The following is a 57,671-nucleotide window of genomic DNA, read 5'->3' on the forward strand; positions in this document are numbered from 1 at the left end:
CCTCTTCAGTCGCTTGAAGCAGAACCGGCGGGTGGCGACGCGCTACGAGAAGCGCGCCGCCAACTACCTGGCGATGGTCCACATCGCCTCCATCCGCCTCTGGCTCTAATTTGCGGACACGACCTAGTACCACTTAGTCAGTTGTTGAAGCTGCCGGTCGATCATGATCTACGGTCGTGATGGACCGGCGGACGCTGAAGCGACTCGATGAGGAACTGCGCGAGTACCTCGACTCGATGGTGGAAGGCATGGGCCGTCCCGAGCGGCGCGCCGCGATGGCGGCGTACGTGACGGGGCTGTTGCTGGACGGCGAGCGCAAGAGCATTCAGCCCATGGCGGCGCGGTTGGTGGATGACGCTTCGGAGACGGAGGCGATGCGCCAGCGGCTTCAGGAATGCGTCGTCATCAGCGGCTGGTCCGATGCGGAGGTGTTCCGACGCCTCGGCCAGAAGCTTGAGCGGGAGCTGCCGGGGCCAGAGGCGTTCGTCCTCGATGATACGGGCTTTCCGAAGAAGGGGGTGCACTCGGTGGGCGTTGCACGCCAGTACTCGGGCACTCTGGGGCGAATCGACAACTGCCAGGTGGCGGTGAGTCTGCACCTGGCGGGCGAGAATGGCTCAGGCTGCATCGGCATGCGGCTGTACCTGCCAGAGGCCTGGGCGAAGGACAAAGCACGGCGCAAGAAGGCGGGCATTCCAGAAGACGTGGCCCTCACGCAGAAGTGGCGGCTGGCGCTGGCCCAGTTGGACTCAGCGCTTGCTGCTGGCGTGCGCAAGCACGTCGTGCTTGCCGACCCGGGCTACGGAGACTGCCGGGAGTTTCGCGATGGCCTCGTCGAGCGAGGGCTGGGCTATGTGGTGGGCATCAAGGGCGAGACGTCCGTCTGGCCTCCGGGCAGCGCCCCGGCCATTCGCAAGAGGCCGCCTGGCAGTCGCGGTCGGCCCTCCACTCGGCACTACGACGATGCGCATCCGCCGGTGCTGGTGGACGTGCTCGCCAAGGAGTTGAAGTACCGCTCCATCAGCTGGCGTGAGGGTAGCCGGGGCTGGCAGTCCTCTCGCTTCGCAGCAGTCCGGATACGGACTGCGCACCGGCATATGAATGGAGCGCCGCCCGGAGATGAGCAGTGGTTGCTGTGCCAATGGCCCCAGGGAGCGCAGGCGCCCACGAAGTTCTGGCTCTCTTCCCTTTCCGCTGACACGTCCATCCGCACCCTGGTGCGCCTGGCCAAACTGCGCTGGCGCGTCGAGCGCGACTACCAGGAGATGAAGCAGGAACTCGGCCTGGACCACTTCGAAGGCCGTACCTGGCGGGGCTTCCACCACCACGCCACCCTCTGCGCCATGGCCCACGCATTCCTCGCGCTCCGACGAGCGCTTTCCCCCCCGGGGCCGGGTGAAATGGACACTGCCTGAAGTCCGCCGCCGTCTTCAGCAAGTGCTGTTGCGCTGGATAGGCGTCTGCCCACTCTGCCGCAGGCTCGTGGACGACTCGAACCTGCCGCGCGGCCCTTCCCGAATGTGATCAGGTGGTACTAGGATGGCCGCCTTGTTCGTCGACCCCCGCAGGCTCGAAACCTTCCGCGTCGTCGCCTCGACGGGGCAGATCTCCGCCGCCTCGCGCCTGCTCCACCTGTCGCAGCCCGCCGTCACCGCGCAGATCCGGCAGTTGGAGGCGGACTGCGGCCAGCCGCTCCTCGTGCGGACCGCGAGGGGCGTGCGGCTGAACGCGGCGGGGCGCGTGCTCTTCGACTACGCCCAGCGGATCCACGGCCTGCTGGACGAGGCGGCGCTCGCCATCTCGGCCGAGGAGACGCTCACCGGCGAGCTCGCGCTGGCGGCGAGCACCACCGTCGCCAACGCCATCGTCCCGGGCCTGCTGGCGTCCTTCCTGCGCACGCACCGCGAGCTCCAGGTCCGCCTGGAAGTGGGCAATACGCGCGAGGTGCTGGCGTGGCTGTCGGAGGGCCGGGTGCCGCTGGGCCTGGTGGAGGGCCACGCGCGGGCGCCCGGCATCCGGCTGGAGCGCTACCTCGATGACGAGCTGGTGCCGGTGGTCGCGGCGGAAGGGCCGGCCGAGTGGCTGCGCATCCGCACGATGGAGGCGCTGCGGGAGGTGCCGCTGCTCTGGCGGGAGCAGGGATCCGGCACCCGCGCCGTCCTGGACCGGGCCCTGCGCAAGGCGGGCGTGCGCAAGGGGCCGCGGCGCGGCGACCTCCAGCTGGGCAGCACGGAGGCCATCAAGCGGGCCGTGTCCCTGGGACTGGGCGTGGCGCTCTTGTCCCGCTGGAGCATCCACGGAGAGCTGTCCCTCGGCCGCTTCCAGGTGCTGCCCGTGCCCGGGCTGCGCATCCCCCGCGCGTTCTCCTGGGCCCTGCCCGTGGATGATCCGTCCGGGGCCGCGGGCCGCTTCCTGCGCCACGCCCGCGCCACGCCGCCCGTCCTGCTGCCGTGAGCGCTCCCGGAGCGGAGACAGGCCGTGGTCGCCCGGCTCAGCCCACCCAGTGCAGCCTCAGCGCGCCCAGGCACAGGCCCGCCATGAGCAGCCACAGCGCCACCGCCTGCGCGAGCGGCCGCAAGCCCACCGCGCGCAACGTCTCGCGCGTCAGCCCGGAGCCCAGCAGGAACAACGTCACGACGAGCAGCTGCCTCGCGACGGCCGCCACGCCCTGCCCCATCGGCTTCAGCGAAGGGAACAGCGTCACCACCGCCGCCGCGCCCAGGAACCCGGCGATGAACCACGGCCTGCGCACCTTGCCCGTCACCGCGTGGCCCTCGCGCCGCTGCCACGCCGCCAGGCCCACCGTCAGCGGGAGGATCCACAGGGCCCGCGCCAGCTTCACGGGGGTGGCCACCGCCAGGGCCTCGGGGCCGTAGCGCAGCGCCGCGCCCACCACGGAGCTGGTGTCATGGATGGCCATCGCGCACCACAGCCCGAACTGGTGCGGCGTCAGCCCCACCGCGTTGCCCACGACCGGAAAGACGAACAGGGCCACCGCGTTGAGCAGGAACACCGTGCCCAGGGCCACGGACGTCTCGTGCTCCTGGGGCCGCAGCACCGGCACCACCGCCGCGATGGCGCTCCCGCCGCAGATGGCCGTGCCCACGCTGATGAGCAGCCCCGTCACGCGCGGGACGCCCAGCAGCCGGGCGAGCCCCGCGCCCAGCAGCAGGCACAGCGCGATGCCCACCACCGTGTAGCCCAGCCCCTCACGCCCCGCCGTGAGCACCGTGCGCAGGTCCATGCCCGCGCCCAGCCCCACCACGGCCAGGGACAGCAGCCGGGGCGTCAGGGCCCGGGTCCTCCCCGCGAACGGATTGCCCACGGTCAGCGCCACGCACAGCCCCGCGAGCAGGGCCACGCCGGTGGAGACGACCGGCAACAGACACAGCGCCGCGCAAAGCGGCATCAGCACATGCCCGGGCGTCCAGGCCCGAGGGCGCGCGGCGGGAGTCAGCGGAGGCGGTTCCATGCGCCAGGAGATGCCCCCTGCGGGCTCGGGGCACCAGATGGCAGAAGCGATAAGCCATCAGCTTTCTGGATGGCTCGCGGGGATGCGCAGGGTCAGCTCGTTGGGCGTGAGGAGCTCGCAGCCGTCGCGGGTGACGAGCACGGTGTGCTCGAACTGGGCGGACAGGCTGCCGTCCGCGGTCACGACGGTCCACCCGTCCGGCAGCAGCCGGATCTCCGGGCGCCCCAGGTTGATCATCGGCTCGACGGTGATGACCATCCCCGAGCGCAGCGTGATGCCCGTGCCCGCCCGGCCCACGTGCGGCACGTGCGGCTCCCCGTGCATCTGCCGTCCGATGCCGTGGCCCCCGAACTCCTCCACCACGCTGCACCCCTCCGCCTTCGCCAGCGCCATCACCGCCGCGCCGATGTCCCCCAGCCGCGCGCCGTGCCGCACCACGGCCACGCCCGCGTCCCGGCACCGCCGCGCCACGTCCACGACGTGCTCCGCGTCGGCGGAGACCTCGCCCAGCATGAACGTCGCGGACGTGTCGCCGTGGAAGCCATCCAGGTGCGTGGTCACGTCCACGTTGATGATGTCCCCGGGCTTCAGCACCTCGTCCGCGCGCGGGACGCCATGGCACACCACGTGGTTGCGGCTGGTGCACACCGTGGCGGGATAGCCCTTGTAGCCCAGCTGGCTCGGGGTGCCCCCGCGCCGCGCCGTGTCCTCGCGCACCCACGCGTCGATGTCCGCCGTCGTCACGCCCGGCCGCAGCCGGGACGCCACGTGCGCCAGCGTGCCCGCCGCCGCGCGGCCCGCGCGCCGCAGCCGCTCCACTTCACTGCCCTTGAAGAGAGGAATCCCCATGCCGGGCAAGGTGGCACCCGGCCGTCTGGAACGTCCAATGCTGTTCCAGCATCGCGCGGCCCCCTGCACGGCGCGCGGGTCCCGCGCTAGCTTCCGTGCCCGTGAGCATCACGCACCTCCAGTCCTTCGTCGCGGTGGCGGAAGAGGGCCACGTGGGCCGGGCCGCGCGCCGGCTGCACCTCACCCAGCCGCCGCTCAGCCGTCACATCCTCGCCCTGGAGGAGGAGCTGGGCGCGCCCCTCTTCGAGCGCGTCCCCAGGGGCATGCGCCTCCTGCCCACCGGAGAGGCCCTGCTCCACCACGCGCGCCGCATCCTCGCGGAGGTGGAGATCGCCGCGCGCACCGTGCGCGAGGCGGCCGGGGGCGCCGGAGCCTCCAAGCCGCCCCCCGCCTGACGGTTACGACCAGGCGGCCACGCCGCCAATCCGGCGCAGCATCAGGATGGGCCCGTCGTCCATGCGCCGGCCGCGCAGGTCGATCTCACAGTCGATGACCCAGTCCCCGTGGCCCTCCGGGTCCATGATGCGCTGCTGGGCCTCCCACTGGCGCGGGCCCGTCTCCTTGAGTTGCGTGTTCGCCGGCTTGCGCGCCTGGGGCGTGAGCACCACCAGCGTGTGCTCCTCGAAGTACGGCGCCATGGCCTGCTCCAGCTTCGGCGCGGTCCACTCGCCCAGCGCGTTGTCCAGCATGCCCAGCGCGTCCAGGTAGCGCCGCTGGCCCAGCGCGCGCAGCAGCCGGTGCAGCTCCTCGCGCACGCGCGCGGCGAAGGCCTTGGGGTCCTCCGTCAGCTCCTTGGGCTTCAGGTCCACCACCGGCTTCACTTCGATGGTGGCCTCCGGATTCTTCATCCGCTCCCACTCGTCCAGGAGGCTGGAGTCCACCTGCCGCAGCGTCGCGCGCAGGTGGTCGAGGATGTCGTCCAGGTCCTCGTTGCGGAACTTCTCCGGCACCGTCTGCACCAGCGACTTGTAGACGTCCCCCAGGTAGCGCAGCAGCACGCCCTCGCTGCGCTGGAGGCCGTACTCGCGCACGTAGTCGTGGAAGGACATGAAGCGCTCGAACATGTCCCGGACGATGGACTTGGGCCGGATGTTCTCCTCGCCCACCCACGGGTGCTTGCGCGCGAAGGCGTTGAAGGTGTTGTAGATGAAGTCGCGGTTGGGCTTGGGCCACTCCAGCTTCTCCAGCTCCTCCATGCGGTCGTCGTACTCCACGCCCCGCGCCTTCATCTCCTGGATCTTCTCCCCCTTCAGCTGGTGCAGCTGCGCGTACAGCACCACGTCCGGGTTCTCCAGGATGGACTCCACCAGCGTCACGACGTCCAGCGCGTACGTGTCCAGCGTGGGATCCAACAGCTCCAGCGTCTCGTGCAGGTACAGCGACAGCGTGTGGTTGAGGCTGAAGTCGCGCTGCAGGTCCTCGGACACCTCCACCGTGGCCGAGTGCTTCTCCCACTGCACCACCTTCACGATGCCCGCGTCGCGCAGCGTGCGGAAGTACATCGCCGCGTCCTTGAGCAGCTTCTTCTTCGTGTAGTCGGAGCTGTGCGAGCGCATCACCAGCTGCACCAGCCGCCGGTAGCCGCCGCTGCCCTCCGTCTTGTCGCTCTGGAGCAGGTTGAGCAGGAGGCCGTGGGTCACGTCGAAGCGCGACTCCAGCGGCTCCGGCAGCCCGCTCTGGAGCCGCTCGAAGGTGTTGCGGTCGTACTGCACGAAGCCCTTCTGCGGCGGCTTCGCCTTGGGCGACTTCTTCTTGCCCGCGGCCTCCTTCGCCGCCTGGCGGATGTTCTCGATCACGTACTCCGGGGCCTGCGCCACCACGCTGCCCTCGGTGTCGAAGCCCTTGCGGCCCGCGCGGCCGGCGATCTGCTTGAAGTCGCGCACGCTCAGCGTCGCCAGCTTCTCGCCGTTGAACTTGAACAGCTGCGTGAAGAGCACCGTGCGGATGGGGATGTTCACGCCCACGCCCAGCGTGTCCGTGCCGCTGATGACCTTGAGCAGGCCCTGCTGCGCCAGCTTCTCCACCAGCAGGCGGTACTTGGGCAGCAGGCCGGCGTGGTGCATGCCGATGCCGTGGCGCAGGAAGCGCTGGAAGTCCTTGCCGTAGGGCGTGTCGAAGGGGGCGTCCATCAGCGCCTGGCGGATCTCCTCCTTCTCCTCCTTGGTGTTGAAGTCCACGGACATCAGGTTCTGCGCCTGCTCGGCCGCGGCCCGCTGCGTGAAGTTCACCAGGTACACGGGGTACTTCCCGCGCGCGATGAGCTCCTGGATGGTCTCGTGCAGCGGCGTCTCGCGGTAGTCGAAGTCCAGCGGCACCGGGCGCTCGGCGCTGCGCACGGTGGCCACCTCGCGGCCGGTGAGCCTCTCCAGGCTCTCCTCGATGACGTGCGTGTCGCCCAGCGTGGCGGACATCAAGAGGAACTGCGTCCTGGGCAGCGCCAGCAGCGGGATCTGCCAGGCCACCCCGCGCTCCTTGTCGGAGTAATAGTGGAACTCGTCCATCACCACCGCGTCCACGCGCGCGGACGCGTCGCGCAGCGCCAGGTTGGAGAGGATCTCCGCCGTGCAGCAGAGGATGGGCGCCTCGCGGTTGATGGACGCGTCGCCGGTCAGCATGCCCACGTTCTCCGGGCCGAAGGCCTTGGAGAGCGCGAAGAACTTCTCGTTCACCAGCGCCTTGATGGGGCACGTGTAGAACGACACCTTGCCCTCGGCCATGGCCTTGAAGTGGAGCGCCATGGCCACCAGCGACTTGCCGGAGCCCGTGGGCGTCTTGAGGAACAGGTGCTTGTCGCTGAGCAGCTCCAGGATGGCCTCCTCCTGGGCGGAGTACAGGCTCAGCCCGTTCGTGGCCACGTAGCCCACGAAGCGGTTGAGGATCTCGTCGGCATCGAGGGGGGGCTCTCCGGCCTTCGGCAGCAGGGCGGCGAGCGGGGCGCGGGTGTCGGCGGGGGCACTCATCGGCCCCGACTCTAGGGGGAGCCGCCCGGTCCCCGTGAAAAATCGCGCGTCCGCCGGCCCCCGCTGGCATCCGGCGCGGTCCCCCGCCTGCCCGGCCTGTGCACCCGGGCACACTGGCAACGGCTGAAGCGCTCATGGCCAGGGACGTGGCACCTCACCATCCTGCCCCCGCGACATTCACGGGGGGTTGGACATGCGAGCAGCGAAGTTCTGGATGGGGACGGTGGTGGCGGGTGCGCTGGCGCTGGGCTACGGGTGCGGGAGCGACGCGAAGGACTCCACGCCGCAGGAGGTGCCCCAGCAGCAGGTCCCGGACGCGGGCATGGACGCGGGCGTGATGCTGACGCTCACCGACGCGCAGATCGCCCGCGTCCTACAGGTGGCCAACGACGGCGAGGTGATGCTGGGCCAGTTCTCCGCGCCGCGCGCCACCAACGCGGACGTGCTCGCCTTCAACCAGCAGATGGTGACGGAGCACACCGCCGCGCGACAGCGGCTGGACGCGCTGCTCGCGGCGCAGGGCATCGTCCCCGAGGACTCCACGCTGAGCCTCCAGTTGCAGCTGGAGGTCCAGCAGATGATCGAGGTCCTCTCCGGGCCGAACGCGCCCACCGGCGCCGAGCTCGACCTGGCGCTGATCAGCGCGCAGCTCGACGCCCACGCGCGCGTCGCCTTCATCGGTGACGCCCAGCTCGCGCCGCAGGTCACCAACACGGCGCTCAAGCAGGAGCTGACCACCGAGCGGCAGAGCGTGCAGATGCACCTCGACGCCGCGCAGCCCATCCAGTCGGGCCTGGTGCTCCCACCCGCCACGCCGTAGCCCGCGCGGGGGCCCGGGGCGGTACCGTCCCTGGAAAAAAATCCAGCTCGGGCTCTCAGAACGTGAGAGCCCGAGCCGGCGCAGGTGACCTGTGGGGGAGGACTCGACCCAGGTGCTTTCCAATCGTGTCGGCCCGGTTTAGTAGGAATTTGGACCGCCGATGCAAAAGCCAACCGAACCGACCTCCGCGCAGAGTGAGCCGTTGACGACGGGACGGGTGCTGCGCGGCACGTATGAGATTGGGACCGTGCTGGGCCGGGGTGGCATGGGCGCGGTGTTCCTGGCCCGCCACCTGCGCCTGCCGGGCAAGCAGGTGGCCATCAAGGTGCTCCACGGCGCGGAGGCGCTGTCGGAGGAGGTGACGGTGCGCTTCCGGCGCGAGGCGGAGATCGCCTCCCGGCTGGGGCACCCGAACATCGTGGAGGTGCTGGACTTCGACACCCTGGAGGACGGCACGCCCTTCATGGTGATGGAGTACCTGCGCGGCGAGGGCCTGTCGCGCCGGCTGCGCAAGCAGAAGCAGCAGCCGCTGGAGGAGGTCCTCTCCATCGCGCGGCAGATGGGCGCGGCGCTCCAGGCGGCGCACCGCGCGGGCGTGGTGCACCGCGATCTGAAGCCGGGCAACGTGTTCCTCGTGCCCACGGAAGCGGGCGGCGTCGTGGGCGAGCGCGTGAAGCTGCTCGACTTCGGCATCTCCAAGCTCGTGGACTCGCGCACCGTGCAGACGCTGGACTCGGTGCTGATGGGGACGCCGCAGTACATGGCCCCCGAGCAGGCCATGGGCCACAACAGCAACGTGGACGCGCGCACGGACCTCTTCGCGTTCGGCGCCATCGTCTACGAGATGCTCGCGGGCCGGCCGCCCTACTCCGGCGACAACGTCGCGGAGCTGATCTACCAGATCGTCCACCTGGAGCCGCCGCCGCTGCTGACGCTGGCGCCCCAGACGCCGCCGCACGTGGTGACGGCCATCGCCCGCGCGATGGCGAAGAAGCCGGAGGACCGCCACCCGGACGTGGGCGCGTTCATCCTGGAGCTGACGGGCACCCCGCTCCAGACGCTCGCGGAGATGAAGCCGGAGCAGCGCGCGCGCCCCACGACGCCCACGGCCCCCTCGGCGCCGCCCCCGGACCGCGAGGAGCACATCGCCACGGTGGGCATGCGCCCGCATGCCGTGCGCGACCCGGCCTCCGACCCCTCCGGCCCCGCGACGGCGTCCCTGTCCGCGCGGCCGCTGGCCCGTCCCCGCCCGAAGTGGCCGGTGGCCGTGGTCCTGGGCGTGGCGGTCGTCATCGCCTTCGCCGTCGCCTTCTTCTGGAGGAGCCCGCCCCCACCCGCCGTCGCGGTGAAGCCGGCCGCTCCGCCCCCCGAGAAGCCGGTCGAGCCCCCGGCGGTCGTCGCGCCCCCGCCCACCGCGGTCGTGGCGCAGCCGGAGGAGACCACGAAGCCCACGGAGCCGGAGGCGCAGCCGACGGAGCCCTCGGACTCCGAGCCCTCCCAGCCGCCCGGGGTGGGCACCCCGGCGGTCTCGCCCAGGCCGCGGGCGCGTGGAGGCACCCCGGAGTCCATGCCGGACAGCGTCCGCGAGGACCTGGCGGCGGCGCAGAAGGCGCTGGACGCGTCGAACCCCTCGGAAGCACTGCGTCACATCCGGCGCAGCCAGCGCACGAAGATCACCGGCCTGTCGTTCTCGTTGCTCACCCGCGTGTACTGCCAGCAGCACGATCTGGCGAACGCGCGGGCGCAATGGAACCGCGTCCCGGCAACGGAACGTCCAAGGGTCCGACAATACTGTTCGCAGTACGATATCGACCTCTAGGGTCGTCCGGGCGCGCGGAATCTCCAGAGCGGGGGCGCGTCCGCAAATCAAGGAGTCGTCGTGAGAGTCCTACTGGCAGTGGGGGTCGTGGCGCTGTCCCTGGGGTGTTCCCGGGGCGTGCGGCCCGACAGCGCCGTGGCGGGCACGAAGCCCGTCACCGGCAAGGTGTATTCCAACGAGGCGGGCGAGCAGGTCACCCTCATCGGGCTGGAGCCCGGTGACGCCCACAAGGCGCTGGTGGCCTTCGAAGGCACGAAGAGCGAGCTGGACGGCCAGGTGCTCGTCGCCTGGGTGGACCAGGATCGGGGCACGCAGTACTGGACGCAGTGGCGCGGCCGCAAGCAGCGCTTCGTCACCGTGAACGACCGGGGCGGCTACGAGGACCTCGTCTTCAGCGGCGTGAACCACGAGGGCTACACGCACCTGAGGCCGGACGCGGGGAAGACCGGCGCGCTGAAGGTGGAGAAGCTCTTCGAGCGCTATCAGGACCTGGAGGGCGACAAGAAGTACCAGGCGCTGCTCGCGTTCGACCGCAAGTTCTGGACGAACCAGGCGGAGGTGCAGCTGGCGGACGCCCTGGCGGCGACGAACAAGGCGTGCGGCTCCAAGCTGACGTCCACCGTGGCCTGGGACTCCATCACGGACGACCAGCTCAACAAGATGTCCTTCGGCAGCTACTGCGTGGGCCCGATGGAGTCGCTGCAGAAGCTGTGCGAGCGCTCCGACGAGGCGAAGCGCGCCGTCCAGCAGAAGCTCCAGACGGTGGAGTGCCGCCTGGACCCCAAGGCCGCGCTGAAGCTCGAGACCCAGAAGGTCATCTGGGCCGTGGCCGAGGGCGAGACGGTCCAGCCGGACGCGACCACCACCTTCTTCACCGACAACCTCTAGAACGAAAGCCCACCGACAATGACGCTTCGACACATGGTCATCGCCCTGGGGCTCGTCCTGGCCCCGCAAGCCGCGCTCGCGCTGGATCCGCCCTGGAAGAAGGAGGAGAAGCTGCGCGACCGCATGGTGCTGGAGTCCGCGAAGGTCTGCGCGGACGGCAAGGGCCACTACACGGTCCTCATCCCCAACACGCCCGAGCACGACGGCGAGCTGTACTACGGGGACGGCAAGACGTTCACGCAGGTGCCGCCCGTGGGCTACCCCTCCAGCACCGAGGGGGGCTTCTTCGAGCCGCGCTTCTTCAACCCCAAGGCCAACGACAACTTCCGCGGCGTGGACTACCGGGTCGTCTCGGGCGTGAAGCTGAGCGAGGACTTCAAGACGTGCGAGCTGCGCTGCGGTGAGAAGAACCTGCCGCAGCAGCCGGTGCCGGCGGAGCAGGCCCGGGAGCTCCTGCGCAAGGCCAGCTACCAGCCCAGCCCGGTGAAGTTCCAGCCGTACGCGCTGCTGCGCGACGACAAGGGCGTGTACTACCTGGTGGAGCGCGGCATCGGCGCGGACAACAAGAGCTTCCGCGTCTTCACGGGCCAGCGGGGCCAGGTGAAGCAGCAGAAGATGCTCAACGTCGTCACCGACTCGCAGGGGGAGATCTTCTCCACGCAGGGCGGCGACCTGCGCCTCGTGGTGGACCGCGAGGAGCCGTCGTTCTGGGTGGTGAAGAGCAAGCGCCAGAAGCTGCGCGCGGTGCCGGTGAACGACAACCTGCCGTTCATCTACAACGAGCTGGGCGTCTACATGGGCGCGCGGCTGGGCACGCCCTGCGACGACGTGTAGCAGGGCCGTGCCGGGGAGCCCCGGGCACGGTCAGCCGTGGAGCACCTTCACGGCCTTGACCATGTCCGGGGCCAGCTCCTCGTGCTCCAGGAGGGTGAACCCCAGCTTCTTGCTGACGGCCTGCATGCCTCGGTTGCGCGTGAGGATGTCCGCGACGATGCGGCGCAGGCCCCAGTCCCCTCCGATGTCCACCAGCCGCCGCAGCAGCTCCGTGCCCAGGCCCAGCCGCTGCGCGGGGTCGCTGACGGTGATGGCGAACTCCGCGTCCTTCGTGCCGCGCAGGCGCGTGAGCCGGCCCACCGCCAGAATCTCTCCCCCGCCCTTCCCGTCCGCCGACGGCCGCTCGGCGACGAGCGCCATCTCCCGCGCGTAGTCGTTGAAGCAGATGCGCGCCAGGCGCTCGTGGGCCACGCGCTGGCTGAGCTTCATCAGGCCCGCGTAGCGCATGAACACCGTCTGCTCGGAGAGGGCCTGGTGGAAGCGGCCCATGGCGGGCTCGTCCTCCGGGCGGATGGGGCGCACCAGGAGCTGCTCGCCGTTCTTCAGCGTGAACGCCTTCGCGTACTGGTACGGGTACGGCTCGATGGCGAGCCGGGGCAGCGACGCGGCCGAGACGTCCGGCGGGTGCAGCACCACGCGCGCGTCCAGGGCGAGCAGGCGCTCCCCGGAGACGAGCAGCGGGTTGATGTCCAGCTCGCGGATGAAGCGCTGCTCCACCACCAGCTGGCTGAAGCGCACCATCAGCCGCTCCAGGGCGCCCATGTCCACGGGGGCCCGGCCGCGCACGCCCTTGAGCGCGTGGTGGATGCGCGTGCGCTCCATCATCCGGCGCGCCAGCGTGGTGTTGAGGGGCGGCAGGCCCAGGGCCCGGTCCTGCATCACCTCCACCAGCGTGCCGCCCGCGCCGAAGAGCAGCACCGGCCCGAACTGCGCGTCCAGGCTGCTGCCCAGGATGAGCTCGTAGCCGTCCAGCTTCGCCATGGGCTGCACGGTGACGCCGTCGAACGCGTCCTGGAGCCCCCGCTCCGCGAGCGCGTCGCGGATGGCGCGGTACGCCTCGCGCACGCGCGCCTCGTCGCGCAGGTCCAGCCGCACGCCGCCCACGTCCGTCTTGTGCGTCACGGTGAGCGAGTGCAGCTTGAGCACCACGGGGAAGCCCAGCGCGCGGGCCTTCTCCACCGCCTCGTCCTCGGTGGTGGCGAGCCACGTCTCCACGGTGGGGATGCCGTAGGCGGCCAGGAGGCGCTTGGACTCGTACTCGGACAGCAGCGTGCGGCCGGCGGCGCGGGCCTCCTCCACCAGGGTCCGCGCCACGTCGCGGCCTCCGCCGGTGGGCTCCTCCGCCAGGGTGGGCGTCTCGTAGAGCCCGGCGATGTTGTCCGAGTAGCGCCACATGTAGTTGAAGACGCGGGCCGCGGTGTCCGGGTAGCCGAACGTCGGGATGCCCGCGTCGTTGAGGATGCGCTCGCCGGCGGCGACCTCGCTGCCCCCCATCCAGCTCGCGAGCACGGGCTTGCCGGGCAGCTTCGCGTAGCCCTTGAGGCGATCCGCGGTCTGGGTGGGCTCGGTCATGTCCTGCGGGGTGAGGATGACGAGCAGGCCGTCGCTGTTGGGGTCCGCCCCGGTGGTCTCCAGGGCCTTCGCGTAGCGCTCTGCGTCCGCGTCTCCCAGGATGTCCACCGGGTTGCCGTGGCTCCAGGGCGGCGGCAGGAAGCCGTCCAGCTGCGCGCGGGTGGCGTCGGACAGCACGGCCAGCTCGCCGCCGCCGGACACGAGCGCGTCCGTGGCGAGCACCGCGGGGCCGCCCGCGTTGGTGAGCAGCGTGAGCCGGCGGCCGGAGGGCCGGGGCTGGCGGGCCAGCACCTCCGCCATGTGGAAGAGGTCCTCGATGGAGTCCACGCGCAGCACGCCCGCGCGGCGGAAGGCGGCGGAGAGCACCTCGTCGCTGCCGGCGAGCGTGCCGGTGTGGGACGCGGCGGCCTGCGCGGCCTGCGCGGTGCGGCCGGCCTTGATGACGATGATGGGCTTCGTGAGGGCCACCTCGCGCGCGGCGGACAGGAAGGCGCGCGCGTCGCCGATGGACTCCATGTAGAGCAGGATGGAGCGCGTCATCGGATCATCCGCGAGGAAGTCGATGAGGTCTCCCCAGCCCACGTCCAGCATGGAGCCCACGGAGACGAAGGCGCTGAAGCCCACGGCCTCGCGCAGGCTCCAGTCGAGGATGGAGGTGAGCAGCGCGCCGGACTGGCTGATGAAGGCCACGTTGCCAGGGCGGGCCATGCCCTTGGCGAAGGTGGCGTTGAAGCCGCTGGTGGGGCGCATCACGCCCAGGCAGTTGGGCCCGATGATGCGCAGGTTCGCGGCCTGCGCGATGCGCAGCACCTCCTGCTCCAGCTTCGCGCCCTCCTGGCCCGTCTCCTTGAAGCCCGCGGAGATGATGATGGCGCCCTTGACGCCGACCTCCGCGCACTCGCGGATGATGGCGGGCACCGTCTTCGCGGGGGTGACGATGACGGCCAGGTCCACGGCCTCCGGCAGCGCGCGCAGGGAGGGCCACGCCTTGATGCCCAGGACGTTGGGCCGCTGCGGGTTGACCGGGTAGACCGTGCCACCAAACGGGCTGCTGATGAGGTTCCAGAGGACGGTGCGGCCCACGCTGCCGGGCCGCTCGCTCGCCCCCACCACCGCGACGCTGCGGGGCGCGAAGAGGACCTCCAGCGGCTGACGGGTGCGCTGGTGGAACAGGTCGATGGAAGGATCCGTCCGGGCCGGAGGCGTGGCGGGGCGTTGCTCGTCCATGGTGCGCTCTTCTTCGGTGGGGTGGCCGTACCGGAGCAATCTCCGGCAGGCCCCCATCGTGCACCAGTTGTCAGGAAGAGAACGGGGCAGCGGACGTTTCCCCCTTCTGTTCCTTATGCGAGCGAACGGCCGGACGCCCCAACGACGCGCGCACCCTCTCCACCACCGGCTCGAGCACGGCGCTGGTGAGCCCGACGTCTCCGGGGGCGCGCTGAAGAGGGCGCGGGCCTTCGCCAGGCGGTGCACGTCGCGCAGCAGGGCCTCCATGAAGAAGCCCGCGCGCGGGCGGCGACAGGGGGGCCGTCGCAGGGCAGGCCCCCTCGATGAGCGTGAGCACGAACACCGGCCCGGTCCGCGCGCCGACGTTGACGTTGGAGATGAGCACCCCGCGCTGCACGCCGGGCACCTTCACCCGCTCCGTGCCCCGCCGGCTCATCGCCGCGTTCAGTGACGCTTACGCGCTCCCGGGCCTCTCCCCGCCCGGCCCGCCACGCTCCTTCGACCTCATCCCAGCCGTGACACGAGCACCTCGACGGAGCCCCAGCCCACTCGTGGCCGCGAGGGCTCGTGGCGCGCGCCGTCAACACGGTGTCTGAAAACACCCGGAGTTCACGAAGGGTGCGGCGCGCGCCAGCTTCCCGACACTCGTGGGCGCGACACTGAACGTCAGTACACAGGGGGGGGAGCATCGCATGGGAGGCTTCGTGTAGGGTGCTCCGCATGAATCCTGAGAAGCTTGTCTTCGCCCAGACCGTCGAAGCGCTCTTCGTCCGGGCGCTGGAGAACCGCCTGACGCCCGCGTGCCGTGAGCACCTGAAGCGGGCGGGGCTGGACCTCGACCGCCGGCTGGAGCGCGCCTACTCGCTGGAGCAGTGGCGGGAGTTCCTGCGCATCGCGGCCGGCCACGTCTACGGCGGCGTGCCCGCGGAGGCCGCGTACTACTCCCTGGGCGAGCGCTTCATGGATGCCTACTTCGGCACCTTCTTTGGCCGCGCGCTCCTGGGCGTGGGCCGGCTGGCCGGTCCCCGGCGGCTGCTGCTGCGGGCGGACCTGGGCTTTCGCGCCGGCAACAACTTCAGTGAAGTCAAAATCGTCGAGCGCGGCGCGACGTCGCTGGAGCTCTGGATGAACGACGTGCTGGCGGACCAGCCGACGTTCGCGGCGGGGCTCCTGGCGCGCGCGGTGGAGCTGTGCGGGGGCTGGCGGGTGGTGGCGCTGCCGGAGGAGTTCGACGGCACCGCGGCGACGTTCCACCTGCGCTGGAGCGAGGCCCCCGTGGAGGGGGCGCTCAGCGCCACTGAGGATGGGTCCGGAGGCGACGCTCGACCTCAGGCGTGAGGGTGCCTCCATGCGGGGCCCGGGAGGACGAGCGCTCCCAGCGCTCCAGCCACCGGGGCCCCAGGGGGGCCGTGAGGGAGTCGTAGCGGGTCGAGGCCACGGTGGTCTCCCCCTTGGTGCCGGTGGATACGCCGGCGCCCACGTAGAACCCCGCGAGCAGCAGCGTGACGCGGGTGGGCGTGGCCGCGCTGTAGGTCATCAGCAGGGCCCCCTCCCCGTCCTCGCGGCAGTGGCGGCGCACCCGGGCGAGCACGGCTTCCGTCCACATGTCCGGGTTGGACGCGGGTGAGAACGGGTCGAAGAAGACGAGGTCCGCGGGGGGCAGCTCGGCTTCGAGGAAGGGCACCGCGTCCCCCAGCTTGAGGGCCCACTGGATGCCGGGCTCGGACCAGGCGCCGTGCCGCATGAGGTTCTCGGCGGCGGCGCGGAACGGCTGGAGGAAGGGGAAGCCCTCCGCGTCCGCGAGCGCGAGCCGCAGCGGGGCCAGGTCCACCTCGAAGCTGACGATGTGCAGCTCACGCGCGCGGGCCGGGCCCAGCTCGCGGGCGCGGGTGAGCGCGGCGACGGCGTTGGTGGCGGCGCCCAGGCCCACGTCGTGGATGACGAGCGGCGGGCCCGGCTGGCGCAGGCGGTCCGCGAGGCCGGGCTGATCCACGTAGAGGCGGAGGGCCTCCTGCCACGGGCCCACCGCGGGGTGCATGACCTCGCCGTGGCCCAGGTGGCGCACGGCGCGGTGGCCGTTGCGCAGGGTGACGAGCTCGAAGTCACCGTCGCGCGGATGGGAGGGCTCGGACATGGGGCTCCTGGCCTGGAGGGGGCGTGTGGGAAAGGATGGGTGCCTAGCATGACGACTCCAGGGCAGGAACATCGGGGCGCGCTCCACGGAGGGGACGTCCGGCATGGGGAGGCCCCCTGCGCGGGAGGCCGGGTGCGGCTGTCGCTGCGGGTGGAAGCCTCGACGCGCATGGTCCTGGCGGCGGCGTGGGAGGCCCCGGTGGACGCGGGGCATCCGCTGGCGGCGTGCCTGGAGTCGCTGTGCCAGAACGCGGTGGGCATGGGCGTGGACGTGTTCCTGCGCTTCGACGACTTCCACCTGCGGGCGGGCTGTCCGGACGGGTTGGAGGCGACGGAGGAGGCGGGGCTGGCGGTGCGGGTGTTCCGCCTGGCGTTCAGCCAGTTCCACCCCCGGGCTCTGGGGCCCGCGTACCTGTCGAGCGGGCTGGTGCTGGCGAAGCTGCCGCGCGGCGCGAGCCCGGAGTGGGACGAGCCGGGGTTCTACTTCGCGCACTACTACCGCGAGGAGCTGTGGCCCGCGGCGGTGGAGGAGGCGCGCCGGGGCGGCGTGCTGGGGCCGCGCGCGGCGTGTGCGTTCATCGACGCGCTGCTGGCGAAGGCGGACGACACGGTGGAGCTGGACTGGCCCGTGGAGCAGGGCACGGCGACCTGGGCCTGGCTGACGCGCGTGTGCCTGCCGGCGGTGACGGGGAGCGCCGAGCGGACGCGGCGGTTGCTGGAGGGCGGGTACGGGGGCGCGAGCGGCACGGGCAGCTTCCCCTTCGGGCACCTGGACGGAGGGCCGTGGCATCCGCCGGGGGAGCTGGCGGAGCCCGAGGGCGTGGGGCACGCGGAGTTCATCCTCGGGGACCTGGAGCACCTGCTGCCGGAGCTGCCGAAGAACGGCGTGCTGCTGGCCGCGCCCCGGTGGATGGCGGTGGGGCAGACGCGGGACTCCCCTGCCCTGCGCCGCGCGGAGATTTCGAGCGAGGAGGCCGGAGGCTTCGGCCTGTTCAACGCGGCGGCGCACGACGTGGGTGAGGATGATGATTGAGCGTGGGTCCTTCGGGTGGACGCGTGGGCTCTTTGTATCGCTGAGCCTGTCGTGCGCATCAGGGCCGGCGCGGTACGCGCAGACCACGGACACAGCAACCAGTGGATGCCTTCGCAATCCCAGCTGTTATACGCAGCCGGGGGATGAAGCGTTCCTCCCCTGGGTCAACAAGGCCGCCAGGGCCGCGGCCACCGCGGGAGCCGCGCTGAAGGTGCTGGAGGCGGCGGAGGTGTCCCGAATCGAGCAAATGTTGGAGGAGTGCTCGAAGGAGGCGAATCGCGTCGTCAACGAACGCGAGTACGGCGAGGGGAAATACCCAGACGACAAGGAGTGCTTGCGCGTCGTCGGCTACGACAAGAAAGGCGGTCCGCTTCGACGGCAGGCCGAACTCGGGACGATGAAGCATGACGTCGCATTCGCATGCGTCCGGCGCGAAATCCTCCGGCTCTTCCCCGAGAATGTCTCCATTGAGCCGCGCTATGACGGGGGCGCCAGGCCCGGCAACCCTTCCCTGGCAAACCAGTGGGCGGGCTCGAAGAAGCCCGACATCGTCCTTCACGCTTCAGGCCAGCCGCTCCAGATTCAATGCATCTTCGATTTCAAGTTCCCATGCACCAGGTCAGGCAAGAGCGACCCCCTTGCCAGTTCCGAAACCCAGAAGCAGATGGCTCGCTACAAAGAACTGGGCGGAAAGTGCAAACCAGCCATCGTCACGCCTCAAATGGGAGTCGTGCGTGAGTAACTACCCTTCGTACGAGCACTTCGCCACCTCGCTCCCCCGAGTCCAACTGGTCATGCGCGTTGTCTTCTATTTGCCGCACGACCATTCCGTCCTGGCGCCACTCCTCCAACGGGCCCTCGATGCCTACCTTGAGTTCATCCAGCGTAGCGGCGGCGCGCTAACCACCGGGGAGGATCCCGACATCAGTGAGGCTACCTTCCCGCTCACTCCTGAGTACTGGGAGGAAGCGCAACGCCATCTCACGAAGCCTCGCTTCGAGGATTTGGAAGACCTGCAAGAAGACTCCTATTGGTTCCGCCAATTGACCAAGAGGGGCTTCGACACATGGGTGCTTCTCAGGGGGGGACTCTCGGAACCTGACGGCTACCAATTCAGCTTCGAGTCTCGGCTTCCCTGGAAAAAACCTCTTGGGTATAGCATTCTGGATGTGCAGGTCCCCATGCGTTTCCTGGACGAACAGGGTCCTGGGAAAGCCCATGAACTGGCGCGATCGCTGGCGGAGTTCCTCCCCTTCAGTACTGGGCATGCGGGACTGTCGCTTTCCTTCACCCGTGGCAGGGCCATGCTCCTTCCCCTCCTGAAGAATCTGCTGCTCCGGCATCCCGGCTGGGAGGTTCCACGGGAGAGCACGTCGAGCATGGGAGATGGGATCGACGGCATTCACTGGCTGAATTTCCTGGGGTCCTCCATCCTGGCCACGGTGGGAGGCCCCAAGGAGATCCGCGCCCACTTGCATCATCCGGGGACCACGATTGAGGCGTTCACCGGAGACCGTGCCTTGATCAGCCTGGGCCCCGCGCCCCTCGCCGGGGACACGAAGCTGGGCGAAACGCTGCCCGCGTATCGCGAGCTGGCCCGGTTCCTGGAACCATGGCTCCTGCCCTTCGCGCCCTCCGACACCTGGGACGGCTACACCGAGGAGGAGACCCGCCGTTGGTGGCGCCGCTTCCTGGAGGCCCCTCCTGAGAAGATCCACGACCCACGCGACGGGTGACCGCGCCGGACGGATTCACGGATTGCCCCAGCACCCGGCGCGCTGATAATCCGCGTACCCGGAGTGTTCACGTCGAGCGGCGGGCCGACGGTCGTGGTCGTGCCTGCCCTCGCGGATCGGGGTTTCTTCGATGCGGTCACAACGCGCTGTCTGGAGCAGGCTCCTGGTGTTCGCCGCGAGCCTGGGCCTTCTGTCCTGCGGGGGGAACGAGCGCCCGGCATCGGCGAACGTCCGCACCACGCACGCCCGTCTCGCGACGGCGCCGGCCTGGTACACCACCGCCCCCATGGCGGCGTCGCGAGGGCAACACGCGGCCGTCCTGCTCCCCAATGGGAAGCTGCTGGTCGTCAACGGCGTCACCAACACCGGCTTCGTGGGCACGGCGGAGCTGTACGACCCCGCCACCAACACCTGGAGCCCCGCGGGGACCCCGGGCATCCAGGGCAACGTCACCGAGGCCATCCTCCTGCCCACCGGCAAGGTCCTGGTCCTGAACGACGGCTCGCTGACCGGCCGCGTCTACGATCCCGCGACCGGCACCTGGTCCGACTCCGGCGACATGTCCGCGAGCCGCCTCATCCCCACGGTCACGCTGCTGGACTCGGGGCAGGTCCTCGTCGCGGGCGGCACCAGCGCCGGGGGCGTCCGCCTCACGACCGCGGAGCTCTATGACCCCGCGACGAACACCTTCACCCTCACGGGCGCCATGACCCTGGGCCGCGGCGCGCACGTGGCGACGCGGCTGCGTGACGGGCGGGTGCTCGCGGTGAGCGGCTTCAGCGGGAGCGACGAGGTCGCCGACGCGGAGCTCTATGACCCGGCGACCGGCACCTGGTCCGCCGCCGCGCCCCCGCTCGTGCCCCGGCACTACGCCTCCAGCACCCTGCTCCCCGACGGCCGCGTGCTCGTCGCCGGCGGCTTCGCCTCGGGCGGCGTGACGACCCAGTCGGAGCTCTACGACCCGGTCGCCAACACCTGGACCGCGACCGGCAGCCTCGCGTTCCCCCGCGCCGGCCACCAGACCACGCTGCTGCCCGACGGCCGCGTCCTCGTCACCGGCGGCGCCGTCAGCGGCTCACCCGCGCAGGCCGAGGCCGAAATCTACGATCCCGCCACCGGCACCTGGACCGCCGCGGGCGCGATGAGCGTGGGCCGCGAGAACCACACCGCGACGCTGCTGCCCACCGGCAAGGTGTTCATCACGGGTGGCTTCAGCCTGTCCCCCTCCACGACGTTCTTCGCATCGACGGAGGTCTATGACCCCGCCGTGAGCCAGTGGTCCCCAGCCGGCAACATGGGCACGCCCCGCACCGACTCTGCGGTGGCGCTCCTGCCCTCGGGCAAGGTGCTCGTGGCGGGCGGCCGCGGCGCCTTCACGTCGTCACCCGCGGCGGAGCTGTATGACCGCGCGGCCAACACGTGGGCCCCCCTGCCCGACCTCGACGTGCCGCGCGAGCGCGCCACCGCCACGCTCCTGCCCTCCGGACAGGTCCTGATCGCCGGCGGCCGCAACGTGAGCACCTCGACGCCAAGCGTGCAGCGCTTCGACCCCACCACCAACGCGTGGCTCGCCACGGCGTCGCTCCTGGAGCCGCGGCACCTTCACACCGCCACGCTCCTGCCGGATGGGCGGGTGCTCGTCGTCGGCGGCCAGACCAACACCACGGTGCTCGGCACCGCGGAGGTCTATGCCCCGGACACGGATACGTGGGCGGCCGCCGGCTCGCTCGTCGCAGCGCGCGCGGGGCATCGCGCCGTGCTGCTTCAGGACGGGCGGGTGCTCGTCGCTGGAGGCCACAACGGCAGCGGCACGGCGCTGGCTTCGGCGGAGCTGTACGACCCCGCCACCAACACCTGGACGTCGGCGGCCAACCTCGCGGACGCCCGCGACGAGCTGTCGCTGACGCTGCTGCCGTCGGGACAGGTGCTCGCGGCGGGCGGCATCGCGGCCGCCACGGAGCTCACGTCCACGGAGCTCTACACCCCGGGCACCAACACCTGGACCACCGTGGGCGCGCTCGCGCAGCCGCGCTGGCTGCACTCCGCCGCGCTGCTGCCCTCCGGCAAGGTGCTGGCGACGGGCGGCATCACCACCAATAGTGACTACGCCACGACGGCGGAGGCCTACGACCCCATGCTGGGTCGCTGGACCACGGTCGCGGATCCCACCACCCAGGGCGGGCTCTTCAGCGTCGCGCTCCCGTCAGGGGAGCTGCTCCTGGCAGGAGGCACGGCCGCCCCCACCGCGGAGCTGTTCAACGAGAGCGGCGCGCCGCCCGCGTGGCGGCCCACCGTGACGAGCCCGGCGACCCTCGTCGCCGCCTGCCCCACCGTCCTGGAGGGCCTCCTGTTCCGGGGCATCTCCGGCGGCGGCAGCGGCACCTACTCCGACTCTTCCACCGACTTCCCCCTGGTGCGGCTGCGCGCCGCGGAGGGCGGTCGTCTGTGGACGCTCCCCAGCAGCGACACCTCGGCCACGCGCGCGACGGTGACCGTCCCCGCCGGAACGCCGCTGGGCACCTACGGGCTCTCCGTCTTCGCCAACGCCATCTCCGGGGGCCGCATGGTGACCGTCGTCGCCAACCAGCCTCCAGCAGCGCAGGACCAGGCCGCCACCACGGGCAAGGACACGGCCGTGGCGCTGACGCTGGCCGGAACGGATCCGGACGCCGGCCAGGTGTTGAGCTGGACCGTCGTCACCCAGCCGCAGCACGGCACGCTGACCGGCACGCCGCCCGCGCTCACGTACACGCCCGCGCCGGGCTACGTGGGGACGGACAGCTTCACCTACCGCGTGCGCGACTGCGCCGACGACAGCAACGTCGCGACCGTCAGCCTCACCGTGGTGGATGGCGCGGCCCCCACCCTCACCTGCCCCGCGGACGTCACCGTGGAGGCGACCGGCGCGGACGGCGCCGTCGTGACCTACGACCCGGCGGTGCTGGAGCCGGCGGGGCTCCCGGTGAGCTACTCGCAGGCGTCGGGCTCCCGCTTCCCGCTCGGCGCCACGACCGTGACGGCGACCTCCACCGGCCTCACCTGCACGTTCCTGGTGACGGTGCAGGACACCACGCCGCCCGCGCTCACCTGCCCCGCGAACACCACGGCGGCGCGGAACGAGCCGGTGACGTTCGAGCCCACCGCCACGGACGCGGTGACGGCCAACCCGACCGTGACGTCCTCGCCCGCGTCGGGCAGCACGTTCCCGCCGGGAGCGACGGACGTCACCGTCACCGCCACGGATGACGCGGGCAACACCGCGCAGTGCACGTTCCAGGTCCGCGTCCAGGCCCAGGTCGTGGAGATCGCCGGAGGCGGCTGTGACAGCGCTGGCGGCACGTCCTCCGCGCTCGCCCTCCTCGCCGCGCTCGCGGCCTGGGGCGGCTCGCGCCGTCGTCAGCACCCGGCCCGGGGGAACTGAGACATGCGCTCCCTCTTTTCTCGAATGGACTCCGCCTTGCGCATGAAGACCCAGAGCTGGGCGCTGGCCGCGCTGCTGGCCACCGCCGTCACCCCCGCCGCGTTCGGGCAGACCACCCCCCGCCCCATCGTCCCCATGGACCTGGAGCGCCTGCGCTTCCAGCCCGCGGCGACGGACTCGATGTTCGTGGACACCGGCCGCGTGCTTCCCGAGGGCGGCTACCGCCTGCTCCTCATGGTCAACTACGAGCGCGGCATCCTGCTGCTCCAGGGCGATGACGGGCTGGAGCGCTCCGTCCTCCACTACCGCACCGCGGGCTGGCTGGCCGGCGCGTGGTCGCCGGTGGACCGGTTGGAGTTCTCCGCGAAGCTGCCCGTCATCATCGCGCAGGGCGGCCATGGCGCGGAGCAGCTGGTGGGCGTGAGCGAGCCGGACTCGTTCGGCCTGGGCACGCCGGAGCTGGGCGTGCGCTACGAGCTGCTGCGGCGCGAGGAAGGCGCGCCGGTGTTCCTGGGCCTGGGCCTGGACATCGGGCTGCCCGGCGGCACGGCGGACGCGTTCGGCCGGCAGGCGGGCTGGGCCGGGTTCCAGGTGGCGCCCCGCGTGTCGGTGAGCCGCGAGGTGGGGCCCGTGGTGCTGGGCGCCAACGCGGGCGTGCGGATCCGCTCGAAGGAGGTCGAGCCGGGCCGCGACTTCGGCACCGAGCTGGAGCAGGGCGTCGTGGTGGCCACGCGCGGCAAGGGGCTGCGCGGTGAAGTGGCGCTGCAGGCCGCCGAGTCGCTGGTGGAGTCGGACCTGGCGCTGGAGCTGCTGGGCGGCGTGCGGCTGCCGGTGGGCGCCGGCTTCGAGGCGTTCGCGCTCGCGGGACATGGCTTCACGGACATCCCGGGCACGCCGTCGTTCCGGCTGGGCGCGGGCATCGCGTACGCGAACGAGCCCGAGCCCGCGGACAAGTGCCGCACCGGCCGCAGCCACACGCCCGAGCAGTGCCCGAACGAGGACGACGACGGCGACGGCGTGGCCAACAAGGACGACCGCTGCCCGCTGGAGGCGGGCACGGCGGAGAACGGCGGCTGCCCGGACAAGGACTCGGATGGCGATGGCGTGCCGGACCGCGAGGACCAGTGCCCGACGCAGGCGGGAGCGGCGCGCGACCACGGCTGCCCGGCGCCGGACGCGGACAACGACGGCGTTCGCGACGACGAGGACGCCTGCCCGAACGAGGCTGGCCCCGCCTCCGAGCGCGGCTGCCCCGTGAAGGACTCGGATGGCGACGGCGTGCCGGACAAGGACGACGCCTGCCCGAACGAGGCTGGCCCCGCCTCCGAGCGCGGCTGCCCCGCGAAGGAACAGCCCCAGCCTCCGGAGGAGAAGCCCGCCGAGACGAAGTCGCCGCTGGAGCACATCGTCCAGTTCCCGGTGAACCAGTCGGAGCTCCAGGAGCGCGAGCGGCAGCAGCTGGATGACATCGCCGCGTACCTGAAGGCGAACCCGGAGCTGCACATCCGGATCGAGGGCCACACGGACAACAGCGGTCCGGAGGACGCCAACCGCACGCTGAGCCAGCAGCGCGCGGACCGCGTGCGCGCGTACCTCATCCAGAAGGGCATCGCGGGCTCGCGGCTGGAGGCGAAGGGCTACGGCCCCGACCGTCCGCGCGTGTCCAACGAGACGCCGGAGGGCCGCAGCGACAACCGCCGCGTGGAGTTCATCCCCGTGACGGGGAGCTGAGCCCCGCGAGCATCGAGGTGACGCCGCTTCGTGGATCCCCCCACGAAGCGGCGCATGGCCGCGCAGATGAGGCGGGCGTGGGGGGCCTCCTCCACGCCCGTTCCGCGTCACGCCTCTTCGGGGTGCAGCTGCACCAGCGCCGGGAGCTCGGCCGCGCGCTCGCGCAGGCGGGCCTTGGGCCGGATGGCCACCGGGACGCGGGACGCCGCGAGCAGGTCCAGGTCGAACACGTTGTCGCCGAAGGCCGCGCAGAGCGGCCGGTCCGTGCGCTGCCTCAGGCTGTTCACCTTGCCGGGGCCGTAGGGCACGGGCTCGAGGACGGACGTCAGCAGCCGCCCGCCCTCCTCCTTCGGCGTGCACGCCAGCACGAAGTCCGGCGTGAGCCCCACCTCGCGCACGGCGGCCTCCACCACCGCGCGAGGCGACGCGCTGACCACGTAGCAGTCCACGCCCTGCCCCCGGGCCCACTCCACCACGCGGCGGGCCTCCGGGTGGACGCGGCCGGCCACGCCCCTGCGGGACACGACGTCCTGGGCGAAGTGGCGCAGCTCCTCCGCGTGCCAGCCGGCGAAGATCCACGCCATCATCTCGTAGGTGTCCTTCTCCGGCAGCCGCCCGGCCTCGAACGCCTTGAAGAGCGCGTGCGCCAGGGTCACCGCGTCCGGCTGGGCCTCCACGCCATGGCGGGCGCCCAGCGACTCCAGGGCCACGCGCGCCTCGGGGCGCACGCCGCCGTGCTCCAGCAGGGCCAGGAACAGGTCATCGCCCACGTCCCCGCTCCAGAGCGTCCCGTCCCCGTCGAAGGCCAGCACGCCGTCCGGCGTCCGCTCCACCTCGCGCCGGATGCGCTCCAGCGTCTCCTCGACCCGCTCGATCCTCATGGGCGGCATCCTCGCTGGCCGGGCCGTCCAGTGTCATCCGTGTCCAGGCGGACACGGCACGGGCTGTTCACTCACACGCCGTCGGGGCGTGACTACCTTCCCGGGCATGGCACGAACGGAGAAAGAGAAGATGCTCGCGGGCGAGCTGTACGTCGCCGCCGACCCGCAACGGGTGGCCGAGCGGGCCCGGAGCCAGGCCGGCCCATCACCCTCGGCGCCAAGGTGTGGATTGGCGGCGGGTCCATCATCTGCCCGGGCGTCACCATCGGCGAGGGGACCACCATCGGCGCGGGCAGCGTGGTGACGCGGGACATTCCCCCGGCGGTCTTCGCCGCGGGCAACCCCTGCCGCGTCATCCGCAACCTCCGGTAGCGGGGCTCCACGTCGTCGCGACGGGCGACGGCAGCTCCGCGGAGGGGACCTCAGGCGACGGCCTGGTGGGTCTCGGTGATGCCCTGGTACTTGTAGGCGCTGCCGTCGTAGGGGGTGATGGCCTCGTCGGCCTTCTTGGTGCAGGCCGCGGCGGTGGGGTCGAAGGCCTGGTACTGGCCCTTGTCATCCTTGAACTCCACCCACGCATGGTCGCCCCGGTCCGTCTTGCCGAAGACGACGCGCGCGTCCACGCCGGCCTGCTCGAAGCGCTGCTCGGCCTCGATGGCCATGTCCACGCAGACGCCGGACTTGGACGCGTCGAAGTTGCTGGCGTTGTTCATGGCGGCGTCCCACGTCTTGCCGCCCGAGTAGTCGTAGTTCCAGGACGTGGCGTCCTTCGCGATGTCCTGGGCCACCTGCTCCGCGCTCTTGCCGGAGGACGGGCCCTTCGCGCCCTGCGCCTGCGTGGGCTGCGACTGGGCGGGAGCGGGAGCCGGGGCCGGCGAGGGCTGCGCCTTCTGGGCCTGGGCCTTGGACGGCTCGAAGCTGTCGCGGTTCCAGCGCTGCTGGAAGCTCTGCGTGTTGGTGGGCTTCGGGCCCTGGGCCTTCGCGCCCTCGCCCTTCAGCAGGGACTCCTTCGTCAGGCCCAGCTCCTTCAGCAGCGCGGCGAACTCCTTGGGCTGCTTCGCGGAGTCCACCGTCTTCACCGGCGAGCCGTCCGGGCTGACGACCTTCACCACGACGTTCCGCGGGGCCTGCGCGACATCGGAAGGGGACTTCGCGCACGGGCTGGAGGACGGACGCGACAGGGAGGAGATCGCCATGGGACAGGGCCTCGAAGGAACCGCGGGGATGCCTGACCCATGAGCACGTCGTGTGCCAACGCTCGGGGGCATGGGGTGAACGCCAAACCCCTGTGTTTCCAGGGCTCATGGGCCCGCCCTCGTCAGCGAAGGCCCGCGCCGCTGATGACTGCCGTTGGTGGGGTGATGTCCGGCGTCATCACCCCCGGTCATTCCACGCGATGCCGCGGGCGGGCTCCAGCGCCGCTGACGACGGTGTCGCTCCGTCCCACGGGCCTACGCTGAGTCGGCGGCGCCGTCGGGCTCCGGCTCGTCCGGGCCCTCCACGGTGCGCTCCAGCGTGCGAGCGAGCGCGGCCCGGGCCTCCGAGACCTCCTCGCTCCCGGCCCGCGAGGGGACCGGCACCGTCGACTCCAGTTCGTCCGGGTGCAGGCGGAACCACTTGGCGACGAGCATCAGCTCCTGGGCCTCCTGCGCGCGAAGGCCCATCGCCTCCGGCTCCGGCACGGCGAAGATGTCCCGCACCCGAGCCTCCAGCGCCGCGTGCTGCTTCGGCGTTCGGGGCGCGGGCGCCTCCGCGCGGATGCGTCCCCGCCGGAGCACATACACGCGGTCCTCGCCGCCGTGTCCGCGCACCGTGTAGACCAGCGACAGGCGTCGCAGCGTGCGGCCCAGCTCGACGATCCACGCCTGCACGTTCTCCAGCCGCTCCGCGCGGTCGCGCAGCTCCGCCGCGTATTCGAACTGGAGGCGCCGCGCCGCCATGGCCATGCGCTCGCGGAGGATGACCAGCGGCCGGTCCGACTCGCCGTTGAGGAACGCCCGAGCCAGCGCGACCTGCGCCAGGTACTCCGCCGCCGTGCACCCGCCCGCGCACGGGGAGAGGCACCGCGCCGTCTGCCCGCGCATGCACCGAGGGTCGTCCTTCAGGGGGAAGAGCTGGATCTGATCCGCCAGCCGCATGGGCGTCTCGGACGGGCAGTCGCGCAGCTCCAGCAGATCATTCACCGCGCGCACCACGTCCGCCAGGGTGTGCCGGCCGTGGAAGGGCCCGAAGTACTCCGCGCTCCCGCCGCCGCCGGGCTGCCCCACCACGCGCAGCCGGGGCACGGCCTCGCGCGTGAGCTGGAGGAAGCAGTGCGCGCGGTCGCGCTTGTGCTCCACGTTGTAGCGGGGCCGGTGGCTCTTGATGAGCCGGAACTCGCGGAGGAGCGCCGCGAACTCGCTGGCCGTGTACTCCCACTCCACCTGGTGCGCCTGGGCGACGATCTCCCAGGCCTTCTCGCCCTCCTCCGCGCGGAAGTACGACAGGAGCCGCGTGCGCACGCGCACGGACTTGCCCACGTAGAGCAGCTCTCCGGCGGGCCCGAAGAACCGATACACGCCGGGCCGGTTCTCCGCGCTCGCGCGGACGTGACTCAGGAGGGTGGCGACGCGCGGGTCCATGAGGCGGGAGGCACCGCAGGCTAACCCGTCCCGTCCCGCCGCACCGCCCTTCACGAGGTCCGGGGCGCAACCCGGCCGCAGGGCGGGCGGAGGGACACGCGCCCGGACTTCAGCCCACGTCCTTCAGGGTGGCGGCGGTGGCCGCGGCCTCGTCCTTCAGGTCCTTGGGCGTGGCGATGGCCGCCTTGAGCTCGCGGTACGTCTGCGCATAGCCGTTGCGCAGGATGCCTTCGCGCACGCGCTCCATGAGCCTCTGGTAGTGCCGCACGTTGTGCACGGACAGGAAGCGCGAGCCCAGGTGGTGCTTGCCGCGCATCAGGTGCTGGAGGTAGCCGCGCGAGTACTTCTTGCACACGTAGCAGTCGCACTCGGGGTCGAGCGGCCCGTCCTCCAGGCGGTACGCGGTGCGGGAGATGCGCACCAGGCCCTGGAACGTGTACGCGTAGCCCTGCTGCGCCATCTTCGTGGGGATGATGCAGTCGAACATGTCCACGCCGCGCAGCACCGCCTCCAGCAGGTCCGTGGGCGTGCCCACGCCCATCAGGTAGCGAGGCTTGTCCTGCGGCAGGGACGCGGTGGCGCGCTCGGTCATCGTGTCGCGCTCGACCTTGGTCTCGCCCACCGCCAGCCCACCGATGGCGAACCCGTCGAAGGGCAGCTTCGTGAGGAACGCGGCGCTCTCGTCGCGCAGGGCCGGGTGCACGCCGCCCTGGACGATGCCGAACAGCGCCTGGCCCGTGGGGCGCGCCTCCTTCGCGGCGAGGCTGCGCACGGCCCAGCGGTGGGTGCGCTCCATGGCCTCGCGGGTGCCGGCCTCGTCCGTGCGCGAGTCGATGCACACGTCCAGCACCATCATGATCTCCGAGTTGATCGCCTGCTGCATGGCGATGCTGGACTCGGGGCTCAGGAGCCGGCGGCTGTTGTCGTAGAAGCTGCGGAAGTGCGCGCCCTTCTCCGTGATGAGCCGGTCCTCCGGCAGGGAGAAGATCTGGAACCCGCCCGAGTCCGTGAGCACGGCGCCGTCCCAGCCCATGAAGGGGTGGATGCCGCCGAAGCGCTCGAACACCTCCGGGCCGGGCCGGAGCATGAGGTGGTAGGTGTTGGCGAGGAGGACCTTGGCCCCCGTCTCCTTCACCTCCTCCATGGCGAGGTGGCGGAAGCCGGCGTGGGTGGCCACCGGCATGAACATCGGCGTGGGGAAGGACCCCTTGCGGGTGTGCAGGATGCCCGTGCGGGCGCCGGTGGGGTCGGTGTTGAGGAGCTCGAAGCGGACGGCCATTGTCGGGCCTTATACCCAGCCCGCCCGTCCGGGGGCACCCGCTTCCTGGGGGTCGCCCGCCCGGTCACCAGGAGGCCCGGGGCCCCGCCCGGCTCCCTCGGGAGGCCCCGGTTTCCCTACCCGGCCCCCGGGGGCGGGGGGATGGCGAGGAGTGGAAGCCGGCATTTCCGGGGCGCGCCGGCGGTTACATTGGGTCCTCCGGTACGCCGCCGGGCTTCGATCTACCGCGCGTCTTGGGTCGCCGCGCCATTTCCGTTACAAGCCGCCGCCATGTTCAACGTCATCAACGTCTCCAAGGCCTATGGGCCCAAGAAGCTTTTCGAGGAGGTCAACGTCGCCTTCTCGCCGGGCCGCCGCTACGGCCTGACCGGTCCGAACGGGGCCGGCAAGTCCACGTTCATGAAGATCCTCGCGGGGGACGAGGAGCAGGACATGGGCGAGGTCATCCGCCCGCGCAAGCTGGGCATCCTGCGCCAGGACCACTTCCGCTACGAGAACGACCGCGTCCTGGACGTGGTGTTGATGGGCAACCGCCACCTGTGGGCGGCGATGGACGAGAAGAACAAGCTGCTCGCCAAGGCCGACATCACCGAGGAGGACGGCAACCGGCTGGGTGAGCTGGAGGGCGTCATCGCGGAGGAGGACGGCTACTCCGCGGAGAGCGACGCGGCGACGCTGCTGTCAGGCCTGGGCATCGAGGAGTCCTTCCACGAAGGGCCCATGCGCCAGCTCACGGGCGGCCTGAAGCTGCGGGTGCTGCTCGCGCAGGCGCTGTTCGGCAAGCCGGAGGGGCTGCTGCTCGACGAGCCCACGAACAACCTGGACATCGACTCCATCCGCTGGCTGGAGAACTTCCTCCACGTGTACGAGGGCACGCTGATCACCATCAGCCACGACCGGCACTTCCTGAACGCCATCTGCACGCACATCGCGGACATCGATTACGAGACCATCATCCAGTACACGGGTGGTTACGACGACATGGTCCGGCAGAAGTCGCAGCTGCGCAGCCGGGTCGAGTCCGAGACGGCGGAGAAGAAGAAGAAGATCGCCCAGCTGCAGGACTTCGTGGCGCGCTTCCACGCGGGTACGCGCGCGTCGCAGGTGCAGAGCCGCATCAAGCAGATCGAGAAGCTGAAGACGGAGGACCTGAAGCGCTCGAACATCGCGCGGCCGTTCATCCGGTTCGACCAGAAGGTGGCGAGCGGGCGGCAGACGCTGATGTTCGAGGGGCTGCAGAAGTCCTTTGACGGGGTGCCGGTCATCAAGCCGTTCACGGGCCTGGTGTGCAAGGGCGAGCGCATCTGCGTGATTGGCCGCAACGGCGTGGGCAAGTCGACGCTGGTGAAGATGCTGGCGGGCAAGCTGGAGCCGGACGCGGGGAGCATCACCTGGGGGCACCAGGCGTCGGTGGGCTACCTGCCGCAGGACCACCACGGCGTCATCCACAAGGGGACGACGTGCTTCGGCTACCTCCGGGAGATCAGCGAGAAGCTGACCAACGAGGAGATCTCCGGCGTGCTGGGCCGGATGCTCTTCTCGGGTGAGGAGCGGATGAAGAACACGGACACGCTCTCCGGTGGTGAGACGGTGCGCGTGCTGTTGTCCAAGCTGATGATCATGCAGGACAACGTGTTGATCCTGGACGAGCCGACGAACCACCTGGACCTGGAGTCCATCGCGGCGCTGGCGGAAGGCCTGGCGAGGTTCGAGGGCACGGTCATCTGCGTGACGCACGACCAGGAGCTCATCTCCGAGGTCGCGACCCGCATCTGGAGCCTGGAGGCGGGCAAGGACGTGCTCGACTTCAACGGCCCCTACTCCGAGTTCATGGAGAAGCATGCGGACGCGGCGCTGAAGCGCCGGTAGTCAGCACGACACACAGCAAGGCAGTGCGAACGCCGCCCGTTTCCGGTCCTCCGGAAGCGAGGCGGCGTTTTCGTGCGGGTGTCAATCACCCTCACGGGGGATGCCCACGTCGCTTGGAATGGGCCACAACCTGGAGTGCTAGGTCGTCCCACCCATGACGACCCGGGGGGCGAACACATCCATGAATCCGCAAGACTCGGTCCTGCTGAAAGAGCTTCAGCGGCAACGCACCCGGCTGCTGGATCTGAGCGCGACCAACCGGCTCCTCAACTTCAAGCACACGGCCAGGACGTCGCTGCGCATCGTGGATGAACTTCCGGGCGTCGTCTTCGAGCGGCTGAGCAACCACCGCGCGCTCACGTTCCTCCCGGTGCCACCTCCGGAGACATCACCCAAGAAGGAGGAGTCCGACCCCACCGATGCAACCGTGGTGTTCTCGATGACGGAGGAGAGCAGCAGCAAGGACTCACGGCAGAAGCTGCTGCTTCAACAGGCTAAACGCCTGGGCATCGATACCCGGTATGAGCTGCCCCAGGCGATCTCCACCGAAAGCGGCACCAGTCCTCGCAAGCACCAGGACCGTCATCTACAGACGCTGTACTTCCCGGAGGACCTGGAGAGCCACCTGCACCGACTCCAGGGCCTCGCACAGACAGCCATCCAGGAGACAGGGGCGAACCTGCTCCACATTTCCTTCGGATTCCTGCGCTGGTACGAGTCCGGCGACTCGCGGCAAGAGAAACCCCGCAGCGCGCCCCTTGTGCTCATGCCGGTGAGCCTCAAGCGCGGCCAGGCTCACCCGGACACGCAGGTCCATGCCTACGAGGTGGACTACAACGAAGGCGAGTCCATCGAGCTGAACCTCACCCTTCAGGAGAAGCTGAGACAGGAGTTCGGCATCGCGCTGCCCGCCTTCTCCGCCGAGGAAGGGCTGGAGGCCTACTTCGAGAAGGTGACGGTGCTGCTGAAAGGCCTGCGCCCCGGATGGGGCCTGGAGCGACAGGTCACCCTGACGTTGCTGTCCTTCGGACGACTCCTGATGTGGCGAGACCTGGAGCCCGCCCGATGGCCACAGAACAGTCCCCTGCTGGCGAACCCGCTCGTCCAGACGTTGATGGGCGGCCTGGGACAAGCGAACGGGCCGAGCGGAGGCGGCGCGCCCCTCCGGGAACGTCGCAGCGAGGTCTATGACCTGGACGCGCCGGAGCTTGCTCCTCCACCGCTTATCGCGGACGCGGACAGCAGCCAGCACAGCGTTCTGGTGGACGTGCTTCGAGGTGAGAACCTGGTGGTGCAGGGTCCGCCAGGCACCGGGAAGTCGCAGACCATCACCAACCTCATTGGCGCGGCGCTGGCGGCGGGTAAGACCGTGCTGTTCGTCACCCAGAAACTGGCGGCGCTGGAGGTCGTCTCACGCCGGCTCCAACAGGCGGGGCTGGGCGAGTTCTGCCTGGAGCTGCACAGCCACAAGACCCAGAAGCAGCAGTTCATGGAGGACCTGCGCCGAAGGCTCAACCTGGATGCGAATGCGAGCGCTCCCCGCCCGCTCACCGAACAGCTCACGAGCGCGGCCGGCATCCTGCGCGCGCATTCCGAACGAATGCACAAACCCTTCGGAGCCCTCGGCATGTCACCGCACGACGTGTTCTGGAGGGTCAGTCGCGCCGAAGTGGAACTGGGAGACGCCGTCGTCGAGCTGGATGGCCTGCGCTTCGAGGGCGCCGAAGGGATGTCCTCCACGTCCCTGGCGGAGGTTCGTGATGCGGTTCGGGGCCTCGCGGCGCAACTGGGGGATGTCCGCCGCGTCGCGCCTCTGCTCAGCACCCATCCGTGGGCGGGTGTGACGAACGACGCGCTGACCGACAAGGATCGCCAGACACTTGTTCAACGGGTCGCATCCTGGGAGGAAGCCACGCTGCGTCTGGAGAAGGCACTCGCGGCTTTGACCGCCCGCACGGGCGTCACGCCGAGGTCGAGCGTGCTCGCGGCGGATGCCCTGGTCTCCGCCGTCCGGGTCTTACCGACGCTCCCAGCCGAGGCCTCTCCAGAGCTCGTCCCTGCCCTGCTCGACCCCACGCGACGCGAGGGATTGCGTGCCCTGCTCGATGCCATCGAGTCGGTCCAGGCTCAGTGGGCCGGACTGGAGGCGGGCTGGCGTTCCCAGGAGGACCTGACCGCGCCAGCGTTGCACGAAGCGGAAGCCGTCCTGAGCATCGCCCTCCGGCTGCTTTCACCCGACACCACGCTGGTCACCCTGACCCGCGCGCATGAAGCCGTGGAAGCAGCGGCCCGGGCCCTGGCACAGGGACGCCGGTTCGTGGCCGCCGTGGCCTCCAGCCTTGACGTCGACGTCACGCCCTGGACACCTCAGCAACTCCAGACCTTCGTCCGCGTCGTCGAAACGATGGCGGCGCTGGACGACGCCACCTTGGAGTGGAGGGACGCGCGTTGGATCGAGCGAGAGACCGAGGACGCCCTTCGGCAGGCCGACGGCACCTGCACTGCGTTGAAGGAGCAGTCGCGGGCGCTCGCAGTGCGCTTCATGCCCGAGCTCGTTCCGCCGCTCGCGACACTGAAGGCACATGCCGTCGCGGCCTCGACAGCGCCCTTCATTCCATGGCTTTCGAGTCCATGGCGCGCCGCGCGTCGAGACTTCCAGGCCATGGCCCACGGAGTCCGTCCGACGCGGCCCGTGTTGCTCCAGGGCTACACGGATCTGCTGGCGCATCACGCGGCCCGGGAGCGGTTCCAAGAGGACGCGAACTTGAAAGCGGCCCTGGGCGCCCGCTTCCAGGGAGTCGATACCCGCTTCGACCGGATCCTTTCGTGGCTGGACGCCTACCGGGCCATCGACGCGCTGCTCCTGCCTCTGGAGGAGCGAGGCGCAGAGCTCCGCCGTGCGGTGTTGGAGCGGCCCGCGAGTCACTGGCGAGAGGCCCTGGCGAAGGTCCGCGCAAGAACGGATGAACTGCCCCAGGTCCGCGACGTGAGCACCTCCGTGCAGGACGCCGCGACTCGCATGGGCCTGCCGCACGCGCCCTGGAACAGCGAGCCCTGCGGCAAGGCCCAGGACAGCCTTGAAGCCCTGTTGAAGCACCTGGGTCAGGTCCTGAGCTGGGCTCGGCGGGGGGACGCTCCACCGTCCCAGACCCTCTCCCAGCTCCAGGGGCAGCTGCGCCGGGTGCGCGAAGCCTGCGAAGCCGCGGACCGGTTGGAAGCGCACGTCCCCGCGACGGCCCTACCTGGGGTGGCATATCGCGGCCGGACGACGTCGATCGCGGGCCCGCGAAGCGCCCTCCGCCATGTCGATGACCTCGCTGCCGCGCCGCTGCCGGAAGGACTCGCGGCGTGGTTGCTGCAAGAGGGCACGCCGCAGAGACAGGCTGAGCTGCTCACCACCACGCACGAGATCGAGGCAGCGCTCATCGCCTACAAAGAGTCCGCCGCTCAGGCGTGGGGGCTGGGGAAGATGGCGCCGGGAACCTGGGAGGATGTCGTCGCCGAGAAGTCGCTCCAAGCGACGGTCATGCGCCTGCGTCAGGCTCGCGAGCGGGCCGCGACGCTCCCAGCCTGGTGCGCATACCAGCGGCAGCGACGCGCCGTCGCACGGGCGCAGGGCACCGCTGGCTTCCTGGAACGCGTCGATACCCGACCTGCCCTGGAGCCAGCTCGGCTGCTCGCCGCCTTTGATGCCGTCTTCTTCCGCTCCCTGGCGGAAGCCATCCTGCGTGACCAGCCAGAGCTCGACCAGTTCACGGGCGCGGTCCACGCCTCCCAGCGCGAGGAGTTCGCGCGCCTGGACACGCATTGCATCGAAAAGCAGGGCCGCTACCTGGCACGTCAACTCAGCCGGCGTCCGGTTCCTCCCGGCGTGTCCTCAGCGAAGGTGGCGGCCATGACGGAGACCCACCTGCTCAAGCACGAGCTGGGAAAGAAGCAGCGCCACCTCCCCATCCGTGAGCTGGTGGCTCGCGCCGGCAATGCACTTCAGACGTTGATGCCCTGCTTCATGATGGGGCCGCAGTCCGTCGCCCAGTATCTGCCTGCTGGACAGCTGACCTTCGATCTGGTGGTGATGGATGAAGCCAGCCAGATGCGCCCCGAGGATGCATTGGGAGCCATCGCGCGAGGGCGCCAGCTGGTCGTGGTAGGGGACCCGGAGCAACTCCCTCCCACCAGCTTCTTCGCCCAGGTGGAGCAGGAGGACATCGACCCCGGAGACGCGGAAAGCGACGAGGTCCAGGGCCCGTCCTTCCTGGAGGATTCAGAAAGCATCCTCACGGCGGCAGCGGAGCGGTTCCCCATGCGCATGTTGCGCTGGCACTACCGCTCCCGCCACCCTTCGCTCATCGCCTTCAGCAACCGGGAGTTCTACAACGGCGACCTCATCACCTTCCCCGCTCCTGGCGATCAGTTGGAGGGGCTGGGCCTCCAATTCCACAAGGTGGAAGCAGGGCTCTACGAATCCAATCGAAACGTTCCCGAAGCCCGCGAGGTGCTGGCCAAGGTGAAGGAACACGCACGCACGCGCCCCGAGCAGAGCCTTCTCGTCGTCACATTGAACTCGAAGCAGCGCGACCTCATCGACGACCTGGTGACGGCCGAGGAGAAGACGGACGCGGCCCTGCGGGCCTTCCTGGCGAAGTGGGAGAAGTCCCCCATGCCCTTCGACGTGAAGAACCTGGAGAACGTCCAGGGCGACGAGCGCGACGCCATCTTCGTGTCGGTCACGTTCGGTCGGAACCAGCAAAAGCAATTCCGCATGAACTTCGGGCCCATCAACCAGGCGGACGGGTACCGACGCCTGAACGTCCTCTTCACGCGGGCGCGATGCTCCCTGAGGGTATTCGCTTCGTTCGATCCTTCAGATCTTAAGGTCCAGGAAAGCAGTCCCCGCGGGATGCGCGTCCTCCAGAACTATCTGTTCGCAGCCATGGGCAAGGAGGTGGCCCATGGTGTTGGGAGCGGCCGCCCCCCGGACTCCGACTTCGAGATCGCCGTCGCGAAGGCGCTCGCGTCGCGGGGCTTCGAGGTGGTTCCACAAGTGGGCGTCGCCGGGTACTTCGTCGACCTGGCCCTCCGGCATCCCCGGCAACCGGGCCGTTACATCCTTGGCGTCGAGTGTGACGGTGAGCGGTATCACTCGTCCCGGTCCGCGCGTGACCGGGACCGGTTGCGGGATCAAGTGCTGAAGGGCCTGGGGTGGAACCTTCACCGCATCTGGTCCACGGATTGGTTCCGCTCGCCTTCGGAAGAGGTCGCCCGGATCGTCGCGCGCGTCGAAACACTGCTGCGGGAAGAGGCAGCAGCGGAGCTTCCAGCTGTGACGCGTGAAGAGCCGCCGGCGGAGAACCAGATGCGCGCCGTCAGCGCCTGAGCAGGAGACATCCATGATCCCGATCATCACCTTTGGACTGAGCGTGCTGTGCCTGCTGCTCCTGGCGCTGTGGCTTCAGGCGCGAAGCCGGCTGAAGGCCGTGCAGGAGCGCTTCAAACCCATCCTGGACCTGGAGGCCGAACGGCGCCGGGTCGCTGAGGAGCTGACGAAAGCCCGCACGGACGCGAACGCCACGATGGCCACGGAGCAGAAGCGGGTCCAGGATGAGCTGACCAGGGCGCGGAGCGAGGTGGACAGCGCGTTGGCGGCCGAACGAAAGCGGGTGGAAACCGAGCTCGCGCGAGCCAAGGCGGACGTGGAACAGGCCATCGCGGCGGAACAGAGCCGCGCGAAGGCGGAGTTGAACCGGATCCGCGAAGAGACGACCCGGACGACGCAAAGCGCGACGCGCGCCATGGAGGATGCGGAGGCTCGCCGAAAGCAAGCGAACACCGAGAGGACCAGCCTGGAGGCCGGCATTGCCCGGCTGAAGGCAGAGTTGAAGGCCCTGGAGGAAGAAGAGGTCCTGCTCTCCTTCGGCTTCTACAAGCCGGTGTACGCGCTCTCGTCCGTGAAGGAATACGAGGACCGGATGGAGAAGGTCCGTGAATCCCAGAAGCAGATGCTGAAGAACAAGGAAGCCGCCACGTGCTCCATTCAGTGGGAGGTGAATGGGAGCAAGGCGGAGGGCAAGAAGCAGATCGACCGGACACTGAAGCTGATGCTCCGCGCCTTCAATGGCGAGGCAGACGCATGTGTCGCGAAGGTTTCCTACAAGAACGTGAAGGCCATGGAGACGCGCATCGAGAAGGCCGCTGCCGCCATCAATGGCCTCGCGGAAATCCAGCAGTGCGTCATCGCCAGGCGCTACGTCAAGCTCAAGGTCGAGGAGCTGATGCTCGCCTATGAGTACGCGGAGAAGGTGCAGCAGGAACGGGATGAGCAGCGCCGCATCCGCGAGCAGATGCGTGAAGAAGAGGCTGCGCAGCGTGAGCTGGAGAAGGCGAAGCTGGAGGCGGAACGCGAGGCAAGGCGCGACGCCGAGGCCCTGGCGAAGGCAAGAGCGGACTACGAGCAGGCCAAGGGTTCAGAGCAGCAGAAGCTGATAGAGCGCATCGCGGAGCTGGAGCGCCGGGTGGCGGAAGATCTGGAGAAACAGCGGGCCATCTCCCAGGCCCAGCTCACGAGGACGGGGCACGTCTACGTCATCTCCAACATTGGCTCCTTCGGAGAGGGCGTATTCAAGCTGGGAATGACCCGGCGGCTGGTTCCCCAGGATCGCATCGATGAACTGGGAGATGCCTCGGTGCCCTTCGAGTTCGATGTCCACGCCATCATCCGAACTTCGGATGCTCCAGCCCTGGAGAACGCCCTGCACAAGACCTTCGCGAACCGGCGCGTCAACCGCATCAACGAGCGCAAGGAGTTCTTCCGAGTCAGCCTGGATGAGATCGCGGAAGCCGTGCGCAAGCACCACGGTGAGTTCGAACTGACGCGGCTCGCGGAGGCGGCGGAGTACCGCAAGTCGCTTGCGCTCCTCGATGAGGAGCAGCACGAGCCCAACCAGAAGGCGGTCGCGTAGCGCCAGCTTCGCCCTGAAGGAGCTGCTCCCGCGCTTCATCATGGCCGCGGCCACCGCGAACGGCCCACCCCTCTGATACTCTTCGCGGCCCCCATGAAACTCCCCTGCGTCCTCCTGCTGACCCTGGCGTGCGTCCTCTGCCTTCCCGCCTGCGGTCCCTATGACTGCTCCCCGGAGAACTGCGCGGACGGGTGCTGCTCCGCGAACAACGAGTGCGTCCGCTATCGCGGCGACTCGGAATGCGGTCCCAATGGCGGCACCTGTGAAGCCTGCGCGGAGGGGAGCGTCTGTCGGCTCGATCAGCGCGCCTGCTACACGGGCGTGATGCGGACCCGCGTGCAGCCCCGCTACGCCGTCATCGCGGACGTCGACCCGGACACGGGCGAGGACTGGGACTCCGATGGCTCGCCGCCCGACGTCGTCGTGGAGATGGACTGCCCCTCCGCCTCCGGGCGCTCGCGCACCGAGGAGGATGAGGACTGGGAGCCCGAGTGGCGCAGCGGGAGCTGCACGGTCATCACGTCCAACCTCCTGCGCCATCCCCTCCAGCTCTCCGTCTTCGACAACGACGACTTCACCTTCGATGACGAGTTCGGCGGCCTCTCCTACCAGGTCACCCCCGCCGACCTGAACCTGGGCCGCATCGAGCTCGCCATCCCACCCGTCGTGAAGACGCTCGTCATCGACCTGACCCACAGCTATTCACCGGAGTGAAACACCGGCGGGCGGCCCCCTTCCGAGGACCGCCCGCCGTGGGAACATCCCCCTGCGCTACCGCGCCGCGGACTTGCGGCGCATCAGGAACACGCCCAGGCCCACGCCCGCGGCCCACTTCGCCGCGGCGGCCAGCGGCGTCTTGCTCAGCGCCACCGGGCGGCTCTCGTATTGAGGCTGCGGAGGGATGGGCCGGAAGTCCGTGGCGCCGGGCAGGTTCGCGCCCTTCTCCTCCGCCTCCGTCTTCGTCACGTTCGGTCCCAGAGCATTCGGGTCGCGCTGTCCCGGCGACTTCCCGTCCGGCGACTTGTGCTCCAGGACGCCGTTGATCTCCGCCCCCAGCAACACGACCATGCAGGAGATCTGCATCCACAGCAGCATCACGATGACACCGCCGATGGCGCCGTAGTTCACGTCATACGAGCCGAAGTTCGACACGTACTTCGAGAAGCCCCACGACGCGAGCACCCAGATGATCACGCTCACCACCGACCCCGGCGTGATGAACTTGAACTTCTGCTTCACGTCCGGCAGCACGTAGTACAGCACCGCCAGGAGCAGCATCATCAGGATGCCGGCCACCGGCATGCGCAACCACAGCACGATGCCGGTGAACGGCTCGCCCAGCTTGTTCGCGATGGCCGGTGACGCGATGGCCACGATGGCCGCCAACACCACCGTGACGGCCGTGCCCAACGTCGTCAGCAGCGCGATGCCGCGCTTCTTCCAGAACGGGCGCTTGTCCGTCACGCCGTAGACCGTGTTGAGCGCCTCCATCAGCGCCACCACACCGCCCGACGCCGCCCAGATGGCGCCCACGCCACCGACCGTCAGCAGGCCCACCGGATTGCTGTTCGCCAGTGCCTCCAGCCGCTCGCCCAGGATCTTCGTCACCTCCTGCGGCGCCACCTTCGACAGCTCCTGGATGAGCTGCTGCGCCTGGTGCGGATCGATGAGCACACCCGCCAGCGACACGAGGAACAGCAGGAATGGGAACAGCGCCATGATGGCGGAGAACGTCAGCGCGCCCGCGACGTTGCTGATGTTGTCTCGCCCCCACTCGTCCTTGAGGGATACGAAGAACTCCTTCCAACTCATACCCTTGCCGGGCAGGACCATGCCGTCTCCTCCTCGGGAGAGATTGGGCATTCCATCCCCCGACTGGCTCCCTCCCCGCAGGGAGGGCCCGCCCCCCTGGCTGCTCACCGCGCAGGGGGCGCGAAATGGCAAGGCCCCGCTCCACGCCTGCCCGGCCGCCCGAACCTCAGTAGGCGGGCAGCACCCGGGCGTCCTTCAGCCGGGGCGCGCGCTGATCCTTCACGGACAGCAGCGGCTCCCTCACCGGCCAGGGGATGGCCAGGTCCGGATCATCCCAGGCGACGGCGCGCTCGGACTCCGGGGCATACAGCGAGGTGCACTTGTAGAAGAAGTCCGCCGACTCGCTCAGCACGCAGAACCCGTGCGCGAAGCCCGGCGGAATCCATAGCTGCCACTTGTTGCCGGACGACAGCTCCGCCCCCATCCACCGGCCGAACGTGGGAGAGCCCCTCCGCACGTCCACCACCACGTCCCAGACCGCGCCCGCCAGCACCTGCACCAGCTTCCCCTGCCCGTTCGGCTCCTGGAAATGCAGCCCCCGCAGCGTGCCCCGCACCGACCGCGACAGGTTGTCCTGCACGAAGGGGCCCGGGATGCCGGCGTCGTGGTAGCGCCGGGCCTGGAACGTCTCCACGAAGAAGCCTCGCGAGTCCCCGAACACACGCGGCTCCAGCAGCAGGACGCCCGGAAGCGCTGTCTCCTGGACCTTCATGGCGCCGTCCCCCGGGTCCCCAGGAGCGCCTTCAGGTACTGCCCGTAGTCGTTCTTCAGCATCGGCTCCGCGAGCGCCTCCAGCCGCGCCTCGTCGATGTAGCCCATGCGGTAGGCGATCTCCTCGGGACAGGCGATCTTCAGGCCCTGGCGACGCTCGATGATCTCGATGAATGACGACGCCTGCATCAGCGACTCGTGCGTCCCGGTGTCCAGCCACGCGTAGCCGCGCCCCATCAGCTCCACCGTGAGCTGGCCGCGCCGCATGTACTCCGCGTTGACGTCGGTGATCTCCAGCTCGCCCCGCTGGCTGGGCTTCAGCCCCGCCGCGATGTCCAGGACCTGGTTGTCGTAGAAGTACAGCCCCGTGACGGCGTAGTTGGACCGCGGCTTCGCGGGCTTCTCCTCGATGCTGATGGCCCGGTTGCCCGGCGCCAGCTCCACCACGCCGTAGCGCCGCGGATCCTTCACCTGGTAGCCGAACACCGTCGCGCCGGACACGCGCCGCACCGCCCGCCGCACCAGCTCGCTCAGGCCATCCCCGTAGAAGATGTTGTCCCCCAGGATGAGCGACACCGCGTCGCCCCCCACGAAGTCCCGGCCAATGACGAACGCCTGCGCCAGCCCCTCCGGCCGGGGCTGCTCCGCGTACTGGAAGGACATGCCCCACTGCTCGCCGCCGCCCAGCAGGTCGCGGAAGCGCGGCAGGTCCTGCGGCGTGGAGATGATCAACACCTCCCGGATGCCCGCCAGCATCAGCGTGGTCAGCGGGTAGTAGATCATCGGCTTGTCGTAGACGGGCAGTAGCTGCTTGCTCACCACCAACGTCAGCGGATACAGGCGCGTCCCCGAGCCTCCCGCGAGGATGATCCCCTTCATCGCGCCTCCCCGGCCCGGGCCTCGAGCCAGCTCGCGTGGAAGCGCCTCAGCGACTCCGCCAGCGCCAGCGGCTTCTCCGACAACAGCTCCCGCGCCTTGTCCGTCCGAAGCCCGCTCTTCAGCGGCCGGGGCGCGGACAGCCTCTGGTCCGCCATCCGCGTGGGGACCACCAGGCCCGCGTCGAAGCCGAACACCTCACACAGCGCCCGCCCGAAGGCCACGCGGTCCAGCACCGTCCCGCCGCAGGTGTTCCACGTCCCCCCCCACCGCCGCTCGCCCAGCTCCACCAGCATCGCGGCCACGCTGTCCGCGAAGCTCGGGGACACCACCTGGTCCTCGAAGAGCTTCACCGGCTGCCCGGCCGCCAACGTCTTCACCAGCCACGCGCCGAAGTTGAGCCGACCCTCCACTGGAGGCCAGCCGTACACCACCGCGGTCCGCGCGATCGCGCACCCGGGCGAGAGCACGCGCGCGGCCTGCTCCCCCATGTGCTTCGTCACCGCGTAGACGCCGCGCGGGTTCGGCACCGCGTCCTCGGAATACGGCCCCGCGTCGCCGTCGAAGACGTAGTCGGTGGACACGTGCACCAGGTGCGCGCCGGCCTCACGCGTCCAGCGGGCCAGCGCCGCCGTGGCGGTGACGTTCGCGGCGTAGGCGGCCCCGGGCGCCTGCTCGCAGGCGTCCACCTCGGTCATCGACGCGCAGTGCAGGACGACCTCGGGCGACAGCCGGCTCAGCGTGGGCGCCACCTCCGCCTCGCGCGTGAGGTCCAGCGTCTCGTAGTCGAACGCCCCCGCGGCGCGGCGCGGGCCCTTGCCCAGCCCCACCACCGCGTGGCCCCGCGACGCCAGCAGCGCGCACGCGCGGCGGCCCACCAGCCCGTTCGCGCCCGTGACGACGAAGCGGCTCATGCTCCGTGCCCCCGGCGCGTCAGCGTCACGGTGTTCCGGTACGCACCGCTGAGCACGCGCTCCCACCACGTGGCGTGGTCCACGTACCAGCGCACCGTGTCCGTGAGCCCCTGCTCGAAGGAATGCCCGGGCGCCCAGCCCAGCTCGCGGCGGCTCTTCGCCGGGTCGATGGCGTAGCGGCGGTCATGCCCCGGCCGGTCCGTGACGAACTCGATCAGCGACTCCGGCTTGCCCAGCGCCGCGAGGATGCCCTTCACCAGGTCCAGGTTCTTGCGCTCCGCGCCGCCGCCCAGGTTGTAGACCTGCCCCGCCCGCCCCCGCTCCAGCGCCAGGAGCAGCCCCTGGCAGTGGTCCTCCACGTGCAGCCAGTCGCGCACGTGCTGGCCGTCGCCGTAGACGGGCAGCGGCCGGTCCCGGAGCGCGTTCACCACCATCCTCGGGATGAGCTTCTCCGGGAACTGGTAGCGCCCGTAGTTGTTCGAGCAGCGCGTCACCACCACGTCCATCCCGAACGTGTGGTGGTACGCGAGGGCCAGCAGGTCCGCGCCCGTCTTGGACGCCGAATAGGGACTGGAGGGCTGGAGGGGCGACTCCTCCGTGAAGGCCCCGGACGGCCCCAGCGAGCCGTACACCTCGTCGGTGGAGCACTGCACGAACCGGCGCACGCCGCGCGCCCGGCAGGCCTCCAGCAGGACCTGCGTGCCCAGCACGTTGGTGGTGACGAAGACGGACGGCCCTTCGATGGAGCGGTCCACGTGGCTCTCCGCGGCCAGGTGGAGGACGCAGTCGATGGCGTGCTCCTGGAGCACCCGGTCCATACACGCCCGGTCGCCCACGTCGCCGCGCACGAAGACGTGGCGCGCGTCGTCCTCCAGGCCGGTGAGGTTCTCCAGGTTGCCCGCGTAGGTGAGCCGGTCCAGGTTGATGACCCTCCAGTCCGGCCGCTCGCGGAGCAGGTGGCGGACCAGGTTGGACCCGATGAAGCCGCACCCTCCCGTGACCAGGACGTTCGTTGACATGGACCCAACCTCGGGAATGTGTGGGCCGTCCTGGGTACTGTGCGCGGGTCCCTCCGTCAAGGCACGTCGGGCGCCCTTGTAAGGGCGGGCTGGACGGTTGTAAGGGAACGCGCGCGTGTCACCGCGACCTCCTCACGGCCCGGGCGGACCCTTGCACATCCATCAGCTGGTCACCCGCCTGGCCTGGGGTGACGCGATTGGCAATCAGGTGCGCTACCTCCAGAGCCTGCTGCGCTCCTGGGGCCACACCTCTGAAATCTACGCGGACAGCTGGGACGAGGCGTGCAAGGACCAGGTGCGCCCCGCCAAGAGCTACCCGCGCGAGGCCACCCGCGACTCCGTGCTGCTCGTGCACCACAGCTTCGAATCGAGGCAGGTGCCGCTCATCGCCCGGTCGCGCGGCCGCAAGCTGCTCGTCTACCACAACATCACGCCCGCCCGGCTCTTCGAGGGCTATGACCGGGGCGCCGTGCTCTCGTGCGACGTCGCCCGCGTGGAGCTGCTCGCGCTGCGCCCGCACGTGGACGGCGCGTTCGCCTACTCGCGCTTCAGCGCGGAGGAGCTGGTCGCCGCGGGCTACCCGCGCGTGGACGTGCTCCCCTTCGCCATCGACTGGAACGCGTTCGACACGCCGCCCGACCCTTCGCTGATGGCGGAGCTGGACGACGGCTGCGCCAACATCCTCTTCGTGGGCCGCGCGGTGCCCAGCAAGTACGTGGACGACGTCATGCGCGTCTTCACCGCGTACCAGCGCCTGTACCAGCCCAAGAGCCGCCTGCTCATCGCGGGCAACATCCACCGCGACGCGCCCTACGGCAGCTTCCTGCACGGCCTGAAGGACCTGCTCGGCCCGGACCGCATCCGGTTCCTGGGCCGCATCAACGCCGCGCAGCTGTCCGCCTGCTTCGCCTCCGCCACCGCCTACCTGTCCATGAGCCGACACGAGGGCTTCGGCGTGCCGCTGCTGGAGGCCATGTACCGGGACGTCCCCGTCGTCGCGTACGGCGCCGCGGCCGTCCCGGAGACGATGGGCGGCGCGGGCCTCACCACCCTCACGCGCGAGCCCACGGACGTGGCGCAGCTGCTCGCGGTGCTGGAGCGTGACCCCGCGCTGCGCCAGCAGGTGCTCACCGCGCAGCGCGCCCGCGTCGCCACGCTGTCCCAGAAGGCCGTGGCCACCCAGCTGCGCGACACGCTCCTGCGCTGGCTGGGGGGACGCGGGCCCGAGGCGGCGGAGGCGCCGTCGCGGGCGTCCACCATCGAGCTCGTCTGCCCCGGCTTCTCCGCGCGGCCGGACGCGCCCATGTCGCGGCTCGCCCGCGAGCTGCACCGCCGCCTTCCCGACTCCCGCATCCTCGCCCTCCGGGGGCGCGGCGAGGAGCCCGCCCTGTCGCTCGGTCCCCAGGACGCCGGGGGAGCGCCCGTCTGGCACTTCACCCCGGACCAGCCCGTGGGCCCCGAGCCCGAGCCGCTGCCCGGGTCGTCGTCGCTGGAGACGGCCGTGCGGGCCTCGCCCGGGAAGGTGCTGCTGCTGGGCATGGACACCGCCGTGGCGCAGGCGCTGATGACGGGCGTGGGTCGCCGGAGCTGGGGCGTGCGCGACACGGTCGTCGCGACCGACGAGGTGTCGATGGAAGCAGCGCGGCATCACCTGGGGCCGCGGCTGCTGGAGCTGGACCGCTCGGACCTGGACGGGGTCGCGAACGCCCTGGTCCAAGCGCTGTCATCGAGACGAGGAGCGCGCCATGCACGCCGCTGACCTGCTCACGGCCGAGCCCACCGCCCAGGCCGTGGCCGCCGCCACCGAGCGGCTCCCCCAGCCGTCCGCCACCGCGCGCGACCACCTGCGCCGCACGCTCGCCGCGTCCCAGCGCGGCCCCGTCGCGAGCCAGTGGCCGGCGCTGCTGCTGGAGGCGCGCGCCAAGGCGGACGTGCGCTACGTGGAACCCGCGACGTCGCACCGCCCCGTCGTCGGTCCGGTGCTCGTGTTCGCCAAGCGAACCTTCCGCCGCGCGTTCCAGCCATTCATCAACGAAGTGCTGCGCCGCCAAGTGCACTTCAACGAAGCCATCCTGGACGCGCTCACCGTCGTCATCGAGAACCAGCGCGAGCACGCGCGCACCCAGGCCCTCTGGCGGCGCGAGCTGGAGGCGCGATTGAAGCAATTGGAGAAGGATCCGCCGGGCCCATCCTCGCGCTGAGAGAATGGCTGCCTGGTCGACGAACGGCGGCCCGAGCGGGCGTTGACGCAGCAACCTGCTCCGCGCTACATCGGCCCTTCACTTCGCCTGCCTCGTCAATCCTGAGGGGGATGCCACGGAGAGAATCCGCGGCGGCGGCGAAGCGCTTTCAAAGGGCCTCATCCCGCCCACGACGCGAGTTGCCAAGGCATGAAGATCGGGTTCCTCGTTGGGGACATCGCCAATATCTCCGGCGGGTCCAACGTCATCCTGGAGTACGCCTCGCGGTTGCAGGACCTTGGCCATGAGGCCGTCCTCATCACCCCGGGCCCCGTCCAGCTGACCTATCCCCTCTGGCACCCGCGGCTGGCGGACCTGCCGCGCCGGTCGGTCGCGGAGGCGGAGAACGAGTCCTTCGACTTCGCGCTGGCCACCTGGTGGATCACCTTCTACGACCTGTGGCGCGTCAACGCCCGGGTGTATGGCTATCTGAACCAGAGCCTGGAGTCGCGCTTCCACGCGGAGCGCCACTACAAGCTGCTCAACCGGCAGACATACTCGCTGCCGCTCCTGTTCGTCACCGAGGCGAAGTGGCTGGTGGAGTTCATCCAGACGCTCCAGCCGGAGGGGCGCACGCTCTACGTGCAGAATGGCCTGTCGCGGGAGCACTTCCCCTGCGTACAGGCCCCGCCCCAGCGCGACGGCAAGCTGCGCGTGCTGGTGGAGGGCCCGTGGGGCGTGGGCTTCAAGGGCGTGCCGGAGACGTTCGAGGTGCTGGAGCTGGCGGCGCAGGCGGGCGTCCAGTTCGAGACGGGGTGGCTGGCGTCGTCGTCCGGCGGGCAGAAGCCCACCGTCGGCGGCCAGCCGGTGCACGTGCACGAGCGCATCCCCATCAACCAGGTGCACCAGGTCTACGGCCAGTACGACGTGCTGCTGAAGCTCTCCCGCGTGGAGGGCATGTTCGGCCCGCCGCTGGAGATGTTCTCCCAGGGCGGCACGGCCATCACGTACACCGTCACGGGCACCGACGAGTACATGGTGCACGGGCAGAACTCGCTGATGGTGGAGCCGTACAACCGCCGGCAGATCGCCCAGTTCCTGCGCCTGCTGAGCACGCAGCCCGCGTACCTCGCGCACCTGCGCGCGAACGCGCTCGCCACGGCGAAGGCGTTCACGGACTGGGAGTCCAGCACGCGGCAGGTGGCCGCGGGCCTGGAGGCGCTGCACGCGGAGGGCTGGACGAACACGCACCTGCGCCCCGCGCTGGCCGCCATGTCCACCATGCACGGCCACTGGCTGGACGACGTGTGGCGCGCGGAGCGCGGAGGCCACTCGCCGCTGCATCCGTACGTGGGCCCCGGTGAGCAGGTGCTGCTGGAGCGCTACCGCCGGCTGAAGAAGTCCCGCCCCGTCCGCGCGCTGCAGAAGCTGGTGTCCGACGACGTCAAGAAGTCCCTCCGCGCGCGTCTCACGCGAGTCCTGTCATGAGAGTCCATCCGCCCCCCTCCTCCCTCCAGCGCGTCGCCTTCGTGGGCGAGCCGGCCTTCGAGCCGCACGTGCCCGTCCAGGCGGCGTGGGCCCAGGTGCGCTTCTTCCCGGTGACGGCCGGCCAGTGGGAGCCCGCGCTCGACGCGGCCCGGGCCTGGGACGCGAACGCGACGATGGTCTTCCGCCCGCAGGACCTCACGCTGGAGCAGGCGGCGCGCGTCCCCGGCACCATGCGCGTGGGCGTCATCCCCGCGCCGCTGTTCAGCGCGGACGAAGTGGAGAAGCTCGCGCGCATGTCCGGCGAGGACGCGAAGGGCTTCCGCTGGCTCACGTACCTGGAGGCCCCTACCTCGCCGGAGCTGGCGCGGCTGCCGGTGCTCCAGGCGCTGCCCCTGCCGGTGGACACCGCGCGGTGCCCCACGGGCCCCCGCCTGGAGACGCGGCGGATGCTGGTGGCGGACTGGGCCAGCCCCACGCCGGAGGCGCTGGAGCAGCTGCGCAAGCTGGGCCCGGTGGACGTGCTGTCCTCGCACGCCACGCCGGAGGAGGTGACGCAGGCGCTGGAGAAGGCCGGGACGCTCGTCTACGCGTCGCGCGACCTGATGGGCCGCTTCGATCCGCTGCCCCTCCTGGCCATGGCGCACGGGCTGCTGCTGGTGGCCGACACGGTGTTCGCCTCGGACTGGAACATCGAGCCGGAGGACGAGTTCCTCTACCGGCCGGATGGCCAGTGGGCGCGCTCGCTGGATGAAGTGTTCCGCCTGCCGGTGTCCTTCCGCGCGGTGCGCATCCGCGCCTGGCAGAAGATGCGCGAGGCCTACGACGCCTCGGCGTGCTTCCAGCGCGTGCTGCATGACGCCCACCTGTTCGCGGACCCCGCGGCGCACCTGGCGTCGCTGGCGCCCGCGCGTCCCCCGGTGGCCGTGCCCGTCGTCGCCGTGGAGTCCAACGGCGCGCGCGCCCCGGAGCCCTCAGCCCCGGAGGCCCTGGGCGCGGAGCAGGTGCAGCGCCTGCCCCACACCCTCGCGGCCGTCCCCAACTAGAGCCAAGGACATCGGAAGCAGATGACTTCCCGCCGTGAACCCGCAGCGGCCGCGCTGCTCCCCGCCCTGCAGCGCTGGACGGTGGAGACCGCGCGCGACCTGTACCTGATGCAGAAGGGCGCCCCCGCCGCGTCCACGCACACGCGCCCGACGCCCGGCGAGCGCATGTCCATCATCGCGTCGGAGGCGCTGCCCCTGAACGTGGTGGAGGGCCTCGGCCAGGCCTCGCGCCTGTTCCGCGCGAGCGACGCGCCGCCCATCGACGCCTCCCCCTTCGCCACGCTGCGCGAGCGGCTGCTCACCGCGACGGCGGGCTACGACGTGGTGGGCTTCGACGTCTTCAACACGCTGGTGGTGCGCAGCGTGGAGGGCGAGTGGCTCAAGACGGCCGTGGCGCGCGGCTTCCACGCGCGGCTGAAGGCGCTGGTGCACCCCAAGGCCCTGCCCACGGTGGCCCAGGTGCGCCAGCGCCGCTTCGCCCTGGAGATGGAGATCGCCGGGGAGCAGGTGGCCCAGGGCCGCGACAACGAGGTGGACTTCGAGGAGCTGCTGCGGCGCTGGGCGGGCAGCTGGGTGCCGCGCGAGCCGCTGCGCTCGCGCATGGCGGAGGAGCTGCGCGCGCTGGAGCTGTCGCTGGAGAAGCGGGCGCTGCGCCCCGCCCCGGGCATCGCGGAGGTGCTGTCCGCGCTGAAGGCCCAGGGCAAGCGGCTCATCTTCGTGAGCGACATGTACCTGTCACAGCCGCTCTTGCGTGAGCTGCTGCGGCACTGCGGGCTGGAGCAGTACTTCGACGCGGGCTACGTCTCCATCGACGAGGGGCTGCGCAAGGCGTCCGGGCGGCTCTTCCCGCGCGTGCTGGAGCGCGAGGGGCTGAAGCCCGAGCAGCTCTTCTTCGTGGGCGACGACGAGAACGCGGACAACGTGCAGCCGCGCCGCCTGGGCATCGCCACCCTGCGCGTGGACGACCCGGACGAGAAGCAGCGCCGCCGCCGGCTGGAGGCCGCCCAGAAGGCCGTGGAGCAGAACCCGTTCTGGTCCGCGCACTACGTGGACGTCGTGCTGAGCAACGAAGCACAGCACGTCCGCGCGCCGGATGACGACCCGAGCTACCAGCTGGGCCGCACGCTGGGGCCGGGCATCGTCGCCTTCGTGGTGGACGTCATCGAGCGCGCGGAGAAGCTGGGCATCGACCACGTCTACTTCCTGGCGCGCGAGGGCCTGACGCTGCTCAAGGTCTTCGCCATCCTGAAGGACTCCGGGCTGTTCCCCCGGCTGCCCAGGGCGCACTACCTGTTCGTCAGCCGGGCCTCCACCATCCTCGCGTCCATGCGCGAGCTGAGCTGGGAGGAGGTGCACCGCTTCTGGCGCCAGTACAGCCGCCAGTCACTGCGCGGCCTGCTCAAGAACCTGTCCCTGCCCCAGGACGAGTTCATCCGGCTGGCCGCCGAGTGTGGCCTCACGGATCCGGACCGCCCCATCCTGGAGCCCACGACGGACGCGGCCTTCCAGCGCTTCCTCGCGTCGCGCCGGGTGCGCGTGGCCTTCCACCAGCGCCGGGACGAGGCGCGCGCGCGGCTGTCCCGCTACCTGGAGTACCGCGGGATGATGGGCCTGAAGCGCACGGCGCTCGTGGACATCGGGTGGAAGGGCAGCATGCAGGACAACCTGCTGCGCGCCTTCGAGCACGAAGCGCGCTTCCCGGAGCTGCACGGCTTCTACCTGGCGTATGTGCCGGACGGGCAGCCCCAGCCGAAGAACTCCTACAAGTACGGCTACCTGTCGGACCTGCGGCGGCGCGACCTGGAGGAGGCGGACTTCCTGCGCAACACCGCCATCTTCGAGATGATCACCACGGCGAACCACGGCAGCACGGTGCGCTATGGACAGAACCCGTGGGCGCCGCACCTGCCCATGCCGGAGCTGCTGCATCACGACCAGGAGAAGGACAACAGCGCCCGCTTCTTCCGCCGCGTGCAGGAGGGCATGTACGACTACGCGCGGGACTACGCGCGCCTGTCCCCGCTCCTGCGCTTCACCGCGGACGAGCTGCAGCCCGGCACGCTCCAGGAGCTGCTGCGCTACACCCGCTACCCCACGGAGCAGGAGGCGCGCGAGTTCCTCAAGTACTCGCACGTGGAGAGCTTCGGCGTGCACGAGATCACCACCTTCGGCCTGAAGCTGGAGCTGCGGAAGCTCGCGCGGGTCGGCTCGGTGAAGGGGGCGATCCAGGAGGCGTGGAAGGCCTTCGAGACGAACCCCTGGCGCGACAGCGTGGTGCGCCGCAGCGGCGTGCCGCTGGCGAACCTGGCCTACGACGCCTGGTTCACCTGGCGGGCCATCCGGTAGCGACAGCCGCCGTCACGCGAGCGGGCGGCGCGCGCTGGGCACCTCGTGGGCCAGCGTGCGCACCGCCAGCGCCTCGCCGTCCTCCAGGTGGCGGCGCAGGTCGCAGTCCCCCGACAGCAGCGTGAGGTTGGGGTTGTAGTAGGGGTCGCCCTTCAGGAGCCAGGGCCGGTACGACGTGAAGGAGCGCCAGTAGTCCGGCTCCGGGATCGCGTCCGTGCGGCGGCTGGCGGACTCGTGGTGCACCACGCGCGCGAAGGGCGTGCACACCACGCGCAGACCCCGGGCGTGCAGGCGCAGGCCCAGGTCCACGTCGCTGCCGCACAGGAGGAAGCGCTCGTCGAAGCCGCCCAGCGCGTCGAAGAGGGGCCGGCGGATCATCACGCACGCGCTGGTGACGGACAGCCAGTTGCGCACCCACTCCGTGTGGCCGAAGGGCGTGACGATGGGCCCGTCCGGCAGGCGCCAGAAGGGGTGGCCCGCCATGCCCGTCATCCCCACGACGATGCCGGCGTGCTGCACGGTGCCTTCCGGGAAGAGGAGCTTCGCGCCCACCGCGCCCACCTCCGGGCGCTGCGCCTGGGACACCAGCTCCGTGAGCCAGCCGGGGTCCACCACCTCCATGTCGTTGTTGAGGAACAACAACAGCTCGCCCGTGGCCTGCCGCGCGGCCCAGTTGTTGATGGCCGGGTAGTTGAAGGGGAAGTCCCAGGTGCGCTTCACCACGCGCGGATCCGTCAGCGTGTCCAGGAGCGCGAAGGTCTCCGGACGGACGCTGTTGTTGGAGACGAGCACCAGCTCGAAGTGCGGGTACTTCGTGCGCGTGAGCAGCGTGTCCGTGAGCGTCTTGAGGAGGTCCGGCCGGTCCTTGAACGGGACGATGATGGACACCTTCGGGGCGCCGCGGATGGCGTAGCGCACGCGGTAGCGGCCCGGGCCGGGCACCGTCACCTCGGCGTCCTCGCCCCGGCGGGCCAGGTGCTCGGCGAGCGCGCGGCGGCCCTCCGGGGACACCTGCCCCGTGGCGCCGGCGCGCCGGTGGTAGAGCAGGTGCGGCACGTGGCCGATGCGCTCCGAGGCCTCGCTGATGCGCAGGAAGAGGTCGTACTCCTCCGCGCCCGGGAAGCCATCGCGGAAGCCGCCCACAGCCTCCACCAGCGAGCGGCGCGCCATCACGCCCCGGCCCAGGTAGTCCACGGAGCGCAGCAGGTCCGGAGACCAGTCCGGCTTGAAGAAGGGGCCGGCGCGGCGGCCGCGCGTGTCCAGCCGGTCCTCGTCGCCGTAGACGACGTCCAGGCCGGGATCCGCGACCAGGGCGCGGGCCACCTCCGCCAGGGCATGCGGGGCCAGCGTGTCCTCCGCGCCCAGCACGCCCACGAAGTCACCGCTCGCGGCCTGGAGGCCCACGCGCAGCGCGCGGGCGACGTCCGTGGGCCCGCTGAGCGTCACCCGGCGGATGCGCGGCTGGCGACGCGACGAGCCCCACGGCTCCGGCAGCGCGGGGCCGTCCTCCGGCCCCACCAGCACCAGCTCCCACTCGGGGTAGAGCTGGGCCTCCACCGACGCGAGGCACTCGCGCAGGTGCGCGGGACTGGCCCCCGCGAGGGCCACCAGCAGGGACAGCCGGGGCCGCCGCGGCAGGCGCTGCACGGCCGCGCGGGCTGCCTGGATGGCCGCGGGCTCGCGCAGCGTGCACCAGTGGTGGAAGTCCTCCAGGGCGGGCACGGGCGGCGGCGGCGTGCGCACGCCGAGGATGGCGGCCAGCGCCACCACCGCCTCACCGTTGAAGCGGGACTGCCGGCGCAGCACCTCGCGCCACAGCGGCGCGGAGGCCCGGATGCCCCGAGGCAGTCCTGGCTGGGCCAAGGGAGACGCCAGCGCCGTCAGCCGCGCCACACGGTGCGTGGCGTCCTGCGGATCCGGCGTCCCGGCTCCCGGGGTGGCGGCGACTCCCAGCAGCGTCTCGCGCATCAGCGCGTTCCACTCCGTCTGGCGCGCGAGCAGCGGATCCAGCAGGGGCCGCATCGCCCGGCGCCACGCGCGCCACGCCAGCGCCCAGACCTTGTCCACGGGGGCGAACCCCCGTGCCCCGAAGCGCCCGCGGCCTCGCGCTTCCGTCGCAGCGCTTGTCCAAACTCCAGCGCCCTGCGGCCCATCAACGGTGCCGGAACCTCGCGCGCCCTGCGCCTCGCTGGCGGCGCTCGCCGAAACGCCAGAAGCGCTGCCCCGCGCCTCATTCGGCCCGCTGGCCGGAGCACCAGGACCGGCGCCTCGCGTCCCATACGGCCCGCTGGCGGCTCCCGCCGAACCGCCCTGCCCTGCCCCCTCCGCGTCCAGCTGTCCCCGGACCCACTCCGTCAGGTCCTCACGGGTGCCCTGGTCGCGCCGGGCCTCCAGCCGCTCCAGCACGCGCAGCACGCGCTGGTTGAAGGCCGCCTGGGGCTTCAGCCACTCGACGTGGAGCGGCCGCAGGCCCAGCACGAAGGCGCGCTTGGCGGCCGTCACCCACTGCCCTCCCGACGCCCGGTGCGACGGCGGCACGGAGAACTCGAACGGCACGGCGAGCCGGGCCGCGGCGAGCAGCGGCGACAGGGGCGTGTTGGCCGGAGGCACCCGCCGGCGCAGCGCCTCCGTCAGCGCCGCCAGCTCCTGCGCATGGGCCTCGGAGGGCTCCGCGCGCAGGGCGGCGATGCGCTCGGCGAGCTCACCGGCGGACGATGCCTCCTGGCCCCCCTCGGGCACGCTTCGGAACAAGGTGCTCACCTCCCAGGCGCCTCCCCTTCTTCAAGGCCCCGAGCCGCGGCGCGCGGGTGGGCCTCCTCCCCCTCAGGAGGCCGCGGCATGCTTGGACACGGAGACCGCCTGGACGGGAGCGGCCGGAGCCTCCTCCACCACCCAGGAATGCTCCGGTCGGAAGACGCCCCGGTCGTCATGCTCCGTGGACACGGAGAAGGTGCAGCGCGCTTCCCGGCCCGGCTCCGGGTTCGCGGTGTTGCCCGTCTTCAGCTCCACGCTCAGCACGTAGGAGCCGCCCAACAATCCCACTCGCGGCAGCACGAAGCGCAGCCGGCCCTGCGGCGGCAACGGCGTCGGCAGCGGCACCCGGTCCGTCCGGGTGCTCGTCACGTACAGCACCGCCCCATCCGCGCTGGACAGCGTGAGGACGAACTCCACGTCCTCCGCCGGCTCGCGCGCCACGTAGTCGATGCAGGCCTCCGCCCGCGCCTCCGCGGTGATGAGCCCCAGTTCCTCGCCGCGCGGCCCGCTCAGCCACACCCGCGACACGGCCAGCGACGGCGACGCCGGCGGCTCGTCCCGCACCACCGGGCCCTCCGGCAGCGAGGGCAGCGCCCCGCCCCCTTCCGTCAGGGCCGGCGGGGTGAACACCGTGGAGCGCGCCTCCGCGAGCGACACCGCCTGCCGGTACTCCGCGGCGATCTCCGCCGGGGTCCCCACGCGGCGGATCCGCCCGCCGTCCAGCCACGCCGCCTGGTCGCACCAGCGCTCCACGGTGGACATGTCGTGCGTGACGAGGACGATGGTCTTCCCCAGCCGCTTGAACTCCGTCATCTTCGCGAGGCTCTTCTTGCTGAAGTGCTCGTCGCCGACGGCGAGGATCTCATCGATGATGAGGATGTCCGGGTCCACGTGCGTGGCCACGGAGAACGCCAGGCGCATGTACATGCCGCTGGAGTACGTGCGCACCGGCTCGTCGATGAACTCCCCCAGCTCGCTGAACGCGATGATGTCGTCCATCTTCGCGCGCACCTCGGACCGGGACATGCCGAGGATGATGCCGTTGATGAGGATGTTCTCCCGGCCGGAGAAGTCCGGGTGGAAGCCCGCGCCCAGGTCCAGCAGCGCGGAGATGCGCCCGTTCACCTGGATGCGCCCGGAGGTGGGCGCGTAGATGCCGGTGATCAGCTTCAGCAGCGTGCTCTTGCCGGAGCCGTTGCGCCCCAGGATGGCCACCGTCTGGCCCTTGGGGATGCGCAGGTTGACGCCGCGCAGGGACTCGATGAAGCGGTTGCCCTGGACGGCCGCGTTGCGCTGCCCGCGCAGCCACCGCACGAGCTCCGACTTGAACGTGGTGTACTCCCCCCGGATGGTCTTCTTCCGGAAGTTCTTCACCACGTCCTGGATGACGATGGCGTCCTCGGTCGGTGACTGGGCCATCTAGATGGACTCCGCGAACTCCTCGCGGCGGCTCTCGAAGATCTGCGTGGCACCCCACAGCAGCACGAGCGAGACGCCCAGGAGCGACACGAGCGGCACCGCTTCCGGCAGCCGGTGCTCGTAGAAGATGGCCTGGTACGAGGTGATGAGGATGGACATCGGATTGAGCACCTGCAGCGCGCGCCGGTACTCCTCCGGGATGGTGGACAGCTTGTAAAGCACGGGCGTCACGAAGAACCACAGCGTCATCAGGTTCATCACGATGTGCTGCAGGTCCCGGAACGTCACGTTGAAGGCGCTGACCGCGTACACCACCGCGAACGTGAAGCACATCTGGACCAGCACCACCACGGGGAACAGCACCACGTGCCAGGTGGGCACCACTCCGAAGAGCAGCCCCAGCGCCACCATCAGGGGCAGCGAGAAGACGAAGTTGCAGAAGTTGGTGGCCACCACCGTGGCCGGCAGCACCTGGGCCGGGAAGCGCACCTTGGTCATCAGGTCGCGCCGGTCGCTGATGGCGCTGGCCCCCGCCGACACCGACGTGGAGAACCAGATCCACGGCAGGAGCCCCACGAACATGAAGTACGCGTAGTGGGGGATCTGGTTCTTCATGAACACGCCGAACAGCAGCGCGTACACGAGCATGTGCAGCGTGGGGTTCAGGAACGTCCAGAAGAAGCCCAGCACCGAGCCGCGATAGCGCGCCTTCAGCTCGCGCTGCACCAGGCTGAGCAGGAGCCCCCGGTACGAATAGAGTTCCCGGAAGTTGCGAATCATGCGCCGGTATCCATACCGCAAGGGTCCGCCCGTGGCGAACGCCCTGGAACAGCGGACCGCCGGCCCCTCGCGCGCCCGCCTGCCGTGATACGCCCCGCCGTGCCGACGGAGCCAAAGAAAAAGGCCTCCTGGTTTCCCAGGAGGCCTTCTGTTGGAGCGGGAAAAGGGATTTGAACCCTCGACCCTCGCCTTGGCAAGGCGATGCTCTACCGCTGAGCTATTCCCGCATCAGGTGCGACTTTCCTGCACAACCAAGATTCACTGGAGCGGGAAAAGGGATTTGAACCCTCGACCCTCGCCTTGGCAAGGCGATGCTCTACCGCTGAGCTATTCCCGCATCAGATGTTGCTGAACTGCTACCGCCCGGTCAGTGCCGCGCCGGAAGTGGGGTGCGATATACAGAGCCCTCCCGGACACGTCAAACACTTTTCGCATCCGGATCCGTGCTGCCCCGGCGGGCGAGCATGTTGAGGAACGCCCGGAAATAGACGACCGCGCTCCAGACGGAGAACGCGCCGGACAGGTACACGAGCACCTTGCCCACCTGGTTGTAGTCCACGGTGACGGTGCGGAAGCCCAGGTCCAGCGGGTGCACGTAGTGGACGCACAGGGAGATGATCCCCACCAGTTGGAGGGACGTCTTCCACTTCCCCTCCTGCCCCGCGGCGATGACCATGCCCTCGCTGGCGGCGATGGTGCGCAGGCCGGTGACGATGAACTCGCGGGCCAGCAGCACGATGACGACCCACGCGGCGATGCGGCCCAGGCGGACCATCATCACCAGGGCGGCCATGGCGATGAGCTTGTCCGCCAGCGGGTCCATGAACTTGCCCACCACCGTGATGAGGTTCCAGCGGCGGGCCAGGTAGCCGTCGATGACGTCCGTGATGGCGGCCACGGCGAACACCAGCCCGGCCAGGAGCGAGTGCAGCGGGTCCGCGTCGTAGGTGAGCCACACGAACACGGGGATGATGAGGATGCGCCCCAGCGTCAGCATGTTGGGCAGGTTCCAGAACTCCTGCACCAGGATGCTGGGACGGCGGGCCGCGCGGCGGCGGGCCCGCTCCTCGCGCTTGCGCTGCTTCCTGAGGGCTCGCTCGGTGGCCATGGGCGCGCGTTCTACCGGACCCCGAGTGCGATGAGGGCAAATCCTTCACCGCCCAGCTCCACCGCGCCCCTCGGGGTCTCCCCGACGGCGGGCGCCAGGAGCGGCACCACGCGGGGCGTGAGGTTGCCCACCCAGCCCACCAGGTGCGTGAGGGGCACCGTCACCGGCTGGTCCATGGACACCGGCACCGAGCGCAGCGGACCCGTCAGGCTGAGCAGCACCCGCCCCTGCCCGCGCAGGTGCACCAGGTCCAGGTCCTCCGCCAGCTCCGACGGCACGCGGCCGTTCTCGAAGACGACCGGCTCCTCGAAGGCGAAGACGCACGCGTCGCGCAGGTAGACGGATTCGTCGTCCAGGGACATCGCGGTCCACTGCCGCCCGGACACGGGCTCCAGGTGCAGCGTCCCCTGCCCCCGGGCGCGCACCATGACCTGCGGGCCCACGCCAAACGGCTTGTCCGTGGCCCGGCCCCGGAAGCGCTTCATCTCCGGCTCGAAGGCGACCTGTCCGCGCACGGCGACCAGCCCCTCCAGGCGCGTGAGCAGCTCGCCACTCACCGCGAGCACCAGGCCCGTCGCGCCCAGCGTAAAGACCTGCCCCTGGGCCGCCCCCGGCAGCGCCACCGTGGGCACCCACTCGGTGAGCACGGGCGGGTTCGCGACAGGTCCGGCGCCGGGCGTGGAGCCCGGCGCGGCGGGAGGCGCCACCGGCGGAGGCTCGGAGGCCCGCGCGGCGGGAGGCGCCTCGCTGGTGGCCAGCGCGGCGAAGGTCTCCGCGAAGGCATCGCCGGGCGCCGACTCCACGTCGGACGCGACGACGGGCGGCTCCTCGGAGACCTCGATCTCCTCCGACACGGGCGTGGGGGGCAGCTCGTCGGTGACCTCGACATCGGCCCCGGAGGCGTCCGCGTCCGCGGTGGCGGCGAGGCTGGGGTCCTCGTCCTCCTGGACCTGGGGCGCGGTGCGGCGGGCGAAGGCGTGCTCGTCCGTGTGCGCGGGCGGGCCCTCGTCCTCCGCGAAGCGCAGCTCGTCGTCCGGAGCCGCCGCGGGCGGCGGTGGCGTGGCGGCGGTGCGCGGCGGGCGGGGCGGCGCCTCGTCCAGGCCGAACTGGGCGCCCC

41 protein-coding genes, 2 tRNA genes and 2 pseudogenes (1 of these 45 running past the window's edge) are annotated in these 57,671 nt (G+C 70.5%); 24 read left to right on the top strand and 21 right to left on the bottom strand.

Annotation, left to right across the window (positions count from 1 at the left end):
* From U8525_RS14180 to U8525_RS14190, 3 genes and pseudogenes are all read left to right on the top strand, one after another.
* Positions 1–109, top strand: a pseudogene (locus tag U8525_RS14180) (IS5/IS1182 family transposase); the annotation flags it as partial.
* Between the two features lie 70 nt (positions 110–179).
* Positions 180–1,415, top strand: coding sequence for an IS701 family transposase (locus tag U8525_RS14185; protein WP_374266136.1), 1,236 nt, complete (start codon positions 180–182; stop codon positions 1,413–1,415).
* A 124-nt stretch (positions 1,416–1,539) separates the two neighbouring features.
* Positions 1,540–2,454 (top strand): LysR family transcriptional regulator, encoded by a 915-nt coding sequence (locus tag U8525_RS14190; RefSeq protein WP_374265796.1) that lies wholly within the window; start codon positions 1,540–1,542, stop codon positions 2,452–2,454.
* A gap of 37 nt (positions 2,455–2,491) precedes the next feature.
* Here U8525_RS14190 and U8525_RS14195 read toward each other — a convergent pair whose 3' ends face one another.
* Positions 2,492–3,409, bottom strand: coding sequence for a YeiH family protein (locus U8525_RS14195; RefSeq protein WP_374266138.1), 918 nt, complete (start codon positions 3,407–3,409; stop codon positions 2,492–2,494).
* A 120-nt stretch (positions 3,410–3,529) separates the two neighbouring features.
* Positions 3,530–4,321, bottom strand: coding sequence for a type I methionyl aminopeptidase (gene map, locus U8525_RS14200; RefSeq protein ID WP_374265798.1), 792 nt, complete (start codon positions 4,319–4,321; stop codon positions 3,530–3,532).
* Positions 4,322–4,422: 101 nt separating this feature from the next.
* Between map and U8525_RS14205 the strand changes: the two genes are divergently transcribed.
* Complete coding sequence (locus U8525_RS14205; protein ID WP_374265800.1) at positions 4,423–4,716, top strand: LysR family transcriptional regulator; 294 nt, start codon at positions 4,423–4,425, stop codon at positions 4,714–4,716.
* A 3-nt stretch (positions 4,717–4,719) separates the two neighbouring features.
* On the opposite strand, the gene U8525_RS14210 is transcribed toward U8525_RS14205, so the two are convergent.
* Positions 4,720–7,281 (bottom strand): DEAD/DEAH box helicase, encoded by a 2,562-nt coding sequence (locus U8525_RS14210; protein WP_374265802.1) that lies wholly within the window; start codon positions 7,279–7,281, stop codon positions 4,720–4,722.
* A 193-nt stretch (positions 7,282–7,474) separates the two neighbouring features.
* Here U8525_RS14210 and U8525_RS14215 point away from each other — a divergent pair, with 193 nt between their 5' ends.
* The 4 genes from U8525_RS14215 (at position 7,475) to U8525_RS14230 (ending at position 11,642) form a co-directional block, all read left to right on the top strand.
* Entirely contained in the window at positions 7,475–8,101 is a 627-nt protein-coding gene (locus U8525_RS14215) for a DUF4142 domain-containing protein (protein ID WP_374265804.1), read from the top strand.
* A gap of 202 nt (positions 8,102–8,303) precedes the next feature.
* Entirely contained in the window at positions 8,304–9,920 is a 1,617-nt protein-coding gene (locus tag U8525_RS14220) for a serine/threonine-protein kinase (RefSeq protein WP_374265806.1), read from the top strand.
* A 60-nt stretch (positions 9,921–9,980) separates the two neighbouring features.
* Positions 9,981–10,808, top strand: a complete 828-nt coding sequence (locus U8525_RS14225; protein WP_374265808.1) for a hypothetical protein — start codon at positions 9,981–9,983, stop codon at positions 10,806–10,808.
* An 18-nt stretch (positions 10,809–10,826) separates the two neighbouring features.
* Positions 10,827–11,642 carry a hypothetical protein gene (locus tag U8525_RS14230; protein ID WP_374265810.1) on the top strand — a complete coding sequence of 272 codons (816 nt, stop codon included), beginning with the start codon at positions 10,827–10,829 and terminating at the stop codon, positions 11,640–11,642.
* A gap of 30 nt (positions 11,643–11,672) precedes the next feature.
* Here the strand turns inward: U8525_RS14230 and U8525_RS14235 are convergent, their stop codons facing one another.
* A complete protein-coding gene (locus tag U8525_RS14235) occupies positions 11,673–14,441 on the bottom strand; it encodes a bifunctional acetate--CoA ligase family protein/GNAT family N-acetyltransferase (RefSeq protein ID WP_374265811.1) in 2,769 nt (922 codons plus the stop codon).
* Between the two features lie 720 nt (positions 14,442–15,161).
* Between U8525_RS14235 and U8525_RS14240 the strand changes: the two genes are divergently transcribed.
* Positions 15,162–15,779, top strand: a complete 618-nt coding sequence (locus U8525_RS14240) for a DUF2378 family protein (RefSeq protein WP_374265813.1) — start codon at positions 15,162–15,164, stop codon at positions 15,777–15,779.
* Here the strand turns inward: U8525_RS14240 and U8525_RS14245 are convergent.
* On the bottom strand, positions 15,730–16,575 hold the full coding sequence (locus U8525_RS14245; RefSeq protein ID WP_374265815.1) for a tRNA (5-methylaminomethyl-2-thiouridine)(34)-methyltransferase MnmD: 846 nt from the start codon (positions 16,573–16,575) through the stop codon (positions 15,730–15,732). The two genes, U8525_RS14240 and U8525_RS14245, sit on opposite strands and share 50 nt — an antisense overlap.
* 132 nt (positions 16,576–16,707) lie before the next feature.
* Between U8525_RS14245 and U8525_RS14250 the strand changes: the two genes are divergently transcribed.
* From U8525_RS14250 to U8525_RS14270, 5 genes are all read left to right on the top strand, one after another.
* Positions 16,708–17,607 (top strand): hypothetical protein, encoded by a 900-nt coding sequence (locus U8525_RS14250; protein WP_374265817.1) that lies wholly within the window; start codon positions 16,708–16,710, stop codon positions 17,605–17,607.
* Positions 17,597–18,349, top strand: a complete 753-nt coding sequence (locus U8525_RS14255) for a hypothetical protein (RefSeq protein WP_374265819.1) — start codon at positions 17,597–17,599, stop codon at positions 18,347–18,349. The genes U8525_RS14250 and U8525_RS14255 overlap by 11 nt, the downstream gene beginning before the upstream one ends.
* The gene (locus U8525_RS14260) at positions 18,342–19,343 is read left to right on the top strand and encodes a type VI immunity family protein (protein ID WP_374265821.1); all 1,002 of its coding nucleotides are present in this window, start codon (positions 18,342–18,344) and stop codon (positions 19,341–19,343) included. Before U8525_RS14255 ends, U8525_RS14260 begins: the two co-directional genes overlap by 8 nt.
* 166 nt (positions 19,344–19,509) lie before the next feature.
* Positions 19,510–22,764, top strand: coding sequence for a kelch repeat-containing protein (locus tag U8525_RS14265; RefSeq protein WP_374265823.1), 3,255 nt, complete (start codon positions 19,510–19,512; stop codon positions 22,762–22,764).
* 42 nt (positions 22,765–22,806) lie between these two features.
* A complete protein-coding gene (locus tag U8525_RS14270; RefSeq protein ID WP_374265825.1) occupies positions 22,807–24,495 on the top strand; it encodes an OmpA family protein in 1,689 nt (562 codons plus the stop codon).
* A gap of 107 nt (positions 24,496–24,602) precedes the next feature.
* Here U8525_RS14270 and U8525_RS14275 read toward each other — a convergent pair whose 3' ends face one another.
* Complete coding sequence (locus tag U8525_RS14275) at positions 24,603–25,376, bottom strand: HAD family hydrolase (RefSeq protein WP_374265827.1); 774 nt, start codon at positions 25,374–25,376, stop codon at positions 24,603–24,605.
* A 201-nt stretch (positions 25,377–25,577) separates the two neighbouring features.
* Between U8525_RS14275 and U8525_RS14280 the strand changes: the two are divergent.
* Positions 25,578–25,748: pseudogene (locus U8525_RS14280) on the top strand (DapH/DapD/GlmU-related protein); the annotation flags it as partial.
* Between the two features lie 50 nt (positions 25,749–25,798).
* Here the strand turns inward: U8525_RS14280 and U8525_RS14285 are convergent.
* From U8525_RS14285 to tgt, 3 genes are all read right to left on the bottom strand, one after another.
* Positions 25,799–26,572: a transglutaminase-like domain-containing protein gene (locus U8525_RS14285; RefSeq protein ID WP_374265829.1), complete on the bottom strand. Its 774-nt coding sequence runs from the start codon at positions 26,570–26,572 to the stop codon at positions 25,799–25,801.
* 255 nt (positions 26,573–26,827) lie between these two features.
* On the bottom strand, positions 26,828–27,997 hold the full coding sequence (locus U8525_RS14290) for a nuclease (RefSeq protein ID WP_374265830.1): 1,170 nt from the start codon (positions 27,995–27,997) through the stop codon (positions 26,828–26,830).
* Between the two features lie 109 nt (positions 27,998–28,106).
* Positions 28,107–29,276, bottom strand: coding sequence for a tRNA guanosine(34) transglycosylase Tgt (gene tgt / locus U8525_RS14295; protein WP_374265832.1), 1,170 nt, complete (start codon positions 29,274–29,276; stop codon positions 28,107–28,109).
* A gap of 270 nt (positions 29,277–29,546) precedes the next feature.
* Here tgt and U8525_RS14300 point away from each other — a divergent pair, with 270 nt between their 5' ends.
* From U8525_RS14300 to U8525_RS14315, 4 genes are all read left to right on the top strand, one after another.
* Positions 29,547–31,145: an ABC-F family ATP-binding cassette domain-containing protein gene (locus U8525_RS14300; RefSeq protein WP_374265834.1), complete on the top strand. Its 1,599-nt coding sequence runs from the start codon at positions 29,547–29,549 to the stop codon at positions 31,143–31,145.
* Between the two features lie 181 nt (positions 31,146–31,326).
* The gene (locus tag U8525_RS14305; RefSeq protein WP_374265836.1) at positions 31,327–36,522 is read left to right on the top strand and encodes a DUF4011 domain-containing protein; all 5,196 of its coding nucleotides are present in this window, start codon (positions 31,327–31,329) and stop codon (positions 36,520–36,522) included.
* Positions 36,523–36,535: 13 nt separating this feature from the next.
* A complete protein-coding gene (locus U8525_RS14310) occupies positions 36,536–38,104 on the top strand; it encodes a DUF4041 domain-containing protein (protein WP_374265838.1) in 1,569 nt (522 codons plus the stop codon).
* Between the two features lie 93 nt (positions 38,105–38,197).
* Positions 38,198–38,818 (top strand): hypothetical protein, encoded by a 621-nt coding sequence (locus U8525_RS14315; protein WP_374265840.1) that lies wholly within the window; start codon positions 38,198–38,200, stop codon positions 38,816–38,818.
* Positions 38,819–38,875: 57 nt separating this feature from the next.
* On the opposite strand, the gene U8525_RS14320 is transcribed toward U8525_RS14315, so the two are convergent.
* From U8525_RS14320 to rfbB, 5 genes are all read right to left on the bottom strand, one after another.
* Positions 38,876–39,937 carry a YihY/virulence factor BrkB family protein gene (locus U8525_RS14320; RefSeq protein ID WP_374265842.1) on the bottom strand — a complete coding sequence of 354 codons (1,062 nt, stop codon included), beginning with the start codon at positions 39,935–39,937 and terminating at the stop codon, positions 38,876–38,878.
* A 145-nt stretch (positions 39,938–40,082) separates the two neighbouring features.
* Positions 40,083–40,628, bottom strand: a complete 546-nt coding sequence (rfbC, locus tag U8525_RS14325) for a dTDP-4-dehydrorhamnose 3,5-epimerase (RefSeq protein WP_374265844.1) — start codon at positions 40,626–40,628, stop codon at positions 40,083–40,085.
* On the bottom strand, positions 40,625–41,506 hold the full coding sequence (gene rfbA / locus U8525_RS14330) for a glucose-1-phosphate thymidylyltransferase RfbA (RefSeq protein ID WP_374265846.1): 882 nt from the start codon (positions 41,504–41,506) through the stop codon (positions 40,625–40,627). The genes rfbC and rfbA overlap by 4 nt, the downstream gene beginning before the upstream one ends.
* Positions 41,503–42,417, bottom strand: a complete 915-nt coding sequence (locus tag U8525_RS14335) for an NAD(P)-dependent oxidoreductase (RefSeq protein ID WP_374265848.1) — start codon at positions 42,415–42,417, stop codon at positions 41,503–41,505. The genes rfbA and U8525_RS14335 overlap by 4 nt, the downstream gene beginning before the upstream one ends.
* Complete coding sequence (gene rfbB, locus U8525_RS14340) at positions 42,414–43,436, bottom strand: dTDP-glucose 4,6-dehydratase (RefSeq protein ID WP_374265850.1); 1,023 nt, start codon at positions 43,434–43,436, stop codon at positions 42,414–42,416. Before rfbB ends, U8525_RS14335 begins: the two co-directional genes overlap by 4 nt.
* A gap of 151 nt (positions 43,437–43,587) precedes the next feature.
* Here rfbB and U8525_RS14345 point away from each other — a divergent pair, with 151 nt between their 5' ends.
* The 5 genes from U8525_RS14345 to U8525_RS14365 all read left to right on the top strand — a co-directional run bounded on the left by U8525_RS14345 (position 43,588) and on the right by U8525_RS14365 (position 50,493).
* Positions 43,588–45,195, top strand: coding sequence for a glycosyltransferase (locus U8525_RS14345; RefSeq protein WP_374265852.1), 1,608 nt, complete (start codon positions 43,588–43,590; stop codon positions 45,193–45,195).
* Complete coding sequence (locus U8525_RS14350; protein ID WP_374265854.1) at positions 45,182–45,637, top strand: hypothetical protein; 456 nt, start codon at positions 45,182–45,184, stop codon at positions 45,635–45,637. Before U8525_RS14345 ends, U8525_RS14350 begins: the two co-directional genes overlap by 14 nt.
* Positions 45,638–45,826: 189 nt before the next feature.
* A complete protein-coding gene (locus U8525_RS14355) occupies positions 45,827–47,104 on the top strand; it encodes a glycosyltransferase family 4 protein (protein WP_374265856.1) in 1,278 nt (425 codons plus the stop codon).
* Positions 47,101–48,147: a hypothetical protein gene (locus tag U8525_RS14360; RefSeq protein ID WP_374265858.1), complete on the top strand. Its 1,047-nt coding sequence runs from the start codon at positions 47,101–47,103 to the stop codon at positions 48,145–48,147. The genes U8525_RS14355 and U8525_RS14360 overlap by 4 nt, the downstream gene beginning before the upstream one ends.
* Positions 48,148–48,168: 21 nt before the next feature.
* Positions 48,169–50,493 carry an HAD family hydrolase gene (locus tag U8525_RS14365; protein WP_374265860.1) on the top strand — a complete coding sequence of 775 codons (2,325 nt, stop codon included), beginning with the start codon at positions 48,169–48,171 and terminating at the stop codon, positions 50,491–50,493.
* Between the two features lie 12 nt (positions 50,494–50,505).
* Here U8525_RS14365 and U8525_RS14370 read toward each other — a convergent pair whose 3' ends face one another.
* From U8525_RS14370 to U8525_RS14400, 7 genes are all read right to left on the bottom strand, one after another.
* Positions 50,506–53,253: a glycosyltransferase family 2 protein gene (locus tag U8525_RS14370; RefSeq protein WP_374265862.1), complete on the bottom strand. Its 2,748-nt coding sequence runs from the start codon at positions 53,251–53,253 to the stop codon at positions 50,506–50,508.
* Positions 53,254–53,316: 63 nt separating this feature from the next.
* Positions 53,317–54,666, bottom strand: coding sequence for an ABC transporter ATP-binding protein (locus U8525_RS14375; RefSeq protein WP_374265864.1), 1,350 nt, complete (start codon positions 54,664–54,666; stop codon positions 53,317–53,319).
* Positions 54,667–55,446, bottom strand: coding sequence for an ABC transporter permease (locus tag U8525_RS14380; protein ID WP_374265866.1), 780 nt, complete (start codon positions 55,444–55,446; stop codon positions 54,667–54,669).
* Positions 55,447–55,598: 152 nt separating this feature from the next.
* Positions 55,599–55,673 (bottom strand) — tRNA-Gly (locus U8525_RS14385).
* Between the two features lie 35 nt (positions 55,674–55,708).
* Positions 55,709–55,783: transfer RNA gene (locus tag U8525_RS14390), tRNA-Gly, on the bottom strand.
* 81 nt (positions 55,784–55,864) lie between these two features.
* On the bottom strand, positions 55,865–56,554 hold the full coding sequence (pgsA, locus tag U8525_RS14395) for a CDP-diacylglycerol--glycerol-3-phosphate 3-phosphatidyltransferase (RefSeq protein WP_374265868.1): 690 nt from the start codon (positions 56,552–56,554) through the stop codon (positions 55,865–55,867).
* Positions 56,555–56,565: 11 nt separating this feature from the next.
* A protein-coding gene (locus U8525_RS14400) for a tetratricopeptide repeat protein (protein ID WP_374265870.1) crosses the window boundary here: on the bottom strand, positions 56,566–57,671 show its 3' portion. Its footprint extends 580 nt past the window's final position; 1,106 of the gene's 1,686 nt are visible here — the last part of the coding sequence; its start codon lies off the right edge, out of view — the gene reads right to left on this strand; it ends in the stop codon at positions 56,566–56,568.

It is taken from the genome of Corallococcus sp. RDP092CA, assembly GCF_041903675.1.
Classification (GTDB): Bacteria; Myxococcota; Myxococcia; order Myxococcales; family Myxococcaceae; genus Corallococcus.

Bases quoted from the DNA above. Each gene is read 5' to 3' on its own strand.
- U8525_RS14350 (WP_374265854.1), top strand. From the start codon at position 45,182: ATGCACGCCGCTGACCTGCTCACGGCCGAGCCCACCGCCCAGGCCGTG.
- U8525_RS14185 (WP_374266136.1), top strand. From the start codon at position 180: ATGGACCGGCGGACGCTGAAGCGACTCGATGAGGAACTGCGCGAGTAC.
- U8525_RS14245 (WP_374265815.1), bottom strand. From the start codon at position 16,575: ATGTCCGAGCCCTCCCATCCGCGCGACGGTGACTTCGAGCTCGTCACC.
- U8525_RS14195 (WP_374266138.1), bottom strand. From the start codon at position 3,409: ATGCCGCTTTGCGCGGCGCTGTGTCTGTTGCCGGTCGTCTCCACCGGC.
- U8525_RS14210 (WP_374265802.1), bottom strand. From the start codon at position 7,281: ATGAGTGCCCCCGCCGACACCCGCGCCCCGCTCGCCGCCCTGCTGCCG.
- U8525_RS14315 (WP_374265840.1), top strand. From the start codon at position 38,198: ATGAAACTCCCCTGCGTCCTCCTGCTGACCCTGGCGTGCGTCCTCTGC.
- pgsA (WP_374265868.1), bottom strand. From the start codon at position 56,554: ATGGCCACCGAGCGAGCCCTCAGGAAGCAGCGCAAGCGCGAGGAGCGG.
- U8525_RS14270 (WP_374265825.1), top strand. From the start codon at position 22,807: ATGAAGACCCAGAGCTGGGCGCTGGCCGCGCTGCTGGCCACCGCCGTC.
- U8525_RS14365 (WP_374265860.1), top strand. From the start codon at position 48,169: ATGACTTCCCGCCGTGAACCCGCAGCGGCCGCGCTGCTCCCCGCCCTG.
- U8525_RS14375 (WP_374265864.1), bottom strand. From the start codon at position 54,666: ATGGCCCAGTCACCGACCGAGGACGCCATCGTCATCCAGGACGTGGTG.
- U8525_RS14300 (WP_374265834.1), top strand. From the start codon at position 29,547: ATGTTCAACGTCATCAACGTCTCCAAGGCCTATGGGCCCAAGAAGCTT.
- U8525_RS14230 (WP_374265810.1), top strand. From the start codon at position 10,827: ATGACGCTTCGACACATGGTCATCGCCCTGGGGCTCGTCCTGGCCCCG.
- U8525_RS14380 (WP_374265866.1), bottom strand. From the start codon at position 55,446: ATGATTCGCAACTTCCGGGAACTCTATTCGTACCGGGGGCTCCTGCTC.
- U8525_RS14240 (WP_374265813.1), top strand. From the start codon at position 15,162: ATGAATCCTGAGAAGCTTGTCTTCGCCCAGACCGTCGAAGCGCTCTTC.
- U8525_RS14285 (WP_374265829.1), bottom strand. From the start codon at position 26,572: ATGGCGATCTCCTCCCTGTCGCGTCCGTCCTCCAGCCCGTGCGCGAAG.
- U8525_RS14310 (WP_374265838.1), top strand. From the start codon at position 36,536: ATGATCCCGATCATCACCTTTGGACTGAGCGTGCTGTGCCTGCTGCTC.
- rfbB (WP_374265850.1), bottom strand. From the start codon at position 43,436: ATGTCAACGAACGTCCTGGTCACGGGAGGGTGCGGCTTCATCGGGTCC.
- U8525_RS14360 (WP_374265858.1), top strand. From the start codon at position 47,101: ATGAGAGTCCATCCGCCCCCCTCCTCCCTCCAGCGCGTCGCCTTCGTG.
- U8525_RS14190 (WP_374265796.1), top strand. From the start codon at position 1,540: ATGGCCGCCTTGTTCGTCGACCCCCGCAGGCTCGAAACCTTCCGCGTC.
- U8525_RS14215 (WP_374265804.1), top strand. From the start codon at position 7,475: ATGCGAGCAGCGAAGTTCTGGATGGGGACGGTGGTGGCGGGTGCGCTG.
- U8525_RS14275 (WP_374265827.1), bottom strand. From the start codon at position 25,376: ATGAGGATCGAGCGGGTCGAGGAGACGCTGGAGCGCATCCGGCGCGAG.
- rfbA (WP_374265846.1), bottom strand. From the start codon at position 41,506: ATGAAGGGGATCATCCTCGCGGGAGGCTCGGGGACGCGCCTGTATCCG.
- U8525_RS14255 (WP_374265819.1), top strand. From the start codon at position 17,597: ATGATGATTGAGCGTGGGTCCTTCGGGTGGACGCGTGGGCTCTTTGTA.
- U8525_RS14320 (WP_374265842.1), bottom strand. From the start codon at position 39,937: ATGGTCCTGCCCGGCAAGGGTATGAGTTGGAAGGAGTTCTTCGTATCC.
- rfbC (WP_374265844.1), bottom strand. From the start codon at position 40,628: ATGAAGGTCCAGGAGACAGCGCTTCCGGGCGTCCTGCTGCTGGAGCCG.
- tgt (WP_374265832.1), bottom strand. From the start codon at position 29,276: ATGGCCGTCCGCTTCGAGCTCCTCAACACCGACCCCACCGGCGCCCGC.
- U8525_RS14305 (WP_374265836.1), top strand. From the start codon at position 31,327: ATGAATCCGCAAGACTCGGTCCTGCTGAAAGAGCTTCAGCGGCAACGC.
- U8525_RS14235 (WP_374265811.1), bottom strand. From the start codon at position 14,441: ATGGACGAGCAACGCCCCGCCACGCCTCCGGCCCGGACGGATCCTTCC.
- map (WP_374265798.1), bottom strand. From the start codon at position 4,321: ATGGGGATTCCTCTCTTCAAGGGCAGTGAAGTGGAGCGGCTGCGGCGC.
- U8525_RS14290 (WP_374265830.1), bottom strand. From the start codon at position 27,997: ATGGACCCGCGCGTCGCCACCCTCCTGAGTCACGTCCGCGCGAGCGCG.
- U8525_RS14335 (WP_374265848.1), bottom strand. From the start codon at position 42,417: ATGAGCCGCTTCGTCGTCACGGGCGCGAACGGGCTGGTGGGCCGCCGC.
- U8525_RS14355 (WP_374265856.1), top strand. From the start codon at position 45,827: ATGAAGATCGGGTTCCTCGTTGGGGACATCGCCAATATCTCCGGCGGG.